39 protein-coding genes and 1 tRNA gene (1 of these 40 cut by a window edge) are annotated in these 44,986 nt (G+C 41.1%); 7 read left to right on the top strand and 33 right to left on the bottom strand.

Features of this window, described 5'->3' with window-relative positions; all coding sequences use genetic code 11:
• The 13 genes from GARC_RS18605 to GARC_RS18545 form a co-directional block, all read right to left on the bottom strand.
• The coding region (locus GARC_RS18605; protein WP_039990023.1) for a GTP-binding protein at window positions 1-96 on the bottom strand (96 nt) is incomplete at its 3' end.
• Between the two features lie 67 nt (window positions 97-163).
• Entirely contained in the window at window positions 164-2,266 is a 2,103-nt protein-coding gene (gene fusA, locus GARC_RS18600; protein ID WP_007623104.1) for an elongation factor G, read from the bottom strand.
• A gap of 12 nt (window positions 2,267-2,278) precedes the next feature.
• Window positions 2,279-2,749 carry a 30S ribosomal protein S7 gene (rpsG, locus tag GARC_RS18595; RefSeq protein WP_034900295.1) on the bottom strand — a complete coding sequence of 157 codons (471 nt, stop codon included), beginning with the start codon at window positions 2,747-2,749 and terminating at the stop codon, window positions 2,279-2,281.
• A gap of 79 nt (window positions 2,750-2,828) precedes the next feature.
• Window positions 2,829-3,203, bottom strand: coding sequence for a 30S ribosomal protein S12 (gene rpsL / locus GARC_RS18590; protein WP_007623100.1), 375 nt, complete (start codon window positions 3,201-3,203; stop codon window positions 2,829-2,831).
• 238 nt (window positions 3,204-3,441) lie between these two features.
• On the bottom strand, window positions 3,442-7,626 hold the full coding sequence (gene rpoC, locus GARC_RS18585) for a DNA-directed RNA polymerase subunit beta' (protein WP_007623099.1): 4,185 nt from the start codon (window positions 7,624-7,626) through the stop codon (window positions 3,442-3,444).
• A 90-nt stretch (window positions 7,627-7,716) separates the two neighbouring features.
• The gene (rpoB, locus tag GARC_RS18580; protein WP_007623097.1) at window positions 7,717-11,745 is read right to left on the bottom strand and encodes a DNA-directed RNA polymerase subunit beta; all 4,029 of its coding nucleotides are present in this window, start codon (window positions 11,743-11,745) and stop codon (window positions 7,717-7,719) included.
• A 294-nt stretch (window positions 11,746-12,039) separates the two neighbouring features.
• Window positions 12,040-12,411 (bottom strand): 50S ribosomal protein L7/L12, encoded by a 372-nt coding sequence (gene rplL, locus GARC_RS18575; protein WP_007623094.1) that lies wholly within the window; start codon window positions 12,409-12,411, stop codon window positions 12,040-12,042.
• A gap of 53 nt (window positions 12,412-12,464) precedes the next feature.
• Window positions 12,465-12,983, bottom strand: a complete 519-nt coding sequence (rplJ, locus tag GARC_RS18570) for a 50S ribosomal protein L10 (RefSeq protein ID WP_007623093.1) — start codon at window positions 12,981-12,983, stop codon at window positions 12,465-12,467.
• A gap of 367 nt (window positions 12,984-13,350) precedes the next feature.
• Complete coding sequence (gene rplA, locus GARC_RS18565; protein ID WP_007623091.1) at window positions 13,351-14,046, bottom strand: 50S ribosomal protein L1; 696 nt, start codon at window positions 14,044-14,046, stop codon at window positions 13,351-13,353.
• Between the two features lie 3 nt (window positions 14,047-14,049).
• On the bottom strand, window positions 14,050-14,478 hold the full coding sequence (gene rplK / locus GARC_RS18560) for a 50S ribosomal protein L11 (RefSeq protein ID WP_007623090.1): 429 nt from the start codon (window positions 14,476-14,478) through the stop codon (window positions 14,050-14,052).
• A 220-nt stretch (window positions 14,479-14,698) separates the two neighbouring features.
• The gene (gene nusG, locus GARC_RS18555; protein WP_007623089.1) at window positions 14,699-15,235 is read right to left on the bottom strand and encodes a transcription termination/antitermination protein NusG; all 537 of its coding nucleotides are present in this window, start codon (window positions 15,233-15,235) and stop codon (window positions 14,699-14,701) included.
• A gap of 3 nt (window positions 15,236-15,238) precedes the next feature.
• Window positions 15,239-15,616, bottom strand: coding sequence for a preprotein translocase subunit SecE (gene secE / locus GARC_RS18550; protein WP_007623088.1), 378 nt, complete (start codon window positions 15,614-15,616; stop codon window positions 15,239-15,241).
• A gap of 485 nt (window positions 15,617-16,101) precedes the next feature.
• A tRNA-Trp gene (locus GARC_RS18545) sits at window positions 16,102-16,178 on the bottom strand.
• Window positions 16,179-16,499: 321 nt separating this feature from the next.
• Here GARC_RS18545 and GARC_RS18540 point away from each other — a divergent pair.
• Together GARC_RS18540 and GARC_RS18535 are read left to right on the top strand one after the other, a co-directional pair.
• Window positions 16,500-17,045, top strand: coding sequence for a YgjV family protein (locus tag GARC_RS18540; protein ID WP_081587582.1), 546 nt, complete (start codon window positions 16,500-16,502; stop codon window positions 17,043-17,045).
• A 59-nt stretch (window positions 17,046-17,104) separates the two neighbouring features.
• Window positions 17,105-17,809, top strand: coding sequence for a DUF445 family protein (locus GARC_RS18535; protein ID WP_007623084.1), 705 nt, complete (start codon window positions 17,105-17,107; stop codon window positions 17,807-17,809).
• Here the strand turns inward: GARC_RS18535 and GARC_RS18530 are convergent.
• The 10 genes from GARC_RS18530 to GARC_RS18485 all read right to left on the bottom strand — a co-directional run bounded on the left by GARC_RS18530 (window position 17,806) and on the right by GARC_RS18485 (window position 28,990).
• Window positions 17,806-18,471 carry an RluA family pseudouridine synthase gene (locus GARC_RS18530; protein ID WP_007623082.1) on the bottom strand — a complete coding sequence of 222 codons (666 nt, stop codon included), beginning with the start codon at window positions 18,469-18,471 and terminating at the stop codon, window positions 17,806-17,808. The genes GARC_RS18535 and GARC_RS18530 overlap by 4 nt on opposite strands.
• A gap of 16 nt (window positions 18,472-18,487) precedes the next feature.
• The gene (locus GARC_RS18525; RefSeq protein ID WP_007623080.1) at window positions 18,488-19,120 is read right to left on the bottom strand and encodes a LysE/ArgO family amino acid transporter; all 633 of its coding nucleotides are present in this window, start codon (window positions 19,118-19,120) and stop codon (window positions 18,488-18,490) included.
• A gap of 48 nt (window positions 19,121-19,168) precedes the next feature.
• Window positions 19,169-19,765, bottom strand: coding sequence for a hypothetical protein (locus GARC_RS18520; protein WP_039990017.1), 597 nt, complete (start codon window positions 19,763-19,765; stop codon window positions 19,169-19,171).
• Between the two features lie 123 nt (window positions 19,766-19,888).
• Window positions 19,889-21,730 (bottom strand): ABC transporter ATP-binding protein, encoded by a 1,842-nt coding sequence (locus GARC_RS18515; protein ID WP_039990015.1) that lies wholly within the window; start codon window positions 21,728-21,730, stop codon window positions 19,889-19,891.
• 111 nt (window positions 21,731-21,841) lie between these two features.
• The gene (locus tag GARC_RS18510) at window positions 21,842-23,077 is read right to left on the bottom strand and encodes a DUF418 domain-containing protein (protein ID WP_007623076.1); all 1,236 of its coding nucleotides are present in this window, start codon (window positions 23,075-23,077) and stop codon (window positions 21,842-21,844) included.
• 174 nt (window positions 23,078-23,251) lie between these two features.
• Window positions 23,252-23,887 carry an RraA family protein gene (locus tag GARC_RS18505; protein WP_007623074.1) on the bottom strand — a complete coding sequence of 212 codons (636 nt, stop codon included), beginning with the start codon at window positions 23,885-23,887 and terminating at the stop codon, window positions 23,252-23,254.
• A complete protein-coding gene (locus tag GARC_RS18500) occupies window positions 23,887-24,309 on the bottom strand; it encodes an MAPEG family protein (protein WP_007623073.1) in 423 nt (140 codons plus the stop codon). Before GARC_RS18500 ends, GARC_RS18505 begins: the two co-directional genes overlap by 1 nt.
• Window positions 24,310-24,375: 66 nt before the next feature.
• Complete coding sequence (locus tag GARC_RS18495) at window positions 24,376-26,889, bottom strand: ABC transporter permease (RefSeq protein ID WP_007623072.1); 2,514 nt, start codon at window positions 26,887-26,889, stop codon at window positions 24,376-24,378.
• A 26-nt stretch (window positions 26,890-26,915) separates the two neighbouring features.
• The gene (locus GARC_RS18490) at window positions 26,916-27,596 is read right to left on the bottom strand and encodes an ABC transporter ATP-binding protein (RefSeq protein ID WP_007623071.1); all 681 of its coding nucleotides are present in this window, start codon (window positions 27,594-27,596) and stop codon (window positions 26,916-26,918) included.
• 44 nt (window positions 27,597-27,640) lie between these two features.
• Window positions 27,641-28,990 carry an efflux RND transporter periplasmic adaptor subunit gene (locus GARC_RS18485; protein ID WP_007623070.1) on the bottom strand — a complete coding sequence of 450 codons (1,350 nt, stop codon included), beginning with the start codon at window positions 28,988-28,990 and terminating at the stop codon, window positions 27,641-27,643.
• Between the two features lie 202 nt (window positions 28,991-29,192).
• Here GARC_RS18485 and GARC_RS18480 point away from each other — a divergent pair, with 202 nt between their 5' ends.
• The 3 genes from GARC_RS18480 to GARC_RS18470 all read left to right on the top strand — a co-directional run bounded on the left by GARC_RS18480 (window position 29,193) and on the right by GARC_RS18470 (window position 33,047).
• Complete coding sequence (locus GARC_RS18480) at window positions 29,193-30,593, top strand: sigma-54-dependent transcriptional regulator (RefSeq protein WP_007623069.1); 1,401 nt, start codon at window positions 29,193-29,195, stop codon at window positions 30,591-30,593.
• A complete protein-coding gene (locus tag GARC_RS18475; protein WP_007623068.1) occupies window positions 30,583-31,935 on the top strand; it encodes a sensor histidine kinase in 1,353 nt (450 codons plus the stop codon). Before GARC_RS18480 ends, GARC_RS18475 begins: the two co-directional genes overlap by 11 nt.
• 230 nt (window positions 31,936-32,165) lie before the next feature.
• On the top strand, window positions 32,166-33,047 hold the full coding sequence (locus tag GARC_RS18470; RefSeq protein ID WP_007623066.1) for a universal stress protein: 882 nt from the start codon (window positions 32,166-32,168) through the stop codon (window positions 33,045-33,047).
• A gap of 48 nt (window positions 33,048-33,095) precedes the next feature.
• Here the strand turns inward: GARC_RS18470 and GARC_RS18465 are convergent, their stop codons facing one another.
• A complete protein-coding gene (locus GARC_RS18465; protein ID WP_007623064.1) occupies window positions 33,096-34,238 on the bottom strand; it encodes an MBL fold metallo-hydrolase in 1,143 nt (380 codons plus the stop codon).
• A 114-nt stretch (window positions 34,239-34,352) separates the two neighbouring features.
• Here GARC_RS18465 and GARC_RS18460 point away from each other — a divergent pair, with 114 nt between their 5' ends.
• Entirely contained in the window at window positions 34,353-34,967 is a 615-nt protein-coding gene (locus GARC_RS18460; protein ID WP_007623062.1) for a TetR/AcrR family transcriptional regulator, read from the top strand.
• Window positions 34,968-35,043: 76 nt separating this feature from the next.
• Here GARC_RS18460 and GARC_RS18455 read toward each other — a convergent pair whose 3' ends face one another.
• The 9 genes from GARC_RS18455 to pyrC form a co-directional block, all read right to left on the bottom strand.
• On the bottom strand, window positions 35,044-36,681 hold the full coding sequence (locus GARC_RS18455; protein ID WP_007623060.1) for a putative bifunctional diguanylate cyclase/phosphodiesterase: 1,638 nt from the start codon (window positions 36,679-36,681) through the stop codon (window positions 35,044-35,046).
• Between the two features lie 356 nt (window positions 36,682-37,037).
• Window positions 37,038-37,685 carry a PAS domain-containing protein gene (locus GARC_RS26790; protein ID WP_007623058.1) on the bottom strand — a complete coding sequence of 216 codons (648 nt, stop codon included), beginning with the start codon at window positions 37,683-37,685 and terminating at the stop codon, window positions 37,038-37,040.
• A gap of 142 nt (window positions 37,686-37,827) precedes the next feature.
• On the bottom strand, window positions 37,828-39,294 hold the full coding sequence (locus GARC_RS18445) for a sensor domain-containing diguanylate cyclase (protein WP_007623056.1): 1,467 nt from the start codon (window positions 39,292-39,294) through the stop codon (window positions 37,828-37,830).
• A gap of 114 nt (window positions 39,295-39,408) precedes the next feature.
• Window positions 39,409-39,924 carry an AAA family ATPase gene (locus GARC_RS18440; RefSeq protein WP_007623053.1) on the bottom strand — a complete coding sequence of 172 codons (516 nt, stop codon included), beginning with the start codon at window positions 39,922-39,924 and terminating at the stop codon, window positions 39,409-39,411.
• The gene (locus GARC_RS18435; RefSeq protein ID WP_007623051.1) at window positions 39,917-40,414 is read right to left on the bottom strand and encodes a hypothetical protein; all 498 of its coding nucleotides are present in this window, start codon (window positions 40,412-40,414) and stop codon (window positions 39,917-39,919) included. Before GARC_RS18435 ends, GARC_RS18440 begins: the two co-directional genes overlap by 8 nt.
• Before the next feature lie 191 nt (window positions 40,415-40,605).
• Complete coding sequence (gene dbpA / locus GARC_RS18430; RefSeq protein WP_007623049.1) at window positions 40,606-41,985, bottom strand: ATP-dependent RNA helicase DbpA; 1,380 nt, start codon at window positions 41,983-41,985, stop codon at window positions 40,606-40,608.
• A 34-nt stretch (window positions 41,986-42,019) separates the two neighbouring features.
• A complete protein-coding gene (locus GARC_RS18425) occupies window positions 42,020-42,709 on the bottom strand; it encodes a crotonase/enoyl-CoA hydratase family protein (protein ID WP_007623047.1) in 690 nt (229 codons plus the stop codon).
• A 97-nt stretch (window positions 42,710-42,806) separates the two neighbouring features.
• Window positions 42,807-43,526 (bottom strand): substrate-binding periplasmic protein, encoded by a 720-nt coding sequence (locus GARC_RS18420; protein WP_153810961.1) that lies wholly within the window; start codon window positions 43,524-43,526, stop codon window positions 42,807-42,809.
• Between the two features lie 135 nt (window positions 43,527-43,661).
• The gene (gene pyrC, locus GARC_RS18415) at window positions 43,662-44,693 is read right to left on the bottom strand and encodes a dihydroorotase (RefSeq protein ID WP_007623042.1); all 1,032 of its coding nucleotides are present in this window, start codon (window positions 44,691-44,693) and stop codon (window positions 43,662-43,664) included.
• 207 nt (window positions 44,694-44,900) lie between these two features.
• Here pyrC and GARC_RS18410 point away from each other — a divergent pair, with 207 nt between their 5' ends.
• Window positions 44,901-44,986, top strand: partial view of a lysophospholipid acyltransferase family protein gene (locus tag GARC_RS18410; RefSeq protein WP_007623040.1) — the 5' portion only. The gene runs 1,648 nt beyond the window's last position; only the first 86 of its 1,734 coding nucleotides appear in the window; it begins with the start codon at window positions 44,901-44,903; the stop codon falls past the right edge of the window.

Raw genomic sequence — 44,986 nt, 5'->3', positions numbered from 1 at the left:
AATTGCAGCTGTTAATGTTGTTTTACCATGGTCAACGTGGCCGATAGTACCGACGTTTACATGCGGTTTAGTACGTTCAAACTTTGCTTTTGCCATTTTACTGGTTTCCTAAGTTAAAAATCCGACCTCAATTTTGAGTAGCGGATCAGACCTTCATTAAAATTTAAGTTCGCGCGTTTGTAATGGCTTTAGAGACATTATTAGGCGCTTCTGAGTATTTAAAAAATTCCATTGAATATGACGCTCGCCCTTGAGTTGCACTGCGCAAATCAGTAGCGTAACCGAACATTTCCGATAACGGTACTTTAGCATGTATTATTTTAATACCTGCCACACCATCATCCATGCCTTCAATCATACCCCGACGCCTGTTAAGGTCGCCGACTACGTCACCCATCCAGTCTTCTGGAGTGGTAACTTCAACTTTCATAGTTGGCTCAAGTAATACAGGATTTGCTTCTGCAGCCCCTTTCCTGAACCCCATCGACCCAGCGATTTTAAACGCCATTTCTGAAGAGTCAACATCATGATATGAACCATCAAACAAGGTGACTTTTACATCAAGCACCGGGTATCCAGCTACCACACCATTTTGCATCTGTTCTTCGATACCTTTATCAACTGAAGGGATGAATTCTTTTGGAACTGCACCTCCTACAATCTTGTTGATAAATTCGTACCCAGCGCCTTCTTCATTAGGTTCGATGGTTAACCAAACATGACCAAACTGACCTTTGCCGCCTGTCTGGCGAACAAATTTACCTTCAACATCAACTTTATTGCGGATGGTTTCACGATAGGCAACCTGAGGTTTACCTACATTACACTCAACATTAAACTCACGCTTCATACGGTCAACAATGATATCAAGATGTAATTCACCCATACCAGAGATAATTGTTTGACCTGATTCTTCGTCAGTATGTACCTTAAAAGATGGGTCTTCTGCTGCTAGTTTACCTAGGGCGGCACCCATTTTCACTTGGTCTGGTTGAGAGCGAGGTTCTACTGCTATAGAAATAACCGGTTCAGGAAATTCCATTCGCTCTAGGGTAATGATGTGGTTAGGATCACATAATGTGTCACCCGTGGTTACATCTTTTAGCCCAATTGCGGCAGCAATATCACCAGCACGTACTTCTTTAAGCTCTTCTCTATCCTTGGCGTGCATTTGAACAATTCGTCCAAAGCGTTCACGTTTTGCTTTTACTGGGTTGTAAAAAGCATCGCCTGAATTTACTACACCGGAATAACAACGGAAAAAAGTTAAAGTTCCAACAAAGGGGTCAGTGGCAATTTTAAATGCCAAAGCAGCAAAGGGCGCAGCATCATCTGCTGGGCGTTCCGCTACTGTTTCTTCTTTGTCGTCTAGTACACCTGTGATTGCAGGTACATCCATAGGAGCCGGAAGATACTCGATTACTGAATCAAGCACCGCCTGCACACCCTTATTTTTGAATGCAGAGCCACAAGTAGCTAATACTATTTCATTCGCCAGTGTGCGTTTGCGTAAACCAAATTTAATCTCAGCTTCGGTAAGCTCAATGCCTTCCAAATATTTATCCATCAACTCATCGGTTGCTTCAGCTGCTGCTTCAATGAGTTCAGTACGCAATTCTAGCGCTCTGTCCATTAAGTCAGCTGGGATAATTTCGTAGGTAAAGGTCATTCCTTGATCAGAATCATTCCAATTAATGGCTTTCATCTTGATAAGGTCAACAACACCCTTGAAGGTTTCTTCAGCACCGATGTTTAAATGAATAGGAACACAATTGGCACCTAAACGAGTTTCTATTTGTTTAACAACGCGTTCAAAGTCTGCACCAGCTCTGTCCATCTTGTTGACAAATACTATACGTGGAACGTGGTATTTATCAGCTTGACGCCAAACTGTTTCAGACTGAGGTTCTACACCTGACGAACCGCAAAATACAACTACAGCACCATCGAGCACACGCAAAGAACGTTCTACTTCAATAGTGAAGTCAACGTGCCCTGGGGTGTCAATGATATTAATCCGATGTTGATCGAATTGTTTGTCCATACCCGACCAAAAACAGGTCGTCGCTGCCGAAGTAATAGTAATGCCGCGTTCTTGCTCTTGTTCCATCCAGTCCATAATAGCTGCGCCATCATGCACTTCACCGATCTTGTGAGACAAGCCAGTGTAGAAAAGAACGCGCTCAGTGGTCGTGGTTTTACCCGCGTCCACATGGGCGACAATACCAATATTCCGATAACGCTCAAGGGGCGTTTTACGAGCCATAACTTTCTCTTATTACCAACGGTAGTGAGCGAAAGCTTTGTTTGCTTCGGCCATACGGTGAACGTCTTCACGTTTCTTAACCGCAGAACCTTTGTTTTCAGCAGCGTCGAGCATTTCAGCTGCAAGGCGTTGAGCCATTGATTTTTCACCACGTTTACGAGCAGCGTCAACTAACCAACGCATACCTAGGGCATTTCGACGAACAGGACGAACTTCTACTGGAACTTGATAAGTAGAACCACCAACACGACGAGATTTAACCTCAACCGTAGGGCGAATGTTGTCGAGTGCGACTTCAAATATCTCTAGGTGCGTTTTGTCAGCTTTAGCAGCAACAATTTCTAGTGCACCGTAAACGATCTTTTCAGCAGTCGATTTTTTGCCGTCTAACATGACGACATTCATAAATTTTGCAAGTAACTCTGATCCGAACTTAGGATCTGGTAGGATTTTACGTTGACCTACGACTCTTCTTCTTGGCATTTCAAATTCTCCGTAGAATTTTCAGGGTATTCCCAAAACTCAATTAATACTTTAGTTTGGCCTTACTAACGGAGAACCGTTAAGACTTAGGCCTTTTTGCGCCGTATTTAGAACGGCCGGCTCTGCGATCACTTACGCCAGCACAATCTAATGTACCGCGAACAGTGTGATAACGAACACCTGGTAAATCTTTGACACGACCACCACGAATAAGAACAACACTATGCTCTTGTAAGTTATGACCTTCACCGCCAATGTATGAAGAAACTTCAAAACCATTGGTCAGACGAACACGACATACTTTACGTAGTGCAGAGTTCGGTTTTTTTGGTGTGGTTGTATATACACGAGTACATACTCCACGGCGTTGTGGGCAGGCTTGCAAAGCCGCGACGTTGCTCTTCGTCGCAGGTTGTTTGCGTGGCTTGCGCACTAACTGGTTAACTGTTGCCATTAACTAGCTCCTGATTAAAATTACGACTGGTTACCCTTTTTTTAAGGGCGTAAAACGCGAAAAATCCGCGAGCCCTGATCCATTGACTATAAAGTCATCGAATTTCGGGTCGCGGAAGTCTAATGATCAATGAGTGACCTGTCAAGTAAGACTACTGCTAAACTGCATTTTATATGAGTTCTATCACAATGCTTAGTCAGTAATCTTTAATATCCAGATCACTTTCTGACCTTATTTTTTACTCGTCGGCAGGAGTATCACTTACTTCAGCATTAAGTGCTTCGGTGAGTGCTAATTCTGCTTCAGATGCTGAAACGGAAGGTTCTTCCCGTTCTTGCATCTCTGCTAGTTTTCTAGCAGTACGTTTTTGGTGATGCGTAAAGCCGGTACCGGCTGGTATCAAGCGTCCAACAATAACGTTTTCTTTCAAGCCACGTAACTCATCTTCTTTACCTTGCACTGCTGCTTCGGTAAGAACACGAGTCGTTTCTTGGAAAGATGCCGCTGAGATAAATGACTCAGTAGACAACGATGCTTTAGTGATACCTAATAACTGTGGTGCGTACTCAGCAGGGATTTTGCCCTGTCTTTCCAATTCACGGTTAGCGATTTTCACGTTAGACACTTCAACTTGCTCACCTTCTAAGAACTTACTGTCACCAGCATAAGTGATCATACACTTACGCAACATCTGACGAATAACAACTTCGATGTGCTTATCGTTAATTTTTACCCCTTGTAGGCGGTAAACTTCTTGTACTTCATTAACGATATAATTAGAAACTGCACTGATACCACGTAGACGTAAAATATCATGTGGAGATTCAGCACCGTCGGCAATAACTTCACCTTTTTCAACGTTTTCACCTTCAAACACGTTGAGGTTACGCCATTTAGGGATCATCTCTTCGTAATGATCACCTGTTTTAGGCGTAATAGTTAAACGTTTCTTACCTTTAGTTTCTTTACCATAACCAATCATACCTGATACTTCAGCTAGGATGGCAGGCTCTTTAGGTTTACGAGCTTCAAACAAATCAGCTACTCGTGGAAGACCACCGGTAATATCACGAGTTTTCGAGCTTTCTTGTGGAATACGCGCTAGTACATCACCAGGCTTAGATTCCATACCATCAGTTGCTTCGATGGTAGTAAAACTTGGTAGACGAATTTCTTGTAGACCAAATTCTTCGCTTTCAAGGATAAGCTTAGGTTCTTTCGCATTCGCCTTAGACAAGTCATTAACAACGATACGAGTAAGACCAGTTAAGTCATCTTGCTGCATCTCAGTGTTACTGTCATCAACGTCAGAGAAGCTAATTTTAGCAGCACGTTCAGTCACGATTGGATGTGAATGTGGGTCCCAGTTGGCGACAACTTCACCAGAGGTAACTTTAGCACCATCATCTACTGTTAATATTGCACCGTAAGGCACTTTATAACGTTCTTTCTCACGACCTTGATCATCAATAATAGTGATCTCAGTTGAACGAGAAACAATGACCACTTTATCGTCAGAGTTACGCACAAATTTAGCGTTATGTAATTTCAAGGTACCAGCAGTTTTCAACTGTACGTTGTTTTCTGCTGATGCTCTTGATGCCGCACCACCGATGTGGAACGTACGCATGGTAAGCTGTGTACCAGGTTCACCGATTGACTGTGCGGCGATAACACCGACAGCTTCACCATGACCAACCATATGTCCACGAGCCAAATCACGGCCGTAACATCTAGCACAGACACCAAAGTCGTTTTCACAAGTGATTACAGAACGTACTTGAATTTGGTCAACTGAGTTAACTTCAAGCAAGTCTACTAAAGCTTCGTCTAGCAGAACGTTACGCTCAACTAAAATTTCTTTAGTACCTGGTTTAAATACGTCTTCAGCAACTGTACGACCTAGAACACGTTCGCGAAGTGGTTCAACAACATCTCCACCTTCGATTAGAGGTGTCATTTTAACACCTTCAAACGTACCACAGTCATCGTTGTTGATGATCAAATCCTGCGCAACATCAACCAGACGACGGGTTAAGTAACCCGAGTTAGCAGTTTTAAGTGCCGTATCCGCCAAACCTTTACGTGCCCCGTGAGTAGAGATGAAGTACTGAAGTACGTTCAAACCTTCACGGAAGTTAGCAGTAATAGGTGTTTCGATGATTGAACCATCTGGTTTCGCCATCAGACCACGCATACCAGCTAGCTGACGGATTTGCGCGGGGCTACCACGAGCACCGGACTCGGCCATCATAAATACTGAGTTGAAAGACTTCTGCTCTTCCATTTCACCATCACGATTTTTAACTGTCTCAATCGACAAGTTATCCATCATGGCTTTGGCAACTTTTTCGTTGGCGTTCGACCAGATATCGATAACTTTGTTGTAACGTTCACCCGCGGTTACAAGACCAGATTGGAATTGTTCCTGGATTTCACGTACTTCAGCTTCCGCATCTTCGATGATATCTTTCTTAGCGTCAGGAATAACCATGTCATCTATACCAACAGATGCACCAGCGATCATCGCATAGTGGAAACCGGTATACATGATTTGGTCAGCTGCGATTACAGTATCTTTCAAACCTAAGGTACGGTAACAAGCATTCAACAATTTAGAGATTTGCTTTTTGCCCATCGCTTTGTTGATGATTTCAAAAGGCAAACCTACAGGTAACGCCAATGAGAAAATTGCGCGACCAACAGTAGTATCAGTTAAAGTCACTGTTTCTACTTTATTGCCCTCTTCATCAACAGAATGTTCTGTGATACGTACCTTAACGCGAGCATGTAATTCTACTGTATCAGTACGGTAAGCTTTTTCAGCTTCGTGTGGGCTGGTGAATACCATGCCTTCACCTTTACCATTAACGCGATCACGCGTCATATAGTACAAGCCCATTACCACATCCTGCGAAGGTACGATAATTGGCTCACCATTGGCTGGTGAAAGGATGTTGTTGGTAGACATCATCAATGCGCGAGATTCAAGCTGAGCTTCAATCGTCAACGGAATGTGCACCGCCATTTGGTCACCATCGAAATCGGCGTTGTATGCAGCACACACCAATGGGTGTAACTGAATAGCTTTACCTTCGATTAGGATTGGTTCAAATGCTTGGATACCCAATCTGTGAAGCGTAGGTGCACGGTTAAGTAATACCGGATGTTCACGGATCACTTCGTCTAATACATCCCATACTTCTGGATCTTCACGCTCTACTAATTTTTTAGCGGCTTTGATGGTGGTAGCAAGACCACGACCTTCTAATTTTCCGTAGATAAACGGCTTGAATAACTCAAGTGCCATTTTCTTAGGTAAACCACATTGGTGTAAGCGCAAAGTAGGGCCAACAACAATAACCGAACGACCTGAATAATCGACTCGTTTACCTAGCAAGTTCTGACGGAAACGACCTTGTTTACCTTTGATCATATCGGCCAAAGATTTAAGAGGACGTTTATTAGAACCTGTTATTGCACGACCACGACGACCGTTATCTAACAAGGCATCAACTGCTTCTTGCAACATACGTTTTTCGTTACGCACAATAATGTCTGGTGCAGCAAGATCTAGAAGACGCTTTAAACGGTTGTTACGGTTGATAACACGACGATATAAATCGTTCAAATCAGAGGTAGCAAAACGACCACCGTCTAGTGGAACCAAAGGACGTAAGTCAGGTGGTAACACTGGTAGTATAGTTAAAATCATCCACTCAGGTTTGTTACCTGATAATTGGAAAGACTCTAATAATTTCAAACGCTTAGTGATTTTCTTACGCTTAGTTTCAGAGTTAATTGAAGGTAACTCTTCACGCATAGAGACAACATCAGCATCAACATCTAGTGCTTTAAGCAATTCATAAACTGCTTCAGCACCCATCTTAGCTTCAAATTCATCACCATGCTCTTCAAGTGCATCCAAATATTCTTCTTCTGTTAGAAGTTGGCTGCGCTCAAGCGTAGTCATACCAGGTTCTGATACCACGTATGATTCAAAATAAAGTACACGTTCAATATCACGTAAGGTCATGTCTAACATTAAACCAATACGAGACGGTAATGATTTTAAGAACCAAATATGTGCAACTGGGCTAGCCAAGTCAATATGACCCATACGCTCACGACGTACTTTAGTTAAGGTAACTTCTACCCCACATTTTTCACAAATTACACCACGGTGCTTAAGGCGCTTGTATTTACCACACAAACATTCGTAATCTTTTACAGGACCAAAAATACGTGCGCAGAACAAACCGTCACGTTCAGGTTTAAACGTACGGTAGTTAATTGTTTCTGGTTTCTTAACTTCACCAAATGACCAAGAACGGATCATATCCGGCGAGGCTAGACCAATTCGTATATTATCGAATTCTTCGGTCTTATGTTGTTGCTTAAGAAACTTTAATAAATCTTTCACATTTCTCTCCCAGCGGAGTCAATTGCAAAGGTGTAACACTTGCACTGACAAGTGCTACACCATCCTGTCTATACGATCAGCAAGAGCAGCTTATTGCTCTTCTAGTTCGATGTTGATACCTAGTGAACGAATTTCTTTCAACAATACGTTGAAGGATTCCGGCATACCAGGTTCCATACGATGATCACCATCCACAATGTTTTTATACATTTTGGTACGGCCATTCACGTCATCAGACTTAACGGTTAACATTTCTTGCAAGGTGTAGGCGGCACCATAAGCTTCAAGTGCCCATACTTCCATCTCTCCGAAACGCTGACCACCGAACTGCGCTTTACCGCCCAACGGTTGCTGTGTAACCAAGCTGTATGAACCAGTAGAACGAGCATGCATTTTATCGTCTACTAAATGGTTCAGTTTCAACATGTACATATAACCCACAGTCACAGGACGCTCAAACGCGCGACCGGTACGACCGTCGAACAAAGTAATTTGTCCGCTTTCTGGGATATCTGCCAAGGTCAACATATGCTTGATTTCAGCTTCAGTTGCACCGTCGAATACTGGTGTTGCCATTGGCACACCCTTACGAAGGTTACCGGCTAAACGTGTTACTTCATCATCGCTGAAGGTACTTAAATCGACTGCCTGATGAGATTTACCCGCGCTGTACACTTCTTGTAAGAAGCTGCGCAATTTGGCCATCTCTTCGTGCTCTTTGAGCATGCGGTCAATTTTCACACCGATACCGCTAGCAGCCATACCTAAGTGAGTTTCAAGTACCTGACCGATGTTCATACGCGAAGGTACGCCCAGAGGGTTCAGTACGATATCAACAGGTGTGCCGTTTTCATCGTAAGGCATGTCTTCAACAGGTTTGATAGTCGAGATAACACCTTTGTTACCATGACGACCCGCCATTTTATCACCAGGCTGTATGTGACGCTTAACTGCAAGGTAAACCTTAACAATTTTAAGCACACCAGGTGCTAGGTCATCACCTTGAGTGATTTTACGACGTTTAACTTCAAACTTAGTATCAAAGTCAGCTTTGATTTCGACATGCTGATCAGCAATTTGATCTAGATCAGTTTGTGCATATTCATCATCAAGTGTTAAGTCAAACCACTTATCACGAGGCATACTGTCAAGTCTTGCTTGATCAACACCAGCCTTAAGCAACAAATTACCTGCACGAGCAAAAATGCCGTCAGCTAAAATATTGAATTCGTCAGATAAGTCTTTTTTCACTTCGCGTAATTGCATATCTTCAATTTCACGAGCGCGTTTATCTTTCTCAACACCATCACGAGTGAAAACCTGAACGTCGATTACTGTTCCATGTACGCTGTTTGGCACACGTAACGAAGTATCTTTAACGTCAGACGCTTTTTCACCGAAAATAGCTCGTAATAGTTTCTCTTCTGGCGTCAGCTGAGTTTCACCTTTAGGTGTCACTTTACCTACCAGAATATCGCCGCCTTTAACTTCAGCACCGATATACACCACACCAGATTCATCCAGTTTACCTAGAGCAGATTCACCAACATTAGGGATATCAGCACTAATCTCTTCTGGACCAAGCTTAGTATCACGAGCGATACAGCTTAATTCTTGAATGTGGATTGAAGTGAATCTGTCTTCCATAGCTACGCGCTCTGAAATCAAGATTGAATCTTCGAAGTTGTAACCGTTCCAAGGCATGAATGCGATACGCATGTTTTGGCCTAACGCCAATTCACCCATATCGGTAGACGGGCCATCGGCCAATACATCACCTGCAACAACCGGCTCGCCAACATTACAAGTAGGCTTTTGGTTAATACAAGTATTCTGGTTAGAACGGACATATTTGGTTAAGTTGTAGATATCAATTCCTGCTTCACCAGCAGTCATTTCAGACTCATTAACCTTAATTACAATACGACTTGCGTCTACGTAATCAACTGAACCGCCACGTTTAGCGATGATGGTCACACCAGAATCTACAGCAACTGTTTTTTCCATACCTGTTCCAACTAACGGCTTTTCAGCTATTAATGTAGGAACGGCTTGACGTTGCATGTTGGCACCCATTAGTGCACGGTTAGCATCATCATGTTCTAGGAAGGGGATAATGCTTGCAGCAACAGAAACGATCTGTTGTGGTGACACATCCATATAAGTGATATCAGTCACTGACATTAACGTGGTTTCACCACGGAAACGACAAGGAATTAAGTCTTCAGTCAACTTACCTTTTGCATCTAGTACTACGTTTGCCTGTGCAATCGCATATTGACCTTCTTCTATCGCAGATAGATAGTCAATTTCGTCAGTTACAACACCGTCTACAATCTTACGATATGGGGTTTCTAAGAAACCAAAATCGTTAGTACGGGCGAAACTAGCTAGCGAGTTGATCAAACCAATGTTTGGACCTTCAGGCGTTTCTATTGGACAAACACGACCATAGTGAGTCGGATGTACGTCACGTACTTCAAAACCAGCACGTTCACGAGTCAAACCACCGGGACCTAAGGCAGAAATACGACGTTTATGCGTCACTTCAGACAATGGATTGTTCTGATCCATAAACTGAGATAATTGGCTTGAACCGAAGAACTCTTTAACCGCAGCAGAGATAGGTTTGGCATTGATTAAGTCTTGAGGCATGATTGCATCAAGGTCACCTAAGCTCAAACGTTCTTTAACGGCTCGTTCTACACGTACTAGACCGACACGGAATTGGTTTTCGGCCATTTCGCCAACAGAACGAATACGTCTGTTACCCAAGTGATCGATGTCATCAACTTCGTCTTTACCATCACGGATAGTGATGAGCTGTTTCATTACAGCTACGATATCGGCTTTATCTAAAACGCCTTTGCCAGTTGAAATATCACGACCTAAACGGCGATTGAACTTCATACGTCCAACAGCAGATAAATCATAACGATCTTCTGAGAAGAACAAATTATTGAACAAAGTATCAGCTGCATCTTTAGTAGGTGGCTCACCAGGACGCATCATGCGATAGATTTCAACTAAAGCTTCAAGCTTATTAGTTGAACCATCGATACGTAAGGTATCTGAAATATAAGCACCATGATCAAGCTCGTTGATGTAAAGCGTATCAAATGCTGTGATACCTGCTTCAGTGATCTCAACAATATTTTCTAAAGTTAACAGGTCATTAGCAGTAACAATGACTTCGCCTGTTTCTTTATTGATGTAGTCTCGAGCAAATACACGACCAACTAAATATTCAGCTGGTACTTCAAGCTCTGTTATTTTTGCTTTTTCTAGCGCTCGAGTATGACGTGCAGAAATACGACGACCCGCTTCTACAATTACTTTGCCTTTATTGTCTAGAATATCGAACTGCGCAGTTTCACCACGAAGGCGGTCTGGCACGATATCTGACAAATACTTATCACCGTCGATACGTACTTGGTTTGTTTCAAAAAACAACTCAAGAATTTCTTCAGTAGGCATTTCTAATGCACGTAACATAATAGTTGCCGGTAACTTACGGCGTCTATCTATACGTACAAACAAATTATCTTTAGGGTCAAATTCAAAGTCTAACCACGAACCACGGTAAGGAATAACGCGAGCGTTATATAACACTTTACCTGATGAGTGAGTTTTCCCTTTGTCGTGATCGAAGAACACGCCTGGTGAACGGTGTAATTGCGACACTATGACACGCTCAGTCCCATTGATAACGAATGTACCGTTATCAGTCATGAGTGGAATTTCACCCATGTAGACTTCTTGCTCTTTAATGTCTTTTACTGTGCCTGGTGCTGCTTCTCTATCGAACAACACTAAACGCAATTTCACACGTAATGGTGCAGAATATGTAACACCACGGATTTGACATTCTTTCACATCAAATACTGGAGCACCTAAACGGTAACTTACATATTGCAACTCAGCGTTACCGGAGTAACTTTTTATTGGGAAAACTGATCGAAATGCTGCTTCCAGTCCATGTTGACCATCTACATCTAGGTCAATAAACTTCTTAAAAGAATCTAACTGGATTGAAAGTAGATACGGTATTTCCAATACCTGTGGACGTTTGCCAAAATCCTTACGGATACGTTTCTTTTCGCTATAAGAGTAAACCATGGGTTCCTCAGCCTGCCGATTTTTGACCCAACCTGCCTAACTAGATGTCTATAAAGACATAAAGCTAAACAAACTTCCGCTACCCTTTAAGTTTACAGAAAAACTTTTACCAAAGTCATTAAGAGGCTTACTTAACTTATTGGTTTTATTTAGCTTTATCTGCAATTTGCACTTCTTCATTAGGACTAATATCAAAGGATGAAAATAGTAAATCCTACAGCGCAAAAAGGCTGGTGACTAAAAAGTCACCAGCCTATGCCATTTCAGGCTAATATTCTGTGGTTAGACAGATTATTATTTAAGCTCAACTTCAGCGCCAGCTTCTTCAAGCGTCTTCTTAAGTTCTTCAGCTTCTGCTTTAGCTACGCCTTCTTTTACAGGTGTTGGAGCAGCTTCAACTAATGTTTTAGCTTCTTTCAATCCAAGACCAGTAGCAGTACGTACAGCTTTGATTACAGATACTTTGTTAGCGCCGAAAGATGTCATAACAACATCAAATTCAGATTGCTCTTCAACAGCTTCTGCAGCTGCAGCTGGACCAGCAACAGCAACAGCTGCTGCAGCAGAAACGTTGAATTTTTCTTCAGCCGCTTCAATTAGTTCAACTAGTTCCATTACTGGCATTTCAGCAATAGCGTTTAATATATCATCTTTAGTTAGAGCCATTTCTCTAAACTCCTGGGTTTAATGTTAAAAATTTATAATGCCAAAGTCGAAAATTATTTTTCGTCTTTGATCGCCGCCAATACGCGCACAAACTTGCCAGGAACTTCGTTGATAGTACGAACGAATTTCTCGACAGGTGCTTTGAAGGTAGCAAGTAATCTTGCCAACGCTTCGTCGCGGGTAGGAAGTGAAGCCACTGCATCCAATTTATCTGGACCCAATAAACCACTACCAATAGAAAGTGCAGTTACATTTAACTTACTGTTAGTTTTTGCATAGTCTTTAAAAAGACGAGCAGCACTACCAGGTGCATCTATGGAAAAACCATAAATTAACGGACCAGTTAAAGCACTGTCCATATCAGAAAACTTACTATCAGCTAAAGCGAGTTTTGCAAGGGTGTTACGAACTACTCGTAAGTAAACACCTTGTTCACGGGCTTTAACACGAAGGTCAGTTAATTCTGCTACTTCCATGCCACGGTATTCAGCGACGGCAACAGATAGAGCTCGAGACGCAACATCGTTTATCTCTGCTACGATCTCTTTTTTTGCTGCTAAGCCTAATGCCACTGAGTTCACCTCTTAAAGTCTGAAACATCATTTCTTTTAGAAATATCCGTTTCAGGATTCACAGATTGATATCATTACTTAAGGGTTAACTTGAGTAAATCCACCGCTCTACGGTGTTCGTTAATCCCAGAGAGTCTGAGTCGAAACCACCGTCTGCGCAGGCTTGCGTTTTAAGTAAGTTGTTTGCGACACGTGACTATAAAATCACTATCTAGGCGAATGCTCTCTTACTTCATTCGCCAACTTACGCCTGCGGTCTTGGACGGGAGTCTGTCGTTTAGCTGATTTTTCGAAAAGCTAAACTCAGACTCCAACCCACAACCGTTACAGAGAAACAGACAACTAAATGCCTGTCAAACCAACTAATTTAAGCGTCTAAACTAGCTTGGTCTACAGAAACACCCGCACCCATTGTTGTGCTAAGGCTGATTTTCTTAATGAAAGTACCTTTAGCTGAAGAAGGCTTAGCTTTGTTAAGCGCTTCTAGCAATGCTGCCAAGTTTTCTTGAATTTGCTTTGATTCAAAAGCGATTTTACCAATGCTTGCATGGATAATACCGTTTTTGTCGTTACGATAACGAACCTGACCCGCTTTAGCATTTTTAACTGCTGTAGCAACGTCTGGTGTAACCGTACCAGTTTTAGGGTTAGGCATAAGACCACGTGGGCCTAAGATTTGACCTAACTGACCAACAACGCGCATTGCATCTGGAGAAGCAACAACAACGTCAAAGTTCATTTCGCCTTTTTTCACTAACTCGGCTAAGTCTTCCATGCCAACAATGTCAGCACCGGCTTCTTTAGCGGCTTCAGCGTTTGCACCTTGAGTAAATACTGCAACGCGTACGTCTTTACCTGTACCATTTGGTAATACAGTTGCGCCACGAACGTTTTGATCAGATTTACGTGCATCGATACCAAGGTTAACGGCAACGTCAACACTTTCTGCGAACTTAGCAGTGGCCAATTCTTTTAACAAAGCAACCGCTTCGCTAAATGCATATTCTTTTGTCACGTCAACTTTTTCTTTAACTAAGCGAGCGCGTTTTGATAATTTAGCCATGTCTTACCCCTCAACCACTAAGCCCATGCTGCGTGCAGAGCCAGCGATGGTGTTTACTGCTGCATCTATACTTGCTGCAGTCAAATCAGGTTCTTTAGTTTTAGCAATTTCTTCCAATTGCGCGCGCGTCACTTTACCCACTTTTTCAGTGTTAGGACGGCCAGAACCACTTTTAATACCAGCAGCTTTCATAAGTAAGAAAGCAGCAGGAGGCGTTTTGGTTATGAAGGTAAAAGAACGATCTTCGTAAACAGTAATTTCTACTGGTACTGGAGCGCCTTTTTCTAGAGCTTCTGTTTTTGCGTTAAACGCTTTACAGAATTCCATGATGTTCACACCATGTTGACCTAGTGCAGGACCAACTGGTGGACTAGGGTTTGCAGCACCTGCCGCAACTTGTAGCTTAATTAAGCCAGTGACTTTCTTCGCCATGATAATACTCTCTAATTTGGGTGTAACGCCTTGTAAACACTGAGTATGCTTACTCTGTCGGCTTCCCGTTCAACAAAATAGGGTCGCGAATTATAGATGAATCTTTAGGCGGGCACAAGCCTTAATGTTTGACAATTTAACTTTTTGTGCTTAGTGGGAAGGTAAATTACAAAAAGGATGCTGAGCGCATCCTTTTCTAAGTGATATCGGTATGGCCTACTTAGCCTTTTTCTACCTGACCAAACTCTAGCTCTACTGGTGTTGAACGACCAAATATAAGTACAGATACTTTTAAGCGGCTTTTTTCGTAATCGACTTCTTCGACCACACCATTGAAATCCGCAAATGGACCATCGGTAACACGTACCACTTCGCCTGGTTCGAATAATGTTTTTGGTTTTGGTTTATCAACACCTTCTTGAAGACGGTTTAAAATAGCATCGGCTTCTCTTGTAGTAATAGGCGCAGGACGGTCAGAGGTACCACCAATAAAACCTAAAACACGAGGTACACTTTTCACTAAATGCCAAGAATCTTCATTCATATCCATTTGCACAAGTACGTAACCAGGGAAAAACTTACGTTCACTTTTTCTTTGTTGTCCTGCACGCATTTCAACCACTTCTTCGGTAGGTACTAAAATCTCACCAAAGAAGTCTTCCATTTCGTGCATTTTAATATGCTCTAACAAGGTTTTTTGAACACGGCCTTCATAACCAGAGAAAGCTTGAACCACATACCATTTTTTATCTGACATAGTCTAAATTCCTAACCCAGTTATAAATGAGACAATCTCAACGATGATTCCGTCTAGGCCCCACAAAAGAAGTGCCATAACAACAGTGGCGGCCAATACAATCATAGTGGTAGTCGTTGTTTCTTGACGAGTGGGCCACACAACTTTGCGTACTTCAATGCGAGCTTCTTTTGCAAACGTAATAAAAGTGCTGCCTTTGACTGTGGTTGAAGCAATAAACCCGGCAATACCCACGGCCGCAACAGCAATAAGGGCAATATACAGAACCGAAAGCTCTGGGAAAAAGTGGTTAACAGCAACTACGCCACCTAACAAACCAAATATAACCAACCATCTCAACATATCTAATGGGTTGGAATTGTTTTCTGTATTTTCGCTCATGCTAAACCCTAACTCTCTTACTCGTTACGTAGTCACCTAATATGGGGACACTTTTTGCCAAAAATATGGCAGGGGTGGAGGGATTACCTCAGTTACGTCCTGTAACTGACCGCAAGCGGCGCTAACGCGGTTCAAATCGTTCCAGACAAATTAGTATTTCAGGCTTCCTGCCTTACACCCCTTCGGGGCCATGCTCCGCATGTTCTAATTTATTCCAGAAAAATTAGTCAAACCGTGGGCGTTCTCACCCTCTACCTTCAATACCTATTCTACTTTAAGCCCAGAGATCAACTCTAGACTTCTGCCTAATTTTGGCAGGGGTGGAGGGATTACCTCAGTTGCGTCCATGCAACTGACCGCAAGCGGCGCTGTCGCGGTTCAAATCGTTCCCGACGATTTGTCGACCGTGGGCGTTCTCACCCCTCTACCTTCAATACCTATGTTACTTTATCACCAGAGATCAACTCTGGTCTTCTACCTATTTGTGGCAGGGGTGGAGGGATTCGAACCCCCAACCATCGGTTTTGGAGACCGCTGTTCTACCAATTGGAACTACACCCCTAAAACTTAGTGTCGTTGTTGGACATAATAATTACTATCCAACCGCGCAAATTTTAGTTACATCAACCTTGTTGAATCATCGATTTTTCGGGAAAAATTCTGAATCACTATCAAGAAGGGAGGCGTATTATACTTATTGGTGAAGGGGATTCAAGGAGAAAGATAGTTACATTGACTAGTTGTTGTCAAACAAGCATCAGTAAATCCAACTAAAGCTCTTCCAAAACAGAAGCTACAGGCTAAGTTATATTATTTATTAATTATCCAAACGGTTAATCGACAAGTACAATATCCGTTCAATTAATTATGCCACTAGACTTCCATCATCAATATAATCGAATTTGTTAACGCCTTATTTTGGCAGGCCCCTTGGGCGCAAACCCTAGGGTTTATTGCCCTTGTGGTAGGGGTAAGTGGATTTTTTCAAAAAGACGACCAAAAACTTCGCTATTACCTCACAGTATTTACTCTGTTTATGGCGCTACACTTTTTTATGCTTGAACAATGGGCAGGCGCCTTAATGGCATTGCTTGGTAGCGCCAGAAATTATATTTCTAGTCATACAGATAATAAGTGGGTCATGATCTCGTTTTTTATTGGAGCTTGGCTTTTAGCTATACCCAACACTAATCAATGGGTGCACTTATTACCGGTGATAGGAACCACATTCGGTACTTGGGCGTTGTTTCGTGAGAAAGGCATTCGTATGCGCTTATTCATGTCTATTGGAACGGTTTGTTGGTTCACTCATAATTTTTTTGTAGGCTCGATTGGTGGCGTTATCATTGAAACTATATTTTTAGCCATCAATAGTCGTACCATGCTTAAGTTATTAAAAGATGGGGCTGTTCAAAGTACAGAACATTGATAAACTCCATTTCATTGATAAAACCACACCTAATTAAAACCCTATTCGGAGTACACATTTTGAACAAAAGTTTGATAACTAATGGATTAGCCTTAGCTTTAGTAATCATTGGTTTTTTATTAGATAACAATATAGTAAAAATGGTTGGCCTATTTGCTTTGTCTGGTGCCATCACCAATTGGTTAGCGATACATATGTTATTTGAAAAAGTACCTGGACTATATGGATCTGGAGTCATACCCGAGCGTTTTGAAGATTTTAAAGCCGGCATTCATCATTTAGTGATGGAGCAATTTTTTAGTAGCGACAACATTCAACGTTTTCTTGCAGATAATAATCAACCTTTAGAAGTAAACTTTAGCCCTATTATTAAAAAAGTAGATTTGGCCCCTACATTCGATTCCTTAGTGACTGTTATTCAGGAGTCTTCATTTGGCCAAATGTTAGGCATGTTTGGAGGTATTGAAGCACTAGAGCCAATGCGCCAACCATTTGTCGATAAAATGCAAGAGGCTATACTCAACATCACTCAACAGCCAGCTTTCGCAGTATTATTGCAAGATGAGCTCAAACAACCCGAGATGCAAGACGACCTACACAAAAAAATCACCCTGATAGTTGAACAGCGTTTAGATGAACTAACCCCAAAAATGGTCAAAGACATCATTCAAAAAATGATTAAAGAACACTTAGGTTGGTTGGTCGTTTGGGGTGGTGTGTTTGGAGGACTCATTGGTTTATTGGCTGCCTTTATTAATATCTAAAAAGGACTAGGGCTGAGCAAGGTTATTCTGTCTAATGAATGAGGATGATTAAAAGTGATGTCTAGGGCATGTAACATCAATCTTGGTGCCATGCCTAAGGTTTTGTCAGTACCATACAAGTCGCAGCCTAAAATGGGATGACCAATTGCCTGACTATGGATACGTAATTGATGTGTTCTGCCGGTTAAAGGCTTAAAAATGACGCTAGTGCGCTCTGGCTCTTGCCATCTTTGGGTAACTTGATAGTGACTCTGAGCTGATTTGCCATCTTGATGACAAATTTTAAGTCGCGGAAAAAGTAATTTGTCCTTGGCTATGGGTAAATCAATTAGCCCCTCATTGTCCTTCACTTTTCCAGCTAAAATACTGACGTATCGTTTTATTACGCTTCGTGCTTGAAATTGTTTAGTCAGATTTGCATTAACCTCTTTGTTTTTAGCTAATACCATTATTCCAGATGTGCCAAGATCTAAACGATGGGTCAACCTGATATCAGGATATTGCTGAGCGAGCCGATAATGTACGGAATCTTTATTTAAGGGATTTTTACCTGATAAACTCAATAATCCGCTAGGTTTGTTGATAACAAGCAAATATTCATCTTCAAACAATATTTCAATTTTTTCGAGGCAAACTGGAGCTACAAAATTATCTATTAGCATAGTATTCAACTTTGACTCATACCATGAGGTTCTGATAAACAAAAATAGCTAAGCCTGTGGCAATCCAAGTCATCACTAAACCAATAATAATATCTAACACTACCCAAGTTTTACTGTTCTCAAAAAGCGGTATAAGTTTCTTGGAGGCGTAACCTAAGCCAAAAAACCACACAAATGATGCCACCACTGAGCCGAATAAAAACCAACGTTTCTCCAGATGGTCTAATGTACCGCCTATGCCTCCAATGATAACTAAAGTATCCAAATATACATGTGGATTAAGAAGTGTTATCGCCAAGGTAGTTAACATTAATTTTGCCAGTGACTGTTCGTTCTTGGTTCCCTGCTCTACATGTAAATGGCTATTTCCTTTGTAAGCTCTAAAAAATGAGTTACCACCATACCAATACAAAAATATTGCGCCTAGTGAGGCTAAGGAATTAAGAAAAAATGGCGATCTTTGTAAAATTGAACCTACGCCTAATATGCCAAGGGTAATTAACACCGCATCAATAACAAAACATAGTGCACAGGCATATAGGACTTTTTGTCCCAGCAAACCTTGTCTTAAAATAAAGGCATTTTGAGCACCTATGGCGATAATCAAACCGCCAGATACCAACACACCTTGAACAAAGGTGCTAATCACCAGCCAACTCTCTGTATATTAAATATTATACCTAACAAAATCATCGGCCTATTTCTTTGCCTTATCCATCGAACGCTGCAACGCCGCACTAATTTCATCTTTCATAAATGCATACTTTTGATTAACAGTGTGGTGTGTCTGAGTTTTAAATAGTTCTATGACTTTAAGGTGTTCAATGTCAGGACTTATAACCTGAGATTCACCAAGTACGTAGATCCCGTATTGAAAGCGCTTAAGGACTAAAAGCTCAGAAATAATTGATAAATTGTTAATCGTATAAAAAGATCGGCTCAATGGTTTAGAATAAAAAGCCTGCACACTTTTATAAATAGTATCAGTAGAAACAATACCTTTAGTATCATCAAATAAAATTTCTTTATTACATTGAATATCAGGTAAGCAGAGCAATACAATAACCGCGGTAACCATAGAAGGCTCTATTTTAATTAGCGTATCGTAACCATCCAAAGTGACATCGCTGTATGCGATGTCACCATCAACTTCTTCAGACTCCACAGCTTTAAGATTACGGTGTGCGGGCAACATAACCAATTCTATTTGGATGCCTAAATCCAAATATGCTCGCCGTATTATGGGAACAAGTTCATTTACGATCACAGGATGGTCAACATAAGAAAATGTCATATATGTAGGTTTATCCTGAGCCTTTACATGGTGATGTAAAAATAGATTAACGGATACAACGCAGCATAATAGGCATGCAGTTAAATCAATTTTCAAAAAAACCTCCGATCTTAAATATATTGTTTATTCCAAACCAATAAATCCGCCAGTTTGATGCTCCCATAATTTGGCATATATCCCACGCTTATGTATTAATTCTGCATGGGTGCCCGACTCAACTATCTTGCCCTCATCAAGCACAAGCAATCTATCCATTTGCGCAATTGTCGACAACCTATGTGCAATTGCCAGTACCGTTTTGTTTTCCATAACTTTATTTAGACAATGTTGGATAGCCGCTTCTACTTCAGAGTCTAATGCCGATGTGGCTTCATCTAAAATCAGAATCGGCGCATCTTTTAACATTACACGAGCTATAGCAATCCGCTGCCGTTGGCCACCCGATAGTTTCACCCCGCGCTCACCTACATGAGCATCGTAGCCAGTTCTCCCCTGCATATCAGACAAGGTTTGCACAAACTCATGGGATTCAGCCTGCTTAGCAGCTTTAAGCATATCCTCTTCACTAGCATCTAAACGTCCATACAAAATATTATCGCGCACTGATCGATGCAACAACGAAGTGTCTTGAGTCACCATACTTATATTGGCGCGCAGACTTTCTTGCTGAACCTGACTAATATCTTGTCCGTCTATGGTGATACTGCCACTTTGAATATCATAAAAACGCAGCAGTAAATTAACTAAAGTAGACTTGCCAGCTCCTGAACGCCCGACTAGCCCCACTTTTTCTCCTGGTTTGATTTTGATATCAAGATCTTTGAACACTGTGATGGGAATGTCATTCGCCCCAGCATAACCAAAGTTTACTTTGTTGAAATGAATCGCCCCACCCTTCATTTCTAAAGCTTTTGCATTGGGCTGGTCTTGCACATCAACAGGCAAAGACAAACTATTAATACCGTCTTGCACAGTACCTATGTTTTCAAACAGCGAAGACACCTCCCACATTACCCATTGCGACATACCATTAAGACGTAAACACAAGCTCACCGTAATCGCGATTTCACCTGGCGTAACCAATTCCAGCATCCACAAATATATCGCCAGCGCAGTAATACTAAATACCAGTAAAGCGTTGCTAAACCACACGCAGGCATACAACACGGTCACCAAGCGCATCTGCGGATAGACACTTTTTAGAAAACCAAACATGCCTTCTTTGGCGTATTCTGCCTCACGGCTAGTATGTGCAAACAGCTTTACTGTGGTGATATTGGTGTAACTGTCTACTATGCGACCAGTCATCATCGAACGTGCATCGGCTTGACGTTGCGAGACACGTTTCAATTTGGGGATAAGGGTACGCAAAATGACTAAGTAAACTAAAAACCAAATAATAAGCGGCGCACTTAAACGCCAATCGGCGGCAATAACCAAATACAAAATACTGATAAAGTACACACTGACATACACTAAAATATCCAGGGTTTTCATCACAGTTTCACGCACTGACAATGCTGTTTGCATCACTTTGGTTGCAATACGCCCTGCAAACTCATTTTGGAAAAAACCTAAACTTTGACCAATCATATATCTGTGGGCTTGCCAGCGAATTTGCATCGGGAAATTGCCCATCAAACCTTGATGAGACAACAAAGCTTGGGTAATCACTAATACGGGTAAAATTACCAATACCAGCAGGCCCATCCACACAAGGCTGCTTAGCTCTTGCTGTAAAAATGTGTCTCTGTCACTTTCAGCTAACCAATCAACCAGTTGACCAAGGAAACCAAATAACGACACTTCAAGGGCGGCAATAGAGGCAGCTAAAATGGAGACACAAAAAATAACCGGCCACATACCTTGGGTATAGTAGCGACAAAACGCAAAAATAGTATTCGGTGGCTGCGTAGGGTGAGCAGTCGGAAACGGATTAGTTAACCGTTCAAAAAATGAAAACATTGTAGGTAATTTATTTGGTAATTAATCGCAGTATCATAACTTATGTAAACTAATACAGTTGCTAATCTTTTTGGTTAATTTGCATTACTAACATTTTACATAACTTGAGGCCTAGCGCTGGATCTTAGCCACCCGACCATAACTCAGAGAGCGCCAGATCCATTCGACTGGACCGTATATGTAGCATCTTAACCAAATAACGGAACCCACTATCTGTAAACTCCAAATTGCCAACATAATCAGCAGTAACTCTAACCGATTCACTTGCCCATATAACCCCAAGCCAAAGCCATAAAAAACAAAGCCTGCAATCACAGTTTGCGCGACATAATTAGTCAACGCCATTTTACCTACTGCAGCTAAACTATTTTGCAACCACCTGAGTGTTTTTGTGCGGCACCACAAAGTGATTGCTCCAACATAACCAGTCACAATAAACAAAGTCGCAAAATGATTAGGGATCCTTCCTAAAAACAGGCTGTAGTTTGCCTCAAAATCATAGTGATGAAATGTAACTAAACCCAAAATGGCTAGCGGTATACCAATGGCAAAGCCCAATAAGCACATATTCAAGTAAAAGATGCTAGGTTTCAGGTCGCCGATAACGCCTTTTTGAAAAGCCGCCATACCTATTAGCATCATACCAATAGACCTCCCAAAAAAATCAACTAACTGACCCAAGCCATGAAATGCATACCCGTCATTATCAGTATATTGTTGCTCACTTCCTTCTATTCTATAGTTAAGCTGATTCATGTAATCACCTTGAAACAACCGAATATCTTGAGTTAGGACATGCAATGGTGGTGACCAATAATTCTGCAACCAAATCGTGCTCGATTGATCTAAATGCAAAACAAGCCAACCCATAACTAAGTTGTAAGCCACTGGCGTTAAAAACAAAAATAGTCCAGCAAAAAATAAAATAGCAGGCTTAAAGTCTTTCAAAAAATAAAGAACTAACGCACATAACCCATAAATTAATAACACATCACCTTCCCACAACAATAAGCCGTGAAGAAAGCCAATTATGATCAGCCAAAAGTTACGGGAAAAATGTAATTTTATTTCGCTAATGCTCGCCTTTTTGCTGCTTTGTAATATTAGCAAGGTGCTAGCACCAAAAAGTAACGAAAAAATCCCCATAAATTTTTGATCTGCCATGACATACATCAAACTAAAAATAGGCATGTTCAATGGAGCATCTGCCATCACAACAGTTGGGTTGTAATAAGCGATATTTGGCATAGAGAAGCTAATAATATTCATACCCAGCAAACCTAGTAACGCAAATCCTCGCAAAACATCTATGGATTGAATACGTGTTTTTTTTACATTAGCCGTCATGATATTGCTCTGAACTAGGATTAGCACTCAAGAATAACAATTCATATTGTACGAAGTTGTTTAAAAATACCGCTGAAATGTAAATCAGTGTATTGCTGAACAGCATTTTCTAATACCAATCCGTATAATACAGTTGGTATTTGTTCCTTAGCTTAATTCCTTACAAGAATTGACTTAGTCACTAAAACCTAATTCTTTCAATTTCGATTCTATTTTTTTCGAATGTTGCGCCTCCCACTCAATTAAATTCATCTCAGCGTCCTTTTCGGTACGGGTCTTGGCTAAAGCATAAACCTCATTGAGTCTATCTTTTGGGATAACCGCAATTCCATCTTCATCGGCAATAATGTAGTCGCCCCCATGAACTGTCACACCACCACATTGGATAGCTTGGTTAAAAGGATAAATTTGTTTCTTACCAGCAGGCTTAGGCATCATACCTCTAGCGTACACTGGAAATTTACAATCACGTATTTCTCCTAAATCTCTGACCAAACCATCAATCACCATAGCCACAATGCCACGCTTTTGGGCAACCGCACAAACATTGCCACCAGCACTCGCAAAATCAGGATCTGCCTGTACCACTATTACGTCACCGGGCTTAGCGCGATAAATGGCAGCATGTAAGCTCAAATGATCACCCACACCACATTTCACGGTAAATGCTGGGCCTGCAATTCTAGGCATAGGTGACCAAAGCTGGCGAATAACGGGGTCGATAAACTGCTGTCGTGACAAACCTTCTGCATATTCACAGCTAGACACAGCTAATAACTCACTGACAGTAGGCAGATTAGTTTTAGGCATTAGTTACCTCCCATAAACTTAGACAACAACAAAAATACCCAATAAAAACAAATACCCACCTGCACCAAGAAAAACCCAAAGCGCACTTGCACCGCCAGCACATTAGTGGAAATCAAATGTGTAATGGATTGAGCTAGACGGGCAGCTAGCAATAACAAAGCTAAACCGTTGGTAATAACAGCTGAATTAGTAGCCAAGGCCAACAACATTAAGCCACCAATAAAAGCAAAACTCTCTACACAATTGCCTTGAGCACGGGCTAATCTTTCACCAAAAGGTGGAGAGTTGGAACCATCAGCTTTAAAACCATTTACCGCCTGTTCCTTTTTTGCCACCAGTAAAGTGCGATATACCGCAATCCAAACCAATAACACTAAAATCCAAGTGATATAACCTAACAGTCCAATAATAGTGTCGTTCATAAAATATTACTCCGCCAAATAAGTGGCTATTACTCTATAACAAACAGGAAGTTATACCAATATCGATTATTCTTGTCTCAAAGCTTTAATGGGATTAGCTCTAGCTACCTTGGCAGCGTTACCTCCTACTGTTGCCCATGCGACCAATAGTAAACTGCCACCTACCACTAAACATATCGGCCCTAACCACAAGATATCTATCCGATAAGAAAATGATTCAAGCCAGATCAACATCGCATAAATAGAGATTGGCCAAGCAATCAAGTTAGCTATTATGACTGGTTTTGAGAATTGCCAAATCAATAGAGCGACAATATCCTTAACACTGGCCCCCATCACTTTTCGAATACCAATTTCTCTGGTTCTACGTTCAGTGGTGAAAGATGCCAACCCATATAGGCCCAAACAAGCAATGACTATGGCCAATAACGAGAAAACCGAGAACATTTTTAATTGTATGGACTCTTCTGCATACTGGGCTTTCATCATCTCATCTAAAAACTGCAATTCGATTGGTTGCATTGGCACGGTTTGCTTCCAGATCGATTCCACTTTTTCCATCAGAGCTGCAACGTTATTGGTACTAAAGGTTAAACTGGCTACGCGAAGGCGATTAGTATTCATGGTGTACGCCGTTGGCCGCACACCAAATTTTATTGATCGAAAATAAATGTCAGGTACTATGCCGATAATTGTCAGTGCCTGCCCTTTATAATTGCCTGACTCCAGTGTTTTTCCTATTGCTTGCTGGGGTGAAGTAAAGCCAAATTTACGCAACGCCGACTCATTTAGGATGACAGATGCGCTCAATTGTCCATTCTGCCCATCGCTATCTTGTTTAATTTCATCGCTACCAAAATCCTCACTAAATAGTCGTCCGGCGAGAGGTTTAACTTTGTAAGCTTCAAAAAAGCCATACCCCATATCATGATAATTAAGTAATACTTGTGGGTTCTCTCCTACAACATGTTCTCCATCAAGCAAAGTAAATTGATTGTTATTTTCATTATCTTGGGTGGGTGACTCGGAAGAATAAACAACTGAGGATATCTCTGGTAATTTGAGCAATTCATGTCTGAGTCTTTGCCTATTATCCCCAGCACCTCTGATATTAAGCACTAACTTATCTTCACTCACATAACCCACATCCACTGATTGTGCATATTGAGTTTGTGCATAAATCACTGCCGTACACACAACTAAAGTGATTGAAGTAGCAAATTGCACTACCACTAAAATCAGCCTTAAGCTCGAAGATGTCTTTGACTCAGCTCCTTTACTGGAACGTAACAAATGACCAGGCTGAAAACCGGATAGAAATATCGCTGGATAAGAGCCAGCACCTAAGCCAATCAACAAGCCCAAACCTAATAATGCAAAAACCAATTTTAAGTCACTAAACAAGCTCAATTCTAGCTGTCTACCTAAAGCTTGATTGTATAAGGGTAGTAACAACTCGACCAAGGCTAAGGCTAAGATCAACGAGATCAACACTATAACAATTGCCTCTCCCAAAAACTGCACGGCCACTTGCCCGCGGCTCGCCCCTAGTACCTTACGCATCGCTACTTCTCTGGCGCGGTGGCTAACCCGAGCGGTAGACAAATTCATAAAATTAATACATGCAATCAACAAGATTAACGCAGCAACAATACTGAAGGTGATAATCAATGTTTTGTCACCCATAGGGCTTAAATCGCCCATATTACCTGCATCTTCTCGTGCTCTAAGATGTAAGTCTTCCAAGTACATCAATTTATGCCGCATGTTGTCACTGATTTTTGCATCTGCTGCTAGTTCACCAAAGTTTTCCTCAAACATCTGCACAAAAGGGCTTTCGTTATCGATCCAGTATGTAAGCCGTTGCTGAAACTGTTCGAGACTAATACCGGGCCGCATTTTAAAATAGGTATACACATTCACACTGGTCCAAGTGTTTAAGCCTGAGTTATTTTCTACAATAACTGGGTCTATATAGACAATCATGTCTAAATCCAAATGGCTGGCATCTGGCAAATTTTCGATTACACCTGAAACAGCAACAGTGCTGGGTTCTGGACCAACACAACACACAGTCATGACTTCGCCTATTACATCAGTTTTGCCAAAATATTTAATGGCAGTTTCTTCAGTTATAACCAAGTCATTAGGCTTTTTAAATGAACTTTCCTTAGATCCATGTACAAAGGACAAATCAAAAATATTGAAGAAGCTACCGTCCACAAAGGTCACTTGCTCTGCCAAAGCTGAGTCGTCCTTGCGAACAGAGGCTCCAAAACGAATTAATCGAACGCCATCTTCTACTTCATTTTTAGCGTAATCACGCACCGCCTCCATCATGTTTCCTGCCGAACGTACGGTCAAAAACGGAGGGTTATCTGGATTATAATATGCTGAATGCATACGCACTATTCGGTCACTGTCAGTTAACCATTTATCAAACCCAGTCTCTTCACGAACAAATAACATGATCAAAATGCAGCTCATCAATCCAAGTGCTAGGCCTGATATGTTGATCAAAGAAAATATGCCATTTTTGATAATGTTACGCCAAGCGGTTATCAGGTAATTTTTAAACATAATTTATTGCTCCTTTCTACGCGGGGTTAAGCTGCGCGTACACTTTGAGTTACCACGGCACCATCAAATAGATTAATGGTTCGATTCGCGTAGTCAGCATGTGCAGGGCTATGTGTCACCATTACTATGGTTGATCCTTGTTGGTTCAAAGAGCGCAGCATCTCCATGACTTCTTGTCCATGAGCACTGTCAAGATTTCCGGTAGGCTCATCTGCCAAGATAAGCCCTTGATTACCCACCACAGCTCTGGCAACGGCAACCCGTTGTTGCTGACCACCAGATAGTTGACTTGGCATATGTTTACCACGGTGTGCAACACCTACCATGTCCATCACAGCCAACACTTTCTCTTTACGCTCGGCTGCAGGTATATTGTGGTACAACAAAGCCAGCTCAATATTTTCAGCAACAGTTAATTCTTCTATCAAGTTAAAATTTTGGAAAATAAAACCAATATGATGTTTGCGAACGGCTGAGAGTTGTTTTTCTGAATAACTGGAAATATCTTCGTCATTAAAAATATACTGACCTGAACTAGGAGAATCCAACATGCCGATTAAATTCAGCAAGGTCGATTTACCGCAACCCGAGGGGCCCATAATGGCCACAAACTCGCCTTTTTGAATTTCAATATTGACGTTATTTAAGGCAACCGTTTCTACTTCATCGGTGCGATACATTCTGCATAAATTATGTAGTTTCAACATCTGTATTTCCTTTGATTTGTTTCATTATTTTAATAAATATTTGACTAATTAAGCTTGAGTAGCGCCATATCTTGGTAACTTGTATAAGGGCTGGTCACAACCTTCTCACCCACGTCTAAACCTTCAATCACTTCAATAAAGCGGCTGTTGCGCCTTCCCAGTCTGACTGTTCGTCTAATCGCTTGATTGCCATCTTGAGTCACAACAAAAATCCAGTTACCACCTGTGTCTTGATAAAATGCACCGTTAGGTATCAGCAATGCTTCGCTAGCATCCCCTAAGGTGAGTTTGGTTTGTATAGTCTGTCCGCGGCGGATATCAGCGGGCTGCGCCTGAGTAAATTTGAAATCGACTTCGAACTGACCGTTTTGTACTTGTGGGTAAATTTTCGAGACAACCATAGCGTAATTGTCGTAGCTTGCCTGTTGTCCAATATCGACTCTTCCTAAATAAAACTCATCAATAAAAGCAGTGACTTTATAATCATTAGGTGTGTCGATTTGCCCAAGACGTTCACCCCTGCCAATGCTCTGCCCTACCTCGACATTGAATCCCGACAAGGTGCCGTCAACAGGTGCCTTAACGTTCATGTTGTCTAGGTTTTTCCTTGAGATGGCCAAGTTACCTTCAAGCCTTTTGGTGGTGTCTTTTAAGAACACTAATTGTTCTTCCTGCATTCGCGCATCAGATTGTTGGCTTTCCAAGGTCAAAGCCAAGCGACTTTTATACCAATCTAGAGTGTCATGAGTATCATCAAAAGCTGACTGACTCACCGCGCCGGTTTTGACTAATGCTTGCTCTCGGGAAACTTGTCTGCTCAATAGTTTTATTTGGTACCTGATATCGACCAAATTACGTTTATGTTCGAGGCGGTTTTGTTCAAGACTAAGTTCAATAGAACGCATATTATTTAGCTGCTCGGCCACGCTTGCTTCATTGCCTAACACACTTAATTGCAAGGAAGCATTTGACAACTCAACGATTAAATCACCCGCCTTAAGGCTGGCACCATCTTCCACCAGAATACGTTCCACTCTGCCGCCTTCGACAGCATCCAAATACACTGTTTTTGCTGGTGTCACTCTGCCTCGAATGGGAATGAAATCTTCAAAAATACCAGACTTCACTGTGGATATAGCTATACGATCCGTTGTAACACTCAGCGCTTTACCACTGGGTCCAGTAAACAACCAATACCCTAACAGTGCCAACAAACTCAGGCCGACAAGCAATAGAGCTATACGTTTTAATGGATTACGCTGGGGCACAATTTTTCGATCCATTGCAGCGCCTGCAGCCGCACTATTACTTGCAGCCGCACCACTAGGAGTTGGAACTCCTTGAGGGGCGTTAACGCTTTTAAAATCATTACCTAGTGGTTTTATTTGTTTCAATGTGACGTCCTAGACGATAGTAGTGATTGCTAATTTGTTTCTATTGGTAGTGTTATTACAAGTATTGTTCCAAAATTTAACCCATTGTTTTAATTTGCTTTTTTATTATTGAAGCGATATTTGGACTTAGAAAGTGTACGGATTCGAACAGTAGGTGTACGATAATGAACATTAACAATGTGTTTCCCACAGAGATAACCCTATGGTGATAGAAGGAAAAATACTGATCGTTGATGATGATCAGGACATATTGACCGCTGGAAAATTATTACTAAAAAGACATTTTAGTCAGGTGATGATATGTAACTCACCAGCAAACATTCCAAAACTCATGTCTGAAAATAGTTTTGATGCCGTTTTGCTTGATATGAATTTCAGCCCTGGTGAAAGTTCTGGCGCCCAAGGCTACAATTGGTTGAAGAAAATTCTGGAAATAGCCCCCCAAACTGTGGTGGTATTAATCACGGCTCACGGCGGTATTGATGTCGCAGTTGAAGCCATGAAACTAGGGGCTACCGACTTTGTCGCCAAACCTTGGCAAAACGAAAAACTGGTCGCCACCTTAACTGCTGCCGTGTTGTTGGGGAAAACACGTAATGAAGCCACTGAATTGCGTCATACCAATCAGCTACTCGCTCAAAATACCAATAACACTCAACAACAACCTCTACTAGCCAAGTCTTCAGTAATGCAACAAGTTCACTCCTTAATAGAAAGAAGCGCACCTACTGATGCAAACGTATTAATTTTGGGAGAAAACGGAACTGGAAAAGAGCTAGTAGCCAGAGAGTTACATCGCCAAAGTTTGCGCGCTGATCACGTTTTTATGTCGGTTGATTTAGGCGCTATGTCAGAAACTTTATTCGAAAGTGAATTATTTGGTCACAAAAAAGGCTCATTCACTGGTGCAAATGAAGATCGTGTTGGGCGTTTGCAAGCGGCTAACGGTGGAACATTATTTTTAGACGAAATAGGCAATTTGCCTTTGCACTTACAAGCCAAATTACTGACAATTTTGGAACAAAGAATAGTCACCCCCCTTGGCACTAACAAAGCCATTGCTTTTGATGTCAGGGTTATCGCCGCCACCAATATTCCTAAACAAGATTTAAACGATGGATCTCGATTTCGGCAAGACTTGTTATTTCGCTTAAACACAGTGGAAATCACCTTACCGCCATTGCGTGACAGAATAGCCGATATTAAACCTATCGCTAACCACTACATTGCCTTCTATTCAAGAAAATATAAAAAACCAGAAAAAACCATCAGTGCAGATGCACTGCACATTATCAAACATTATGCATGGCCCGGTAATGTGCGCGCCTTGCGGCATGCCATTGAAAGAGCCATCATTCTGTCTGAATCAGAACAATTATCTGTCGATGATTTTCAATTGAGTCACCTAGTCCAAACAAGCACTACAAGCGAACCGGCAGTTCAAATAGCAAAGGAAACAGCCGAATTGAATCTCGATAAGATCGAAAAATTGACCATAGAGACAGCGTTAAAGCAATACCGCTACAATATTAGCCATACTGCCAAAGCCTTGGGTCTTACTCGCGCAGCTCTATATCGCAGGATGGAAAAACATGGGCTTTAAAAAATTCTCATTATTTATCGCAATACGCACTATTTTTGTGATGCTTAACTTGCTGTTACTAAGTGTGTTAATAAGCGCAGAGGGTTATCATGCAACCATCCTAATAGTGTTTGTTTTACTGGTATTACAGAGCCTCTCTTTAGTGCGCTTTGTGTCAAAAACCAACGCTGAATTGGTGCGTTTTTTAGATGCTGCACGTTACGCCGATTATTCACAACGTTTTGATTTGTCCTCATTAGGATCAGGCTTTGGTGAGCTAGGTAGCGCTTTTACCGACATACTTGAGCGTTTTCAAAGGGCACGTTCTGCCCAAGAAGAGCAACAGCGACACCTCAAAGCTATAGTTGAACATGCACCAGTTCCACTACTTAGCATTAGTAGTGATGGCTTACTTACACTCTGGAATAACGCCGCTCGAAAATTATTTGGTGCTAACCATGTAACCAAACTGAGTGACCTGGCCCCTTTCGGTGAAGAGTTTGCCAAACATCTTGCAACAGTCAAACCAGGTGAAAGGCGTTTGGTCAATTTTACTATTGACGGCATGGAGTATCAGTTAAGTATTTCAGCCACACAAATACTGCTACCAAAGAATCAAGAAATTCTGGTGAGCATGCAAGATATTCAAAGCGAATTAGATATTGCACAACTTCAGGCATGGCAAGATTTAGTTAAAGTACTGACCCATGAAATAATGAACAGCATCACCCCAGTTGCCTCATTAGCCAAAACAACAGTAGACCTAGTAGCAGATTGCAAACACAAAGCCGATTCCTTCTCAGAGCTAAGGGAAGACCTACAAGATATTTCAGAAGCAGTGGAAACAGTTGCCAGGCGCAGTGATGGTCTAATCAAGTTTGTTAGCAGTTACCGCCAGTTAACAAGGTTACCTACCCTCAATAAAAATAAGTTAAAAGTCGCAAGCTTATTTCAACAAAGTTGCACCTTAGCGACTCAACAATGGGATAAAAAAGGCATACAACTGCAGATCAATATAGAACCATCTGAACTTGAAATCTCTATAGATAAAGACATGTTAGAACAAGTCCTACTGAACCTATTGCAAAACGCCGAGCATGCCATTGAAAACTGCCCTACACCTGAAGTCAGCTTAAACGCATTCCTCAATAAAAGAGGCCACGTAGTTATCGAAGTTAGCGACAACGGCAAAGGTATTCCTGATGAAATAGGCAACAAAATCTTCGTACCTTTCTACACCACCAAACAACAAGGCTCAGGCGTAGGTTTAGCATTAACAAGGCAAATCATGTTGGCCCATGGTGGTGCGATTAAATATGAAATAAAGGAAACCGGTGGCACGGTTTTTCGGATGACCTTTTGAGTGAGTGTTTAGTTCGAAATGACTAATAGATTGGAAGTATGGAGAATATAGTTACTCAACTCATACTAAAAGATAGTCCTAAATTTAGGATTAAAAAGGGGTGCTTCTGCGGGGGGAGCGACTTGCAAAATAGAATTAACCCACTCGACTGTTATTTATTGTTGTAGATCAAATCCCTTCCTGCTTACAATGGCTAATATACACTTCGGTTAAATGTTCAGGAAACCCAGATGAAAATTGAAAATATTTTGGTCATTGCAGATCAACAAGACAAGCAACAAAGCGCTTTGGCACATGCAAAGTCATTGGTTAAGCGCACTGGAGCAAAACTTCATATTGTGGCCTTTAATTATGAACATTTAGCTACGCTAGCCACCAATTTAAACGAAGAGCAAAAGCTTGATATTCAAAATAAAATTCTCTCTAAAGGTGAAAGCTGGCTAAAAAGGGAAATAGCTGAATGTAAACTTGAAGAAAAATCAACAAGTGAAGTTATATGGGAAAAAGATATTGTTGCATGGGTTAAAAAGCATAGTGCTTCTCATGACTACGATTTAATTATTAAGACAGGTCACCGCAGCGAAGGACCTTTCTATGTTCCTACAGATTGGCATTTGCTCCGTAATAACCTTGTGCCAACATTACTTGTGGCAGAAAAAAAATGGCGTAAAAAACAATCGGTAATGGTGTCACTTGATCTTGGTACACACGTAAAATCAAAACAAGCGCTCAATCAAAAATTGCTTGATGCAGGGATCACCTTTGCCACAAATGCAAATATGCCTTTGCATATTTGTTACAGTTTACCTATATCAACAGTACTCAAAGATTTGGGAATAATAGACAAAAAAGCCTTAGTGAATGACGCTAAATCGCGATACCTGCCAATCATCGAAGGTATGTTGGGAGAATACGACTTGCCATTGGAAAATATTCATTTTAAGGCCGGACCAGCCTCTAAAGTGATACCAAGTGTTGCCTCTAAACACGCTGCAGGATTGGTCATTATGGGTAGCATCGGACGTAAAGGCTTAAAAGCCAAACTAATGGGTAACACAGCCGAAAGTGTATTAGCATTATTAAAGACGGATATCTTGGTGATCCAACCCTAAATCATTTAGATTAAAAATAATTAAGGCCAGAACATCGTTACTTAACGTTTAACTTTGATCAGGCCTTGGTAACCTGAGCTCGTTCACCACTTGACTGATACCGGCCCACCAGCGTTGGTTTACTCTAGATTGATTAAACAATACTTTTTCACCCATAATAGGTGTGGCAATTTCAATATTGTGACTGGTTGCCGCTTTTGATAAACGAGCGAAAGGTTCATACCAAGGGTGTAGTGCCAAATCGAAAGTGCCATTGTGAATAGGCATTAAAACCCGGCCATTTAAATCAAGGTGGGCTTGAACACTTTGCTCTGGCAGCATATGAATGTCGGCCCAGTCTTTGTCGTAGGCCCCAGTTTCCATCATAGTCAGATCAAATGGGCCATAACGCTCACCTATTAATTTAAATCCATCAAAGTAGCCACTGTCACCGCTGAAAAATAGGCTGTGTTGCGATGTTTTAATCACCCAAGACGCCCACAAGGTTTCGTTACCGTCAAATACTCCACGACCAGAAAAATGCTGGGCCGGTGTCGCCACAAATTTGATTTCATCTATAGTTATCTCCTGCCACCAGTCGAGGACATGGATTTTTTCCTTAGGCACGCCCCAGTCCAGCAGATGTTTATCTACACCTAAAGGTACAATAAAATACTCAACCCTATCCTTTAGTAATTGAATTGTGCTTTTATCTAAGTGATCGTAATGATCATGAGAGATAACAACACCTTTAATGGTTTTTATTCCCTCTAATTCCAATGGAACAGCATGAAAACGTTTTGGTCCCATCCATTGCACAGGTGACGCGCGCTCTGAAAATACTGGGTCAGTTAGCCAAATTTGATTGTTGAGTTTAAGCAACATGCTGGAATGCCCTAAACGATAAACTGCATCTTTTGAATGCTCATCTAACGCCTTTATATCTATCTGACTTAACGGCATTTTAATAGGCACAGGATCAATCCGCTTTTCAAAAATAAAACGTTTGATAATGCCGCCTAGTTTTGACATATCCTGCTTTACTTGTGGATCCGCATTTACATAAGCCCCATCGTCAAGATGACTACTCTCTAATCGCACATTAGCCAATGCGTTATCCATTTTTGCCCCTCCCGCTATCGATTTATTTATTGTCATTACCAAAATGGTTAGCAGTAACCACTTAGCCCACCAATAATCTTTGTTGCTCATTTAATATTGCTCAATCTCAAAACATGTAAACTACACTGTACAGTTTACATTTAAAATTGAAAAAGTAAACTCATGAGTGTAAGGTGTTTACAGAAGCCTAAAAAAAGTGCAAAAATGCAAGACAAACAGACCTTAAGCGAACGCAAAAAATCAGACATAGTGGCTGCGGCAATACAAGAATTTGATAGCCATGGGTTTCAAAAAACCAGTATGGATCAGATAGCGAAAACAGCCAATGTGTCAAAACGAACTGTATATAATCACTTCTCAAGTAAAGACGCATTGTTTACAGAGATCACGACAATCATGTGGGAACAAGCGTTAACCGCAACCGCTTACACATATCAAAAAGCACTTTCTATAGAAGAACAGTTAACTGCTATTGCCGAGCAAGAAATGGCATTACTGAAATCAACCACCTTTATCAGTGTGTCTCGTTTAATCATTGCCGAATGCCTTCACAATGAAAATACTAAACAACAAACCTTGGCTCACATTGCAGACACAGAAAGTGGCCTCAACATATGGTTGAAAAAGGCAACAGAAGATGGGCGTTTAGTGATTGCGGATATTGACATTGCTGCCACACAATTTACCGGCCTACTCAAGTCTTTCGCCTATTGGCCACAAATAATTGGCTTTGGTGAATTTCCAGAGCAATCTAAATATCAGCAAATTATTGATTCTGCGGTGGCTATGTTTTTGGGGCAGTATCTAACAAAAGCTTAAATACGTTTATCCCAGAATTCTGTTCTCCATTATATTCTACTGAAAAAAAGAAATGAGAAATCTTGTAGTTTAGTCCTCATGCCCGCCAAGAATCATTAGCTACCCAGTTAGATATCCATTCTGGTATATCACCGGAAGGCATAGGTCGAGCAATACCAAACCCCTGCGCCAACTCACAACCTAGTTGTAACAGTGCGACTCCATGAGCGATGGTTTCTACACCCTCAGCTATTACGTCACGCCGAAATGCGTTAGCGAGCCCAATTACACCTTCAACAATTGCACAATCGTCTGCATCCTCTAACATGTCGCGTACGAAGCTCTGGTCGATTTTAATCAATTGTGCTGGCAGGCGCCTGAGGTGGGTAAGTGATGAATACCCAGTACCGAAGTCATCTAAGGCAAAGCGTACACCTAAATCATGGCATGCATTCATAGTTGCAGACACTTTGCTGATGTCATGTAACGCACTGGTTTCCAGTATTTCTAATTCTAAACAGAATGGGTTTACTTCAGGATGGGTAGCCAACAATGCTGCTATGCGAGTTGCAAAATTACCTTGTTGTATTTGATAACCGCTGATGTTGACACTGATGGGTAGATTAAACGCCATGCTTTGCCACTGACTTATTTGGGTCAATGCACTATGTATGACCCATTCGCCAATTTCCAGACTAATAGCTTGACCTTCAATTACCGGTAAAAATTCTAAAGGTGGTACTAAACCGCGCACTGGATGCTGCCAGCGGATTAAAGCTTCTACGCCTATTACTACGCCAGTGCGCATATTCACTTTCGGTTGATAGTGCAGCACAAACTCACGTCGCTCCAAAGCTAAGCGAATATCATCTATACTTTCTAATTGCGTTTTGCTCGCTTTCTCTTGAACGGTATCAAACAGACAATAACGGTTCTTACCTTCATGTTTGGCAACATACATAGCTTGGTCGGCGTGACGCATAAGTTGATCTGCGTCTGAACCGTCTTGTGGGTAAAGCGTCACACCAATACTCGCTGAAACTTGTATTAGGTTACCACCCAAGGTAACAGGATCAGCAGCGGCCTTTAGTAGACGTTCTAATACAGGCTGACTATCCTCGAAGGTTTCTAAATCTACTATAACTGCAACAAATTCATCGCCGCCAATACGAGCGAGGGTATCACTTTCACGTAATGCCTCTTTCATGCGTTGTGACAAGGCAATGAGTAGCTCATCTCCCACATTGTGGCCGTAATTATCATTGACTTTTTTGAAGCCATCCAAGTCCATAAACGCAACCGCTAGTGACTGGTTGCGACGTTGACACTGCGCCATAGCATGGCTTAGGCGATCTGCCAGTAATACTCGGTTAGGCAGATTAGTCAGTAAGTCGTAGTGAGCGATATGTTCCAGTTGCCCCTGATACGCCTTCATCGTTGTAATATCAGTGTATAATGAAACGTAATGTTGAACCAAACCAGCTGCATTTCTTACGATGCTGATGGTGAGCATTGCGGGGAAAACATCGCCATTTTTACGACGGTTCCATAACTCGCCACTCCAGCGATCTTGTGTTTTTAGCGTAGTCCACATTTCATCATAAAATTCTGACGAATGACGACCAGATTGAAGTATTCTTGGGTATTTCCCCAGCACTTCCTCAGAAGTGTATCCAGTAATACGGCTGAAAGTATCGTTGACTTCAGTAATAGTGGCAGTGGCATCGGTTATCATGATGCCCTCATTGGAATGGCTAAAAACACTGGCGGCACGTTTTAGCTTTCGTAGCAGAAGTTCTCTCTCTTTGTTCGCAATGACTAGCTCATCTGCCCGTTTATATTTCTCTACATTGGCAATACCTAATTCATCCGCTCGCTTTTCTTTTTCTTCATTAGCAATGACAAGTTCATCCGCTCTCTTATCTTTCTCCTTGCTTTGAAATGCCAGCTTTTCGTTGGCAATGAATAACTCATCTGCTCGCTTAGCTTTTTCTTTATTGGCAATGCTTAATTCATCTGCCCGTTTATATTTTTCTTCATTGGCAATATCTAATTCATCTGCTCGCTTATCTTTCTCGTCTTCTGCAATGCCTAATTCATTTGCTCGCTTTTCTTTTCTTCATTTGCAACGACTAGTTCATCCGCTCGCTTTTCTTTCTCTTCATTAGCAATGACTAGTTCACCTGCTCGCTTATCTTTTTCTTCATTAGCAATGACTAGTTCATCTGCTCGCTTATCTTTTTCTTCATTAGCAATGACTAGTTCATCTGCTCGCATTTCTTTTTCTTTATTAGCAATGACAAGTTCATCTGCTCGCTTATCTTTTTCTTTTTTAGCAATGACTAATTCATCAGCCCTTTCGGTGATGTCCTCCATGACCAATAAAATAATGCGCTCTTTACCTTCAGCTTGTTTAACCTGGCGGGCATTCAACAACATGATCCGCCGACCAATGATGGCAAAATTTTGCTCAACCACATAGTCATCAAAACTGGTTTTTTGCCGTGCAACAGTTTGCAACAGTTCTCTCAATACGGGAATATCCCACTGTCTTTTATCTAGTTCAAAGATATAGTGCCCGATAGTATTTTCAGGCTTGGATTTAAAAAACGCATAAAAAGAACGGTTTACAGTGACTACCTTTAAATTCTGATCTAGCGTAATTAAGGGGTGCCGCACAGTGTTAATGATACTATCGACGTAGTCCAACATCTCTCTATTGGTTTTCGATTCGAGCATTCATTACCTCATTTTACAGTTTTATCATGCGTTGGTTATTGCTTAATGATTAAAAAAGTATCGTTGCTGTGACTAGCTGAAATCACTATCCATTACGTCAATAAATACGGTTTAGCTAGTCTAAAAATTATCTGGTCTTAAGCTAGAGTCGCAGCTTCTTAAAACTTGCTAACTTGTTAACTACAACATCTTCAGTAGTTCGAACGGTGTTTCGCCCTTCACGTTTTGCCTGGTAAAGTGCTTCATCCGCATGCTTAACTATATCCTCTAGCTTGTAGGCATTGGCTCTAAACGCAACACCGAAGCTTGCGGTCATGTTTAACACTTTATCATCTGACATAAAGTTATGACGTGATATAGCAACTCTTGCCCTTTCAGCAACTTCATAAGCCATTTGGAAGTCTGTGGATGGCAATAGGATCACAAATTCTTCTCCACCCCAACGACCCATTACGTCAACATCACGTAATTGAGATTTAATCACTTTTGCAAATTCGCAAAGGATTAAATCGCCAACTGCATGACCATGGGTATCATTGATAGTTTTGAAGAAATCAATATCGGCAATAATCGCTGATACATGTTGTTTTTCTTTGACGATCTGTTTGAAACGCCAAGCTAAATGGGCTCTATTTGGCAATTGAGTTAGGGGGTCATTTTGATGTTTGCTAGCAAACTCAGCTTGAATGTAAGGTATTGCTATCCGAGCAATTAATAGCCCAAGTAATAATACAAACGCGATGTAAAGTGTCTGTAGAATAAACACCTTTGTGGTTTCATTTTGTCTTACATTCAATGAATTGACTAAAAAAAACTTCCAATTAAGTACCTTTAAATCCGCTTTGGAAATGAGTAGATCATTGCCTGCAACGCTGACCAGCACATTATCATTAGGCTCCTGTCCAGACTGTTGGACAGATGTGAGCGCCTTAAACCAAGGCACTTGCTGTAGCTTTTTGATGCCTTTGCCGTCTGCCAGTAAACTTTGATCTGAAGAAAGCACAATATCATCATTGTGATCGACAAAAACAAAGTCGTAATCATACTTGTCTTTAATTTTTTCGAATGAAGTGATGAAACTATTTAGTCTTTTTCCGACACCAATAAAACCTAAAAAATCGCCTTGTTTATTATAAATTTTGATATCAAAATAAATATGAACATCTTTTCTATTACCAAGTGCAGCCACGATATTTTGTGATGCGTTTTTTGCTCGAAAATACCATTCTACTTTTGCAGCGTTTAGCGGTAATGATGAGCCATCTGAGTAGTATTGAGTGCGACTTGTTTCACTTGCTACAAAAAAATCCATTGCAAATTCTTCAGACATTTCCGCAAGCATATTAGTAATTTTTTCTTCATCAATCACGTTGTCGTTCATATGTAATTTCAAGGCCGATGCGCGTGCAACTGTCTCGGCAATAAAAAGCGGCTTTAAAATTTCCTCTGAAACGATATCAAAAGCAGGAGTTAGGCTGCGGATTTCCAACAGACTCTGATTTTCAACAGATTTAGACAGAGATATGATTGCACTCAACGCAACTGCAAACATCACAAAAATCAACATGAAATAAAATTTTGAATTTAAATACTTTTGCCAGAAACGCATCAAGGGCCACAGATAATTAGGGGACCTGAGAATATACAGTGGTCATTAAATAACCACCATTGGACTTTAGTATATAAAGCAGCTGTATTTGACGACTAATTCAGCATTTACTTCCTAATATGTTTGTTTAAGTAATTGGAATAAGTCAGAAACGGATTGCTGAATAGTTTGATTTGCAGTATCAACTTTTAAGACTTCGTTTTCCCAAACCTGATATTCACGCTCTTGAACCTGTTTCCATGTTGGCAAAGTTAAGTTTGGGATACTAGTTTTACGAGTCTCTACTCTAACTTGATGCTCAGATTCATCTGAGCAAATCACTTCTATATTTACGAATTGAATACCTAAATCCGTAGCGATTTGCTGCCATGCAGTTCTTGATTCGGTGATTGAATTACATGAATCACCAATGACTGATAAACCTATTTTTAAATTATCTTTCGCAAGCCTAAATGCCAGTTGATAACCTTCATCATAAATATCAGTCAGGTAAAAGTCTCTTAGCCCTTGTTCGATTGTATCAACCCGCAAATAAGTAGCACCTATATGTTTCGCCAGTGTAGTTGCTAAGGTGCTTTTACCGACTCCAGGAAGGCCTGAAAAAATATAAAGAACGGGGGAGTTATCCATAATATTCTACCCAATAACTAAAAGCGGGCAGCACACTGATTAATAAAGTTATACTTATACCGAATTTACTAGGCAAGATAAGCCAGCTTTTGGCGGGATTGGAAGGTTTATAGAAAATACTGACCTTACCGTTGGGGAATGTCTCAACCTTGGAAAGTTGCTTTTTGAGTACAAATTGGGCGTTATGGCTAGCAACAATAACCCAAGGCGAAATACGTTTTCCTTGGTAGGTTTTACCTTCTATTTGATAGCTATAAAGTGCAGCAGCACGGTAATCTTGATCAGCTAATATAATAGCCGCACCAAACTTATCTAAACCAATATGTAATAATTCACCTTTAGTACTTGGCCAACGACGAATAAGTAGTTGAAATAACGCTGAATAGTTACATACCAAAAAAACGTAAACCGCCGCCCAAAACCAAATGCCTTGCTTTTCTCCTTGTACCGCTAATTCCCACGTTTGTAGAATATAATCAAATATTTGCATCTGTCTCCTAGCTATTAGGCTGAATATTAAGAGCTTTAAAAGAGCATTAAACCACAGAGAACACAGAGCGCTTCGCTTCACAGAGGAATAAATTGTTAAGACTAGAAATTCTTTACCTCTGTGTTCTCTGTGCCCTCTGTGGTTAGAATTCCTTTCGCTTTTATCATTTCGCTCTTAGCATACAATCTTATCTAGCTTAATTTCCTGGCCTTAAACTTACGCCCTTTTAATTTACCTTCGTTAACTTGTTTAAGAGCGCGCTTAATGCTGCGGGTTTTGACTGCCACATAAGAATGAGTCGCTGTCACGTTTATCTTTCCTATATCATCACCGGCAATATCTGCGTCTTTGGTTAACGCACCTAAAATATCACCAGGGCGAATTTTGCTTTTTTTGCCGCCGTCTATGCATATGGTTGAATATTCAGGTTGGATTAAACGATTAGCGTGAAAACGCAGCGCTTGAATGCCTGTCCATTTAATTTTCGCTTTTTGATAATCTTCAATGGCATTGGCCCGTGGCATTTCTTTTTTTGTACACAAGGTCAGCGCCAAACCTTTAGCATCAGCACGACCCGTTCGGCCGATACGGTGAATATGTACTTCAGGATCTGGGGTGATTTGATAACTAATGACAGCATTCACTTCTTTGATATCCAGCCCTCGAGAAGCAACGTCAGTGGCAACCAACACAGATACACTACGATTAGAAAAACGGGTTAATACTTCAGTTCTGTCGCGCTGTTCTAAATCACCATGTAAAGCTAATACAGACACGCCCAATTTAGTGAGTTCGTCTGCGACTTCCTGACAGGCAATTTTGGTATTACAAAATACTATGGCTGATTCGGCCTGGTAGTGACTTAACATCGCTGCCACCGCTTTAATACGATGGGGCTCTTCTACTTCAAAAAACAGCTGTTCAATACTAGTGGTTTCGTGGGTGGCTTCAACACTAACTTCAAGAGGATTGCGCTGCACATCTCTACTTATCTGCGCAATAGAATCAGGGTAAGTGGCAGAAAACAACAAGGTTTGTCTGTCTAGTGGCACAGCGTCAATCACTTTGGCCATTTCTACTTCAAACCCCATATCTAACATACGATCGGCTTCGTCGAGTACTAAGGTATTCACTTCGCTTAAGTCTAGGCGACCGCGAAACAAATGGTCCATGATGCGACCAGGCGTACCCACAATAATATGTGCGCCATGTTCTAAAGAGCCAATTTGTGGACCTAAAGGTGTGCCACCACACAAAGTTAATACTTTAATATTATGAATACCACGGCCTAACTTACGGATTTCTAGCGCCACTTGTTCCGCCAGTTCACGGGTAGGACACATAACCAATGCTTGAACTCGAAATCGCTTCACTTTGAGGTTATGTAATAAACCTAAACCAAAAGCCGCGGTTTTTCCGCTACCGGTTTTGGCTTTGCCGACTACATCTTTGCCGGCAATAATGGCTGGCAAGCTCATAGCTTGGATGTCGGTCATTTCTGTGAAACCCATGGATTCCAAGTTTTCAAGCAAGGCGTTTTTTAAACCCAGTGAAGCAAATTCTTTATTCAAAACATTCTCTATTTGTTAGGCCGGTCAATCAGCTTTAAAGGCTACTATGACGGTCTTTTTCGATACTTTCGTCGAGCACTTGCAATAATTCTGCTCGTGCTTTTAATTTTGTTTGGTGATGGGCTTTCATATCTAATTTTGTCATAGCATGTGCAATTGCTTGAACCGTAGGTACAAATTCTGCTTCGCTAACGACCTTATCTAAAAATCCAGCGGTGACCGCTTCTTTCGGAGAGACCATTTCAGCTAAAATCACTGAACGGTTAAAAAATACAGGTGCCAATCGACCGCGGGCTAATTCTACACCACCATGGTGCATAGTCATACCTATTGCGACTTCATTTAAACCAATTTTAAATGCACCATCAACACCAATGCGATAATCCGCTGCCAGCAACAAAAAGGCTCCTTTCGCTATAGCATGGCCGCTACACGCCACCAAAACAGGATAAGGAAACGACAACATGCGCCTTGTGAGTGTTGTACCTTTTTCGACTAAAGCCATAGCCGAACTCATGCTCTCTTTCATGACTTTTAAATCATAACCACCAGAAAACATGCCTGCTTGTCCTGTTAGTACTACAACTGCTTGCGCTTGTTCTGCCTGGTCGAGTGCTTGATTAAGTTCGTCTATCACTTGATGTGAAATGGCGTTCACTTTGCCATTTTGCATTGTAATAGTGGCTACTTGGTTTTCAATTTGACAGCTAACGAGTTCGCTCATATTGATTCTCTTAATAAAATAATGAAGGTGTTATTTATCTTTCATAAACAGGGGCAAGGGCAAGTTATAAATATGCATGGCAAACTATCAATCAAACTTACTCGATTGAAAGGTTAGAAAGAATTATCGGATCTATACTGGATTCCACTATGCGGCTCAATTCACCGGAGCTTTTTATTTTGGCTACAGCTTGATTAATTAAAGTCATTTTTGTTTGCCATTTTTGACTAAACGCAAAAGATAACTTCGCCTCCTCGATAGGAAACTCAGAGCGCCACACTTTACGTTTAATACCTAGTTTATTTATCATCCACGCAGCTCTAAGCTCATTCATATAAAGCACATCACAACGGCCTTTTTGAAATAACTTAACCAATGATACTTGACTAGACACCCTTAAACCTTGAGCTACACCGCTGTCGAAATAGGGAATTAGATTAGGATATGCATAATCTTGACGGATACAGACAGTTTTATCTTGCAACCAACCTCTGGGACCATCGCCTTCATTAAAAGGTGAAAAACTATACAAAAATTCCCGATGTAATAGAACCGGATCTGAAAACAACAGCGAATCTTCGGCCCCCACCCAATTGGGAGATAACCATGTCATATCAGCTCGACCTTCTATCACTGATTTTTCTAAGTCTTTTCGTGGTGTAGGTAAATAAGTTAATTCAAGCTCTAATTCGCGACTTAAAGCTTGCGCTAGTTTAGGTAAAACCCCCACATATCCAGAATTATCATCGCTATAAATATAGGGGGGTTCTTGAATATAGATAACGGCCAAGCGAAGCTTTTTATTTAAAGGACCCATTTCATTTGCCCAAACAGGCTTAATAACTGCCGCCACCCAGCAGAAAACAATTAATATAGTCAAGCTTCGCAAATGTAATAAATACAAATTTATATCACCATAAAAGAGTGTGTTGAAAATTGCGCAGTGATTACCTTACGCTATTTTCCAATCAACTGTTTGCCCTGCAAAAAATGGCACAATGGCTTCACCATTAGGCAAAGTAACAGAATCTGGTACAGTCCAACTCTGTTTAACCAAGGTCAAATTACTCGAGTTACGAGGCAGACCATAAAAATCAGCGCCGTGGAAACTAGCAAACCCTTCTAATTTGTCCAAAACACCTAGTTCATCAAAAACCTGAGTATAAAGTTCCAAAGCACTCCACGCACTATAACAGCCAGCACAACCACAAGCATTTTCTTTGGCATGTTTAGCATGAGGTGCTGAGTCTGTACCTAAGAAAAATTGTTTTGAACCACTGGCTACCACTTTACGCAAAGCTTGTTGGTGTGTACTGCGCTTTAATACCGGTAAACAATAGTTGTGTGGTTTAACTCCACCTACCAGCAAATCATTACGGTTTAACAATAAATGTTGCGGGGTAATAGTGGCTGCGACATTATTAGCACTACTTAGAACAAAGTCAGCTGCTTCACTAGTTGTAATATGCTCAAACACCACTTTTAATTCAGGAAATGCCTGTACAATTTTAGCCATATATTGATCAATAAATATCTTTTCCCGATCAAAAATATCCACATGACTTTCTGTGACTTCACCGTGCACTAATAACAACAAACCTTGCTTTTGCATTTCTTCGAACACTGGGTACAAGGCTTCAATACCACTTACCGCTTGTGCCGAATTAGTCGTCGCGCCGGCAGGATATAACTTGGCCGCCACCACACCAGCTTGCTTAGCATCAATGATATCTTGGGTAGATGTTTGATTCGTTAAATACAAGGTCATCAAAGGCTGAAAATTGCTGCCTTGCGGTCGGGCCGCTAAAATTCGCCCTTTGTACTCATTGGCTAACTTAGCATTTACCACAGGAGGCACTAGATTAGGCATTACAATCGCCCTAGCAAAACACCTAGCAGTAGCAGGTACGGTTTCGCCAAGCATATCGCCGTCTCTAAAATGTAAATGCCAATCGTCTGGTGTAGTGATAGTAATCTGTTGCATCTTTGTCCTGCTGGAATATTCAATAAAAAACCAATTAAACTAGGTGCCTATTATGCCTCAAATTAGCATTCAAAAACTAAGACTCTAGAAACATTTATTTTTATGCCAACAAAATACGCCCCTTCGAACAAGAAGTTGCTGAATTTTTTAATAAATTAACGCACTATTACCGACCTAAATTATTCATCTATTTTGTGGAATTGTTTTATGCCTGCAGCCATCAGCCTGCTAAATGTTATCCCTGATGATAAAAAGAACTTTTTTACAAAAATCATCGTCAAATTATTAGACCG

Source organism: Paraglaciecola arctica BSs20135 (assembly GCF_000314995.1).
Taxonomy (GTDB): Bacteria; Pseudomonadota; Gammaproteobacteria; order Enterobacterales; family Alteromonadaceae; genus Paraglaciecola; species Paraglaciecola arctica.
The sequence above is the reverse complement of the archived record's forward strand: the minus strand, read 5'-3'. Positions and strand labels throughout refer to the sequence as shown.

Coding starts and splice junctions, on each gene's coding strand:
- fusA (WP_007623104.1), bottom strand. CDS start 2,266: ATGGCTCGTAAAACGCCCCTTGAGCGTTATCGGAATATTGGTATTGTC.
- rpsG (WP_034900295.1), bottom strand. CDS start 2,749: ATGCCAAGAAGAAGAGTCGTAGGTCAACGTAAAATCCTACCAGATCCT.
- rpsL (WP_007623100.1), bottom strand. CDS start 3,203: ATGGCAACAGTTAACCAGTTAGTGCGCAAGCCACGCAAACAACCTGCG.
- rpoB (WP_007623097.1), bottom strand. CDS start 11,745: ATGGTTTACTCTTATAGCGAAAAGAAACGTATCCGTAAGGATTTTGGC.
- rplL (WP_007623094.1), bottom strand. CDS start 12,411: ATGGCTCTAACTAAAGATGATATATTAAACGCTATTGCTGAAATGCCA.
- rplA (WP_007623091.1), bottom strand. CDS start 14,046: ATGGCTAAATTATCAAAACGCGCTCGCTTAGTTAAAGAAAAAGTTGAC.
- rplK (WP_007623090.1), bottom strand. CDS start 14,478: ATGGCGAAGAAAGTCACTGGCTTAATTAAGCTACAAGTTGCGGCAGGT.
- nusG (WP_007623089.1), bottom strand. CDS start 15,235: ATGTCAGATAAAAAATGGTATGTGGTTCAAGCTTTCTCTGGTTATGAA.
- secE (WP_007623088.1), bottom strand. CDS start 15,616: ATGAGCGAAAATACAGAAAACAATTCCAACCCATTAGATATGTTGAGA.
- GARC_RS18530 (WP_007623082.1), bottom strand. CDS start 18,471: ATGCTAATAGATAATTTTGTAGCTCCAGTTTGCCTCGAAAAAATTGAA.
- GARC_RS18520 (WP_039990017.1), bottom strand. CDS start 19,765: ATGACATTTTCTTATGTTGACCATCCTGTGATCGTAAATGAACTTGTT.
- GARC_RS18515 (WP_039990015.1), bottom strand. CDS start 21,730: ATGTTTTCATTTTTTGAACGGTTAACTAATCCGTTTCCGACTGCTCAC.
- GARC_RS18510 (WP_007623076.1), bottom strand. CDS start 23,077: ATGACGGCTAATGTAAAAAAAACACGTATTCAATCCATAGATGTTTTG.
- GARC_RS18505 (WP_007623074.1), bottom strand. CDS start 23,887: ATGCCTAAAACTAATCTGCCTACTGTCAGTGAGTTATTAGCTGTGTCT.
- GARC_RS18500 (WP_007623073.1), bottom strand. CDS start 24,309: ATGAACGACACTATTATTGGACTGTTAGGTTATATCACTTGGATTTTA.
- GARC_RS18495 (WP_007623072.1), bottom strand. CDS start 26,889: ATGTTTAAAAATTACCTGATAACCGCTTGGCGTAACATTATCAAAAAT.
- GARC_RS18490 (WP_007623071.1), bottom strand. CDS start 27,596: ATGTTGAAACTACATAATTTATGCAGAATGTATCGCACCGATGAAGTA.
- GARC_RS18480 (WP_007623069.1), top strand. CDS start 29,193: ATGGTGATAGAAGGAAAAATACTGATCGTTGATGATGATCAGGACATA.
- GARC_RS18475 (WP_007623068.1), top strand. CDS start 30,583: ATGGGCTTTAAAAAATTCTCATTATTTATCGCAATACGCACTATTTTT.
- GARC_RS18470 (WP_007623066.1), top strand. CDS start 32,166: ATGAAAATTGAAAATATTTTGGTCATTGCAGATCAACAAGACAAGCAA.
- GARC_RS18465 (WP_007623064.1), bottom strand. CDS start 34,238: ATGAGCAACAAAGATTATTGGTGGGCTAAGTGGTTACTGCTAACCATT.
- GARC_RS18460 (WP_007623062.1), top strand. CDS start 34,353: ATGCAAGACAAACAGACCTTAAGCGAACGCAAAAAATCAGACATAGTG.
- GARC_RS18455 (WP_007623060.1), bottom strand. CDS start 36,681: ATGATAACCGATGCCACTGCCACTATTACTGAAGTCAACGATACTTTC.
- GARC_RS26790 (WP_007623058.1), bottom strand. CDS start 37,685: ATGCTCGAATCGAAAACCAATAGAGAGATGTTGGACTACGTCGATAGT.
- GARC_RS18445 (WP_007623056.1), bottom strand. CDS start 39,294: ATGCGTTTCTGGCAAAAGTATTTAAATTCAAAATTTTATTTCATGTTG.
- GARC_RS18440 (WP_007623053.1), bottom strand. CDS start 39,924: ATGGATAACTCCCCCGTTCTTTATATTTTTTCAGGCCTTCCTGGAGTC.
- GARC_RS18435 (WP_007623051.1), bottom strand. CDS start 40,414: ATGCAAATATTTGATTATATTCTACAAACGTGGGAATTAGCGGTACAA.
- GARC_RS18425 (WP_007623047.1), bottom strand. CDS start 42,709: ATGAGCGAACTCGTTAGCTGTCAAATTGAAAACCAAGTAGCCACTATT.
- GARC_RS18420 (WP_153810961.1), bottom strand. CDS start 43,526: ATGGGTCCTTTAAATAAAAAGCTTCGCTTGGCCGTTATCTATATTCAA.
- pyrC (WP_007623042.1), bottom strand. CDS start 44,693: ATGCAACAGATTACTATCACTACACCAGACGATTGGCATTTACATTTT.